Source organism: Labrys okinawensis (assembly GCF_002982075.1).
GTDB classification, from domain to species: Bacteria; Pseudomonadota; Alphaproteobacteria; order Rhizobiales; family Labraceae; genus Labrys; species Labrys okinawensis_A.
The window spans coordinates 1-57,671 of the sequence record NZ_PUEJ01000001.1; the positions used below are offsets into that span (position 1 = coordinate 1).

General features: G+C 61.7%; 47 protein-coding genes, 1 tRNA gene and 2 pseudogenes (1 of these 50 running past the window's edge). 27 read left to right on the forward strand and 23 right to left on the reverse strand.

Annotation, left to right across the window (positions count from 1 at the left end):
• Positions 1–49 precede the first annotated feature (49 nt).
• Positions 50–126: transfer RNA gene (locus tag C5L14_RS00005), tRNA-Met, on the forward strand.
• A 144-nt stretch (positions 127–270) separates the two neighbouring features.
• On the opposite strand, the gene C5L14_RS00010 is transcribed toward C5L14_RS00005, so the two are convergent.
• Positions 271–1,110 carry a hypothetical protein gene (locus C5L14_RS00010; RefSeq protein WP_245443130.1) on the reverse strand — a complete coding sequence of 280 codons (840 nt, stop codon included), beginning with the start codon at positions 1,108–1,110 and terminating at the stop codon, positions 271–273.
• Positions 1,111–1,321: 211 nt separating this feature from the next.
• Here C5L14_RS00010 and C5L14_RS00015 point away from each other — a divergent pair, with 211 nt between their 5' ends.
• From C5L14_RS00015 to C5L14_RS00030, 4 genes and pseudogenes are all read left to right on the forward strand, one after another.
• A complete protein-coding gene (locus C5L14_RS00015) occupies positions 1,322–2,038 on the forward strand; it encodes a carbonic anhydrase (RefSeq protein ID WP_105859989.1) in 717 nt (238 codons plus the stop codon).
• A gap of 89 nt (positions 2,039–2,127) precedes the next feature.
• Positions 2,128–2,277: pseudogene (locus C5L14_RS00020) on the forward strand (aldehyde dehydrogenase family protein); the annotation flags it as partial.
• Between the two features lie 434 nt (positions 2,278–2,711).
• Complete coding sequence (locus tag C5L14_RS00025; RefSeq protein WP_105859990.1) at positions 2,712–6,296, forward strand: autotransporter outer membrane beta-barrel domain-containing protein; 3,585 nt, start codon at positions 2,712–2,714, stop codon at positions 6,294–6,296.
• A 763-nt stretch (positions 6,297–7,059) separates the two neighbouring features.
• Complete coding sequence (locus C5L14_RS00030) at positions 7,060–8,091, forward strand: hypothetical protein (protein WP_146126791.1); 1,032 nt, start codon at positions 7,060–7,062, stop codon at positions 8,089–8,091.
• A 112-nt stretch (positions 8,092–8,203) separates the two neighbouring features.
• Here C5L14_RS00030 and C5L14_RS00035 read toward each other — a convergent pair whose 3' ends face one another.
• The 5 genes from C5L14_RS00035 to bcsN are packed head-to-tail and all read right to left on the reverse strand — an operon-like array spanning position 8,204 to position 17,256.
• Entirely contained in the window at positions 8,204–10,588 is a 2,385-nt protein-coding gene (locus C5L14_RS00035) for a cellulose synthase (protein WP_146126792.1), read from the reverse strand.
• An 11-nt stretch (positions 10,589–10,599) separates the two neighbouring features.
• On the reverse strand, positions 10,600–11,694 hold the full coding sequence (locus C5L14_RS00040) for a glycosyl hydrolase family 8 (RefSeq protein WP_245443132.1): 1,095 nt from the start codon (positions 11,692–11,694) through the stop codon (positions 10,600–10,602).
• Positions 11,691–14,195: a cellulose biosynthesis cyclic di-GMP-binding regulatory protein BcsB gene (locus tag C5L14_RS00045; RefSeq protein ID WP_105859993.1), complete on the reverse strand. Its 2,505-nt coding sequence runs from the start codon at positions 14,193–14,195 to the stop codon at positions 11,691–11,693. The genes C5L14_RS00040 and C5L14_RS00045 overlap by 4 nt, the downstream gene beginning before the upstream one ends.
• The gene (gene bcsA / locus C5L14_RS00050) at positions 14,192–16,390 is read right to left on the reverse strand and encodes a UDP-forming cellulose synthase catalytic subunit (RefSeq protein ID WP_105859994.1); all 2,199 of its coding nucleotides are present in this window, start codon (positions 16,388–16,390) and stop codon (positions 14,192–14,194) included. The genes C5L14_RS00045 and bcsA overlap by 4 nt, the downstream gene beginning before the upstream one ends.
• The gene (bcsN, locus tag C5L14_RS00055; RefSeq protein WP_181160942.1) at positions 16,387–17,256 is read right to left on the reverse strand and encodes a cellulose biosynthesis protein BcsN; all 870 of its coding nucleotides are present in this window, start codon (positions 17,254–17,256) and stop codon (positions 16,387–16,389) included. The genes bcsA and bcsN overlap by 4 nt, the downstream gene beginning before the upstream one ends.
• A gap of 671 nt (positions 17,257–17,927) precedes the next feature.
• Here bcsN and C5L14_RS00060 point away from each other — a divergent pair.
• A pseudogene (locus C5L14_RS00060) lies at positions 17,928–18,068 on the forward strand (integrase core domain-containing protein); the annotation flags it as partial.
• A 135-nt stretch (positions 18,069–18,203) separates the two neighbouring features.
• Here C5L14_RS00060 and C5L14_RS00065 read toward each other — a convergent pair.
• The 3 genes from C5L14_RS00065 to C5L14_RS00075 form a co-directional block, all read right to left on the reverse strand.
• Positions 18,204–19,139, reverse strand: coding sequence for a sensor domain-containing diguanylate cyclase (locus C5L14_RS00065; RefSeq protein WP_105859996.1), 936 nt, complete (start codon positions 19,137–19,139; stop codon positions 18,204–18,206).
• 436 nt (positions 19,140–19,575) lie between these two features.
• The gene (locus C5L14_RS00070) at positions 19,576–21,192 is read right to left on the reverse strand and encodes a DHA2 family efflux MFS transporter permease subunit (protein WP_105859997.1); all 1,617 of its coding nucleotides are present in this window, start codon (positions 21,190–21,192) and stop codon (positions 19,576–19,578) included.
• Positions 21,193–21,229: 37 nt separating this feature from the next.
• The gene (locus tag C5L14_RS00075; RefSeq protein WP_105859998.1) at positions 21,230–22,423 is read right to left on the reverse strand and encodes an HlyD family secretion protein; all 1,194 of its coding nucleotides are present in this window, start codon (positions 22,421–22,423) and stop codon (positions 21,230–21,232) included.
• Between the two features lie 116 nt (positions 22,424–22,539).
• Between C5L14_RS00075 and C5L14_RS00080 the strand changes: the two genes are divergently transcribed.
• Positions 22,540–23,196: a TetR/AcrR family transcriptional regulator gene (locus C5L14_RS00080; RefSeq protein WP_105859999.1), complete on the forward strand. Its 657-nt coding sequence runs from the start codon at positions 22,540–22,542 to the stop codon at positions 23,194–23,196.
• Positions 23,197–23,592: 396 nt separating this feature from the next.
• Here the strand turns inward: C5L14_RS00080 and C5L14_RS00085 are convergent, their stop codons facing one another.
• Genes C5L14_RS00085 through C5L14_RS00095 form a run of 3 tightly spaced genes read right to left on the reverse strand, consistent with a single transcriptional unit; the run spans position 23,593 to position 26,110 of the window.
• Complete coding sequence (locus C5L14_RS00085) at positions 23,593–24,183, reverse strand: DUF1349 domain-containing protein (RefSeq protein ID WP_245443134.1); 591 nt, start codon at positions 24,181–24,183, stop codon at positions 23,593–23,595.
• A 12-nt stretch (positions 24,184–24,195) separates the two neighbouring features.
• The gene (locus C5L14_RS00090) at positions 24,196–25,107 is read right to left on the reverse strand and encodes a sugar phosphate isomerase/epimerase family protein (protein WP_105860000.1); all 912 of its coding nucleotides are present in this window, start codon (positions 25,105–25,107) and stop codon (positions 24,196–24,198) included.
• 43 nt (positions 25,108–25,150) lie between these two features.
• Complete coding sequence (locus C5L14_RS00095) at positions 25,151–26,110, reverse strand: Gfo/Idh/MocA family protein (protein WP_105860001.1); 960 nt, start codon at positions 26,108–26,110, stop codon at positions 25,151–25,153.
• A 169-nt stretch (positions 26,111–26,279) separates the two neighbouring features.
• Between C5L14_RS00095 and C5L14_RS00100 the strand changes: the two genes are divergently transcribed.
• Positions 26,280–27,104 (forward strand): helix-turn-helix domain-containing protein, encoded by an 825-nt coding sequence (locus tag C5L14_RS00100; RefSeq protein ID WP_105860002.1) that lies wholly within the window; start codon positions 26,280–26,282, stop codon positions 27,102–27,104.
• A 14-nt stretch (positions 27,105–27,118) separates the two neighbouring features.
• Here C5L14_RS00100 and C5L14_RS00105 read toward each other — a convergent pair whose 3' ends face one another.
• Positions 27,119–27,808 carry a hypothetical protein gene (locus C5L14_RS00105; protein WP_105860003.1) on the reverse strand — a complete coding sequence of 230 codons (690 nt, stop codon included), beginning with the start codon at positions 27,806–27,808 and terminating at the stop codon, positions 27,119–27,121.
• 384 nt (positions 27,809–28,192) lie between these two features.
• On the opposite strand from C5L14_RS00105, the gene C5L14_RS00110 reads away from it, so the two are divergent.
• The 8 genes from C5L14_RS00110 (at position 28,193) to C5L14_RS00145 (ending at position 38,963) form a co-directional block, all read left to right on the forward strand.
• Positions 28,193–29,995 carry a thiamine pyrophosphate-binding protein gene (locus C5L14_RS00110; protein ID WP_105860004.1) on the forward strand — a complete coding sequence of 601 codons (1,803 nt, stop codon included), beginning with the start codon at positions 28,193–28,195 and terminating at the stop codon, positions 29,993–29,995.
• Positions 29,996–30,192: 197 nt separating this feature from the next.
• Positions 30,193–31,509 carry a histidinol dehydrogenase gene (gene hisD / locus C5L14_RS00115; protein ID WP_105860005.1) on the forward strand — a complete coding sequence of 439 codons (1,317 nt, stop codon included), beginning with the start codon at positions 30,193–30,195 and terminating at the stop codon, positions 31,507–31,509.
• Positions 31,510–31,593: 84 nt separating this feature from the next.
• Positions 31,594–32,844 (forward strand): ABC transporter substrate-binding protein, encoded by a 1,251-nt coding sequence (locus C5L14_RS00120; RefSeq protein WP_105860006.1) that lies wholly within the window; start codon positions 31,594–31,596, stop codon positions 32,842–32,844.
• A gap of 84 nt (positions 32,845–32,928) precedes the next feature.
• Positions 32,929–33,825 (forward strand): carbohydrate ABC transporter permease, encoded by an 897-nt coding sequence (locus C5L14_RS00125; RefSeq protein ID WP_105860007.1) that lies wholly within the window; start codon positions 32,929–32,931, stop codon positions 33,823–33,825.
• A complete protein-coding gene (locus C5L14_RS00130) occupies positions 33,815–34,693 on the forward strand; it encodes a carbohydrate ABC transporter permease (protein ID WP_105860008.1) in 879 nt (292 codons plus the stop codon). Before C5L14_RS00125 ends, C5L14_RS00130 begins: the two co-directional genes overlap by 11 nt.
• A 4-nt stretch (positions 34,694–34,697) precedes the next feature.
• Entirely contained in the window at positions 34,698–35,798 is a 1,101-nt protein-coding gene (locus C5L14_RS00135) for an ABC transporter ATP-binding protein (protein ID WP_105860009.1), read from the forward strand.
• A gap of 11 nt (positions 35,799–35,809) precedes the next feature.
• Positions 35,810–37,324: an FAD-dependent oxidoreductase gene (locus C5L14_RS00140; RefSeq protein WP_105860010.1), complete on the forward strand. Its 1,515-nt coding sequence runs from the start codon at positions 35,810–35,812 to the stop codon at positions 37,322–37,324.
• Between the two features lies 1 nt (position 37,325).
• Entirely contained in the window at positions 37,326–38,963 is a 1,638-nt protein-coding gene (locus tag C5L14_RS00145) for a GMC family oxidoreductase (protein ID WP_105860011.1), read from the forward strand.
• A gap of 406 nt (positions 38,964–39,369) precedes the next feature.
• Here the strand turns inward: C5L14_RS00145 and C5L14_RS00150 are convergent, their stop codons facing one another.
• Complete coding sequence (locus C5L14_RS00150) at positions 39,370–40,275, reverse strand: LysR family transcriptional regulator (RefSeq protein ID WP_105860012.1); 906 nt, start codon at positions 40,273–40,275, stop codon at positions 39,370–39,372.
• A gap of 113 nt (positions 40,276–40,388) precedes the next feature.
• Between C5L14_RS00150 and C5L14_RS00155 the strand changes: the two genes are divergently transcribed.
• From C5L14_RS00155 to C5L14_RS00170, 4 genes are all read left to right on the forward strand, one after another.
• On the forward strand, positions 40,389–41,738 hold the full coding sequence (locus C5L14_RS00155) for an amidohydrolase family protein (RefSeq protein ID WP_105860013.1): 1,350 nt from the start codon (positions 40,389–40,391) through the stop codon (positions 41,736–41,738).
• Positions 41,739–41,804: 66 nt separating this feature from the next.
• A complete protein-coding gene (locus C5L14_RS00160) occupies positions 41,805–43,004 on the forward strand; it encodes an arabinose transporter (RefSeq protein ID WP_105860014.1) in 1,200 nt (399 codons plus the stop codon).
• Between the two features lie 57 nt (positions 43,005–43,061).
• Positions 43,062–43,832: an SDR family NAD(P)-dependent oxidoreductase gene (locus C5L14_RS00165; protein WP_105860015.1), complete on the forward strand. Its 771-nt coding sequence runs from the start codon at positions 43,062–43,064 to the stop codon at positions 43,830–43,832.
• 525 nt (positions 43,833–44,357) lie between these two features.
• Positions 44,358–44,573 (forward strand): hypothetical protein, encoded by a 216-nt coding sequence (locus tag C5L14_RS00170; protein ID WP_105860016.1) that lies wholly within the window; start codon positions 44,358–44,360, stop codon positions 44,571–44,573.
• Positions 44,574–45,296: 723 nt separating this feature from the next.
• Here the strand turns inward: C5L14_RS00170 and C5L14_RS00175 are convergent.
• The 3 genes from C5L14_RS00175 to C5L14_RS00185 all read right to left on the reverse strand — a co-directional run bounded on the left by C5L14_RS00175 (position 45,297) and on the right by C5L14_RS00185 (position 46,312).
• Positions 45,297–45,539: a DUF982 domain-containing protein gene (locus tag C5L14_RS00175; protein ID WP_105860017.1), complete on the reverse strand. Its 243-nt coding sequence runs from the start codon at positions 45,537–45,539 to the stop codon at positions 45,297–45,299.
• A gap of 57 nt (positions 45,540–45,596) precedes the next feature.
• On the reverse strand, positions 45,597–45,827 hold the full coding sequence (locus tag C5L14_RS00180) for a DUF982 domain-containing protein (protein WP_105860018.1): 231 nt from the start codon (positions 45,825–45,827) through the stop codon (positions 45,597–45,599).
• 158 nt (positions 45,828–45,985) lie between these two features.
• Positions 45,986–46,312: a hypothetical protein gene (locus C5L14_RS00185; protein WP_105860019.1), complete on the reverse strand. Its 327-nt coding sequence runs from the start codon at positions 46,310–46,312 to the stop codon at positions 45,986–45,988.
• A 385-nt stretch (positions 46,313–46,697) separates the two neighbouring features.
• Between C5L14_RS00185 and C5L14_RS00190 the strand changes: the two genes are divergently transcribed.
• Together C5L14_RS00190 and C5L14_RS00195 are read left to right on the forward strand one after the other, a co-directional pair.
• On the forward strand, positions 46,698–46,910 hold the full coding sequence (locus C5L14_RS00190) for a hypothetical protein (protein ID WP_105860020.1): 213 nt from the start codon (positions 46,698–46,700) through the stop codon (positions 46,908–46,910).
• A 182-nt stretch (positions 46,911–47,092) separates the two neighbouring features.
• Positions 47,093–47,323 (forward strand): hypothetical protein, encoded by a 231-nt coding sequence (locus C5L14_RS00195; protein WP_146126793.1) that lies wholly within the window; start codon positions 47,093–47,095, stop codon positions 47,321–47,323.
• Positions 47,324–47,443: 120 nt separating this feature from the next.
• Here the strand turns inward: C5L14_RS00195 and C5L14_RS00200 are convergent, their stop codons facing one another.
• The 6 genes from C5L14_RS00200 to C5L14_RS29855 form a co-directional block, all read right to left on the reverse strand.
• Positions 47,444–47,770 (reverse strand): hypothetical protein, encoded by a 327-nt coding sequence (locus C5L14_RS00200; protein ID WP_105860022.1) that lies wholly within the window; start codon positions 47,768–47,770, stop codon positions 47,444–47,446.
• 147 nt (positions 47,771–47,917) lie between these two features.
• On the reverse strand, positions 47,918–48,331 hold the full coding sequence (cyoD, locus tag C5L14_RS00205) for a cytochrome o ubiquinol oxidase subunit IV (RefSeq protein WP_245443136.1): 414 nt from the start codon (positions 48,329–48,331) through the stop codon (positions 47,918–47,920).
• The gene (locus tag C5L14_RS00210) at positions 48,328–49,023 is read right to left on the reverse strand and encodes a cytochrome c oxidase subunit 3 (protein WP_105860024.1); all 696 of its coding nucleotides are present in this window, start codon (positions 49,021–49,023) and stop codon (positions 48,328–48,330) included. The genes cyoD and C5L14_RS00210 overlap by 4 nt, the downstream gene beginning before the upstream one ends.
• The gene (locus C5L14_RS00215; RefSeq protein ID WP_105860025.1) at positions 49,020–51,032 is read right to left on the reverse strand and encodes a cbb3-type cytochrome c oxidase subunit I; all 2,013 of its coding nucleotides are present in this window, start codon (positions 51,030–51,032) and stop codon (positions 49,020–49,022) included. Before C5L14_RS00215 ends, C5L14_RS00210 begins: the two co-directional genes overlap by 4 nt.
• A 2-nt stretch (positions 51,033–51,034) precedes the next feature.
• On the reverse strand, positions 51,035–51,961 hold the full coding sequence (gene cyoA / locus C5L14_RS00220; RefSeq protein ID WP_105860026.1) for a ubiquinol oxidase subunit II: 927 nt from the start codon (positions 51,959–51,961) through the stop codon (positions 51,035–51,037).
• Positions 51,962–52,190: 229 nt separating this feature from the next.
• Positions 52,191–52,604 carry a hypothetical protein gene (locus tag C5L14_RS29855; RefSeq protein WP_146126794.1) on the reverse strand — a complete coding sequence of 138 codons (414 nt, stop codon included), beginning with the start codon at positions 52,602–52,604 and terminating at the stop codon, positions 52,191–52,193.
• A 198-nt stretch (positions 52,605–52,802) separates the two neighbouring features.
• On the opposite strand from C5L14_RS29855, the gene C5L14_RS00225 reads away from it, so the two are divergent.
• The 5 genes in view from C5L14_RS00225 to ctaD are tightly spaced (each overlapping or abutting the next) and all read left to right on the forward strand, a layout consistent with a single transcriptional unit that may run on beyond the window.
• Complete coding sequence (locus C5L14_RS00225; protein ID WP_428832587.1) at positions 52,803–54,560, forward strand: methanol/ethanol family PQQ-dependent dehydrogenase; 1,758 nt, start codon at positions 52,803–52,805, stop codon at positions 54,558–54,560.
• The gene (locus C5L14_RS00230) at positions 54,541–55,404 is read left to right on the forward strand and encodes a substrate-binding domain-containing protein (RefSeq protein ID WP_105860028.1); all 864 of its coding nucleotides are present in this window, start codon (positions 54,541–54,543) and stop codon (positions 55,402–55,404) included. The genes C5L14_RS00225 and C5L14_RS00230 overlap by 20 nt, the downstream gene beginning before the upstream one ends.
• The gene (locus C5L14_RS00235; protein WP_105860029.1) at positions 55,401–55,931 is read left to right on the forward strand and encodes a c-type cytochrome; all 531 of its coding nucleotides are present in this window, start codon (positions 55,401–55,403) and stop codon (positions 55,929–55,931) included. The genes C5L14_RS00230 and C5L14_RS00235 overlap by 4 nt, the downstream gene beginning before the upstream one ends.
• A complete protein-coding gene (gene coxB / locus C5L14_RS00240) occupies positions 55,928–56,941 on the forward strand; it encodes a cytochrome c oxidase subunit II (protein WP_105860030.1) in 1,014 nt (337 codons plus the stop codon). Before C5L14_RS00235 ends, coxB begins: the two co-directional genes overlap by 4 nt.
• Positions 56,938–57,671, forward strand: the start of a protein-coding gene (ctaD, locus tag C5L14_RS00245; protein ID WP_105860031.1) for a cytochrome c oxidase subunit I. It continues 1,243 nt past the right edge of the window; only the first 734 of its 1,977 coding nucleotides appear in the window; the start codon lies at positions 56,938–56,940; the stop codon falls past the right edge of the window. The genes coxB and ctaD overlap by 4 nt, the downstream gene beginning before the upstream one ends.

Here is a 57,671-nt window from a genome sequence, read left to right on the forward strand (position 1 = left end):
TGCAAAGCAAACTTCTCAATAAACCATGACAAACAACTCTAATACCTGCCGCGGGGTGGAGCAGCCCGGTAGCTCGTCAGGCTCATAACCTGAAGGCCGCAGGTTCAAATCCTGCCCCCGCAACCAATTCTGTCATAAATCAATGACCGTCCTGATCTGATTGACCGGGGCGGTTCTTGCGTGTGGCGAGCTGAAGTGGCCTTGGTGCCAGCTCGTTCAAGTCTCGTCTGTTCGATCCAGTACAGCTCTAGCAGACTTGATGTTTGCTGCTCACGCAGGCGTTGCCGGTTGCTCCAGCGTCGCCGCTATCTCGCCATAGTGAAGCATTTGCCAACAAGCCCAGTTCTCGAATTCGACCAGGAGATCGTTCTCGAGATGAATGAGGCTCCCGGCTTCGATGACGAACCAATTTGCCTGCCTGGCCTCGTCCAGCAAATTGCCGACATGAGCGCGCGAAACCTGAAAGCGCGCAGCCAAAGCGCGCAGGCTGAGAGGAACGGCCTGGGGACACTCCTTGACGGTCGCGGCGTAGTGGGCACCGATGATGGCCGTCAGCAACGGATAGCCGCAATCCCGGCCAGCAAAATGCAAGACCCGCTGGAAAGGGTGGATGAGGGTGCCGTCGCCGAGGACGAAAGCTGCGGAGCGCTGAAGGAGTACGCCCAGCCTGTCGACATCCGTCAGGGCAATGGCCCAGGCTGGCCGCCAGGTCTCGATTTCATCCAAGGCCGAGACGAAGAGGCGGCCGGAGCGTCCAATTTCCTCCACCATCACGGCGGCGGGTTTGAGCGGTTTTCCTCGACCACCAGCAGGTTCGACCGTGCTTTCCAGGAAGCGGCCGGCTTTCAACGCCGCGACGAAGCCTGCTGTCTGGCGGGCGCTCGACGGAGTGACCTTCTGGAGAGCTGCCAGCGTCGGTGAAGGGCCCTGGCCTTCACGCCAAGCATAATAATTATGAATCAGGAGATAGGCAGCGACATAGCGTTCAAACTGATCGAAGAGCTTATAAATCGGCCATACGACAGGCGGCTTAGCAGTCATGCGATGGCAATAGCGAGCTACAGCCGGCTTGAACCCCGGCGCCAGACGCAAACTGGCGGCGCGGCGCATGAAGGATTCGCTCAGCCGCCGTGCAGGGCGGCGAACGGATATTGGTAAGTCCGCATGTGCTTCAAGCTTCAATATAAAGAATCCTGCAAAGTTTGGACTCGGGATTCCAGTTCTTTGCGCTCACCATCGAGGGGTATCGATCATCTCACACCGGCACAGCTAAGAACCCCACAGTTCTTTGGCGCATGCTCAATATACCAGGATGGGTTCTATGTGCGACCAACATGCAATATCCCTGACGCGCCGCAGACTCCTGGCGACCGGCCTTGCTGGCGCATTTGTTGGCGGGCTCGCCTTGCCCGCTGCAGCGCAGCAATCAGAGACACCCCCCGCTCAGAACACCATATCACCCGACGAAGCATTGAAAAGGCTGCTTGAAGGCAACGCGCGCTACGCCAGCAACTCGTCGCAGAATCGTGATTATTCGGCAGGACGAGAGGCTCGTTCCAGCGCGCAGTATCCCATTGCTGGCCTTGTGAGTTGCGCGGATGCGCGTGTTGCTCCCGAACTGGCATTCGACCAAGGCCCCGGCGATCTTTTCGTTGTGCGCGTCGCAGGTAATTTCGTCAATGACGACGGTCTGGCCAGCCTAGAATATGGTGTCAAGTTCCTGGGCATGCCGCTCATTGTGGTGTTGGGGCATTCCAATTGCGGTGCCGTGGCCGCAACCATCAAGGTGCTCAAGGACAAGGTCGCGTTGCCAGGCCATCTTCCGCAACTTGTTGGAGCCATCAAGCCGGCTATCGATCGTGCCGAAAAGGCCAAGGCCTCCGATGCCCTTGCCGAAGCAACCCTTCAGAACATACGCTACAATGTGCGTAAGCTCGAGAAAGCAGGTCCCATCATCGCCGATTTCGTTGCCAAGGGTAAAGTCAAGGTCGTGGGCGGCCTTTATGACATCGCCACCGGCAGAGTGAGCTTGGTGTGAGATATGTCTATATCGGAATGTTGCCCTGGCGTACGGCAAGGGCCGGAAGGTAACAACCGACCCGCTCGATGGACGATCTCGGCTTCAGGTTCTCAACCGCTCAACGCTGCACCGCCTCCTCCCGGCTAATTGTCACGGAGGGGATCCGTGGCAAGTTCGTGGCAGCCGTCGGCGAACGTCTCATCGTCGTGAATGACGCGCTGAGGACCGGCACACATATCGGGCCGGTCGTCGACGAGATGTAGCTCCAGCAGGATTCTATTTGTTGTTGGATACTTCGTTCTGCGACATCTTTGATGTGCCATCAAACGAATGCCAGTTTGCGTGCAGACGATTGTTCTTCGATCTGCGACACTGCCCTTTGATATAACTTTCCGGCCATTCGGACCGGCAGCGTTCGCCCTCCAGCCCATGGCATGCCGGGATTGAACAACCAAGGCCTTCTAAAAATTGCGAGTTCGTGGAGCGCCAACTCCCAATAGAAAGACACCCGCTTACACTCCAACCCTGCAGAAATTTTATGCGGAGACATGCGCAAGCCGCATAGAACTCGCGTCATTTTTTCGATAGTAATTCTTCCTGGAAGACGCGATTCACGGCGTTGGGTGACACATTGCAACGAAGAAAATGTGCCACGCTTGCATCTGTTTTGACGATCTGCTTGGCAACGACGATGCTGACCTGCATTGTTCGCCCGGCCTCGTTGAGGGCACAGAGCTGGACGGGCGCCGTCGACAATGATTGGATGAATGCGGCCAACTGGACGCCCGCCACGCTGCCGACCAGCGGCGATGCCGTCAGCATCGACACCACCACGCCCAATACTGTCATATTGGGAGTTTCAGGCGCCGAAGCGCCGGCCAATGTCGCAGATTTATCGGTCGGCTCCAGTGGCGTGGGCGCCCTTACCATCCAGGCCGCAAGCACGCTGTCTTTATCCGACCGCGGCGTGATCGCGGATGAAGCCGGCTCACAGGGAACGGTGACCGTCGCTGGGGACGGCTCGGCTCTCACCGTACAGAACGAGCTCGAGGTCGGGAATGCCGGTAAAGCCGCGCTGATCGTGCAGGGCGGCGGTTCTGTCGAAGCGGGCACTGTCGTGGTGGCGGCTCAGGCCGGCTCCACCGGGACCATCACGGTCGACGGTGAGGGTTCTACCCTGTCGGTTGGTTCCTCTTTCCTGATCGCAGGGTCCGGCGACGGCGCGCTCACGGTCGAGAATGGCGGCAAGGTCATTGCCGGTGACGATCTGACGATCGCGGGCCTCGATGGTTCTTCGGGGAGCCTCGCGGTCAATGGCGGCGGTTCGTCCCTGTCCGTCGAAGGAGGGATCGCCATCGGCACAGGAGGGAAGGGCTCGCTGACGGTCACCGCCGGCGGACAGGCCAACGCTGCCGAGGGTGTCAGCATCGGTGGGGCCACAGGGTCCGGCGTACTGACGGTGGACGGCGACGGTTCGAACTTCCACAGCGATTCATTTCTGATAGTCGGCGCCGACGGGGCGGGCAGCCTCTTGGTGACCAATGGCGGCACCATCGGCGCCGACAGCGAGATCACCATCGCCGATCATGGCGCCGGCGAGGCCACGGTGAGCAAGAACGGATCGACACTGACGACGGCCGATCTGAGTGTCGGCGTGCATGCTGTCGGGACGCTGTCCGTCAATGCCGGCGGCACAGTCCGCGCGGACGATGTCACGCTCGGCGTCGGCCAGGATGGCAGCGGTTCGGTGGCGGTGGCCGGGAAGGGGTCGTCGATCTCGACGGGAACGCTCACCATCGGCTTGGCCGGCATCGGGCAATTGATCGTCAGCGAAGCCGGAACCGCCAGAAGCGGCGGCGGTATCATTGGCGGGGCCGCAGGCGGAAGCGGTACGGTTACGGTGGATGGCGCGGGGTCGAGCTGGACCGACAGTAAGGCGGTGACGATCGGCGATGCGGGTAGCGGTATATTGACCGTGGTAAACGCAGGGCGCGTCGATACCAATGCCGGTATTCTCGGCAATACCGCGACCGGAAGCGGCACGGCGCACATCGCGGGAGAAGGCTCTGTCTGGACCAATGCCGGGGCATTGACCATCGGCAATGCCGGCACGGCTCTCTTGAACATCGATACTGGCGGAGCGCTTGTGAGTGCCGCGGCCTCCATCGGTTCGAAAGCAGGCGGTAGCGGCACCGCGGTCATCGCTGGTTCGGGTTCCTCATGGATCGCCCGCGGTGCGGTGACAATCGGGGACCAGGGCACAGGCAGGCTCGACGTCATCGATGGCAGTAGGATGGTCGCTACGGGTGGCGTTCTCGTGGCATCGCAAGTGGCCGGCAAAGGGACGCTCAACCTTGGCAGTCAGGGGGAGTTGCAAACGCTTGCCCTGACGGCCGGCAAGGGCACGGCCCAGGTCAATTTCAACGTCGGCGTCCTGAAGGCTCTCGCGAACAACGATGCTTTCATTTCGGGCTTTTCCGGAACCCAGCTCAACATCCAGGCCGGAAACCTGACGATCGACAATGCAGGATTTCGGATCGCCACTTCCAGTCCCCTCACCGGTAGCGGCGCGTTGGTCAGCCAGGGATCGGGCATGCTGATCACCAATGCCGATAACAGCTATGCCGGCGGAACGCGTGTCGCCTCGGGCATATTGGCCGTTGGCGATGCGGCCCACGCCGGTGCGGCCCTGAGCGGCGGCGGCGGCATAGAGGTTTCTGCCGGGGCAATGCTGGGCGGCTATGGTAGCGTCACCGGGACCTTGACCAATAGCGGCATCGTTGCGGTCGCCAATGCGATCGATGGTTTCGGGAACGGACATTCCGGGACCTTTACCGTCAATGGCACCCTGTTGAACAATGGCGTGGCCAAAGTGGCCGGCACCGGCGTCGGCAATGTTCTGAGCGTTGCTTCCTATGTCGGGGGCGAGGGCAGCGCCATTGTCCTCAACACCTATCTCGGCGCGGACAATTCGGCTTCGGACCTTCTGACCATAAACGGGGGCACGGCGAGCGGACATTCCATTCTTGCGATCCATAATGCCGGCGGCCAGGGCGCTGCGACCGTCGGCAACGGTATCCGCGTCGTGGCTGCCGCCGATGGCGCTACGACCGACCCGAATGCTTTCTCGCTGGCGTCGGTCGTCGCGGCCGGCGCCTATGACTACAACCTGTTCAAAGGAGGGGTCGGCTCGAGCGTCAACGACCAGGACTGGTATCTGCGCACGGTGGGACTGAGTGCGTCGGCCCAGACGGCGGTCGCCTACCCAGACATTCTGGGCAACTTTGCCGGAGCCACCCTCGCCATGCTGCAGCAACGCAACGCCAGCCGCATTCCGCCGCGATGCCCACCCGGCGGGAACCTGGGGCAGAGGCCGGAGATGGCAGGTCGGCCGGATGATTGCTGGGCCGGCCGCGTGGCAGAGCCGATATTGCAGGGCGCTGGCGCCTGGGGCCGGATAGGCGGCCAGGCCGCCTCCTATGATCCCAGACAGGGCAGCGCCTACAGGCAATGGCTGGGCTTCATGCAAGCGGGCTATGAAGGAACCGCTCTGGAGACGACCGCCGGCTTTGCCACCGTCGGTCTCTACGCCAGCATAGGCACTTCCAAAGCCACGATCGATGTGACCCGCGATCCGGTCACTGGAATGGCGCGGAGGGGCAGGATCTCGACAACCGGCTATGGTGTGGGAGCCGACGTCACCTGGCATGGCAATGACGGCCTCTACGCCGATCTCACCGGCCAATTCACCTGGTTCGAGAGCAGCCTTTCCGACAAGGTCGGAGGCCATGGCGAAGGTTGGGCGACCGCAGCTGCTCTGGAGGTGGGAAAGCGCTACAGCCTGGCGCCGGACTGGACGCTCGTCCCATGGGCACGACTGGCCTATACCGACGTGCACGTGGATGGCTTCACCGATCTCTCTGGTGCCGCTGTCCGGTTCGACCGGGCCGAGAGCCTGCATGGCCTTGGCGGTCTCCGGCTCGAAAAGCTTGCCAGCTGGCGGGACGCCGGCGGCCAGGCACATAATCTTCTGATCTACGGCACGGCGGGCCTCGACTATGCCATCCTCGATGGTACGAGACTGGATATCGGCGGCACCTTTCTCACCCAACGAAATCAACGGCTGTGGGGTGACATCGGCATAGGTGGCTATTATGCCTGGGGCGCCGCCTGGGTCCTCTATGGCGAAGCGGGCTATTCGATGGCGCTCGGCCCTCGCTCGGGCAGCGAAAACCATGTCCTCAAGGCCACTGCCGGCCTGCGCCATACCTGGTGAAGGGAGACGACAGGGAAAGCGCATGCCGGGCAAAGATGACATCGCCGTTGACTGCAGAAGAAAGGCCATAAGGATAGGGAGTGTGGCCCTTGTCGCGATGGTCGTGACGATCGTCGCTGCGGACGGTGCCGAGAAACAGCTGCCCGCGCCCGCCGCCGCAGGAGCCGTCATCCCCGCTGCGCCAGTACAAAGCCCGCCTCCCGCCAGGGCGACTGGAGAGGGGCAGGTCATCATCCCCTTGACGTCAGGTCCGGCACCTGCCGTCTCTCCAGAGACCCCGCGCTCGGCGCCATCCCAATCGGATTTGGCGATCATTCCACTGGCGCCGTCGAAGCCGGCTCCAGGCTTCACGGTCCATCAGCCGGCCAATCCGTCTGCCGCAAGCCCCGCCTCGTCAAGCTCGGCGATTATTCCCCTTGCGCCCATGGCCGCGAAGCCGTCGCCGGCTGCTCCTCCGGCAGCGCCTGTCGAGAGCAAAGCGACGACGGGCTCGACAACGGTTCGGACACTGGTTCCCGGGGATACGGCGGAAGATGGCGCGGCTGGGGATCGTCACGTCGATGAGACAGCCCTGGCTTATTTCGCGCGAAATGGCGAAACCAGCCGGTACATCAGCGAAGTGACGCGCCTGCAGTCTCTTTATCCCGGCTGGGTTCCGCCAAAGTCTCCCTCCCAGTCGCCGTCGACGACCGACGCAAGACTCGCCACCTTGTGGCAACTTTATGCCGAGGGGCGGCTTGCAGCCGTCCGAGAAGCCGTCGCCTTGCGCCAAAGGTCCGAGCCGAACTGGTCTCCCCCTCGGGACCTGATGGCCAGGGTAACGGTTGCGGATACACGCGAACGCATTCTCGCGGCCTCCAATGCCAAACGATATGCTGAGGCGGTCACCCTCGCTGCCGCCACACCCAGTCTGCTCACCTGCGGCGATGTCGAGGTTCTCTGGCGCGTGGCCGAGGCATTCGGACAAACGGATCGCCGAAGCCGGGCGTTGGATGCCTATCGTTACATTCTCACCAAGTGCAGCGATCCCGATATCCGGCTGGCAACGCTGCAGAAAGCCGCCGCTTGGCTCTCCCCCTCGGAACTCGGGCCGCTGCAAACTCTGGGAGCAGACGCAAGCACCGGCGACGGGTTCCGTTCCATCCGCGAGGCATTCGCCCGAGATGCTGTCACGGCCGCCGCCGAGGATCCGGCCAAGCCGCTCGGCGCGGCCGATCTCAAGCTCTTCCAGGCCATGGCCGAGGCCAATGGCGCGGCTGCCGACGCCTTGCTGATGGGAAATTTCTTCCTGCACCGCGACAACTTTGTGCAGGCCGAGCACTGGTATCGTCTCGCCTTCGCGCGGAACGCCTCCGCCTCTTCGGCAAATGCGCTGGCTGTCGCCCTCCTTGCGCTCAAACGGCCGGCAGAGGCGGAGACCCTTCTCTCTCCCTGGCAGAAGAACGACGACGAGGCGCGCAGGACTTACCTGCGGATCACGGCCGATCTCCTGTCGGCCAGGCCTCCGGCTTCTCTCTCACCGGGTGCCCTGTCGCGCATGGCGGCAGCCGTAGCCGCCAAGCGTGACGTCTCGCTGGCTCAGGAATTCGGCTGGTACGCCCACAGTTTCAAGCAGGACGTGACGGCGCTTCGGTGGTTCGCGACGGCCCTCAGCTGGCGCCCCGATGATGAAACCTCGGCCTATGGTTTCGCCGTGGTGAGCAGATCCATGGGGCGGCGTGATGCCCTCAATGATGTGGTCAAGGCGTGGGGCAGCCGTTCGCCTCGCATCCGGGCGCTGGCGCAGCTGCGCTGAGTCTCTCTCCCGCTGCGAGATTGCCGCGATCAACTGAACATCAACTGTGGGGGTTGTTCGCGCCGGTATCTCTCCGTTTCCGATCTGCCACGGAACCCATAGGCATCGCTTCTCAAAAGCGGCTATGGGTGGCCTCCTTGACGGCCTCGATGGCCCCCGCTGCCTCGGAGTTGCCAGTCGCGGCTACCGCTTCGAACACGCGGCGCGCCTCGGCGAAGCGCTGCAGGTGGAAATAGGACCAGCCTCGCAACATCAGGAGATCGGTCTGTTCCGGCGCAAGGCTGGCGCGCGTGTCCAGTGCCATCAGGGCCTGGGCATAGCGTCCCCCCTGATAGTCCTTGAGGATGCGCTGTGTGAGAATGGACAGATTGAGCTCCCTGGCCCTACCGGTCGGCTGAGAGGCCTGGGTGGAGGCCGCGGCCGCCTGGGATGTCAGGCCCAGCCTGAGATAGGCCAGAGACAGGCCGTAGGCGGCATCCTGCCTCTGCTGGGCCGATCCGGCTGACAAGGCCGCCTGAAAGACGACGACCGCCTCGGACGGCCGATCGAGCTTCATCAGGCACCATCCGCCGGCAACCCCTCCAGGACAACTTCCTCGTCCTGCAGACGTAGCGGCCGGCGTGGCCGCGGTCTGGCGCGGGCGTGTTGGTGCGCGCCTGGCGGGCCTCTCGGTCACCATCGGCTGGTCGGCGATCGATTGCCCCTGATCAGCTTGAGGCACAGGCATAAAGACCTGCGGCTGGGAGGCCGGCATCGCCTGCGGCACTTGTCCCGGTAGCATCGCGGCGACCGGCGCCGACCCTCCCGAAACGGGCTGCTGGGGCGCAGGCCCAGATAGAACCGGCGCTTGCGGGAATTGCGATGGCTGGGAAGGTTGCTGCATCCCAACCGTCCAGGGAGCCTGGGTCGCCGGACCGGTCTGCGGGTTCGTTCGCGCCAACTCACGGGCGAGTGCCGGATCGAGGAGAGCGCGAATGCGCAGCGAGCGTTGACCCCAGGCATTGACCACGCTTCGGACCATGTCGCGCCGGTTCATGCCGAGATTGGCAATGGCGAGGCCGTAGGCGGAAGGTTCATCGTCGGGCTTCCAGCTCAAGGCGGCCGCGAACCAGCGGGCGGCCGTCTCCTCCTGGCGATAGTAATGGGCAAACCAGCCGAGTTGCTGCGCGGCGGCGGGATCACGTTGCGCCGCCACGGCTGCCACAACGCGGGCGAGGACCTCCGCGGTCAGTGCCGGCGGCGGCTGCTGGGCCAGCAGATTGGCGATCGCCGCCATATAGCTCTTGCGGGCCCCGTCATTGGCATCGTGCCAGGGAGCCAGAATGGCTTCCGCCTCCGCCGCCCGCTTGAGATCGATCAAGGCCAGGGCAAGGCCCTCCGCGGCAGCCGCCGTATTCTGCCGTTCGAAAGCCCGGCGATACCACTGCTCGGCCTGCGTGGAATCGCCATGCCCGCGAAAATAACCGCCCAACAGCAGCGCATCCCCCGGCGACTTGTCGGTCCTGGCGATGTCGCCGAGTAATCGTAAGTCGGACGGATCGACCACCAGCTTGGGATCTGCGCCTCCGGCCGCAACCGCGTTGCGCGCCAGCCCTTCGCGGATCGAGCGGAACTCGTCTCCATCGGTTCCGGAACGGCCGAGAGCCAGCAAAGGCTCGATATCCGAGCGAGGCAGCAATGTCATTGCTTTTTGCATGGTCGAGAGACGATCATGCGGATCGGTACAGGAGGTAAGGATATAGCGGTAAGCATCCTGGGCCCGCATCTTGCGATCGGTCTGTGCAAAGGCTTCGGCCAAGCGCCAGAGAACATCGACATCGCCGCAGGTGAGCAGGCTGGGCGTCATCGTCGCCAGCTCGATTACGGTCATATATTGCTTGGCGTTCGATGCGTTCACGAGGCGCTCGCGCGTTTCCGCCACCGCAAGACGGTCGAGCAGGTCCTTGGGCGGGATCCAATCGCGTTCCCTGCCCTGGCGGGCAACGATGGCAGCGCGCGCAGCGGCGAACTGCCCTTGCGAATAGAGTTGCCACAAGGAGTCGAGCTGGGGGTCGGAGACCGGCGGCGCCTTGAGCGGATCGTCGGGCGGCACCCAATCTGGATAGAGCGAGCGCAAGCGCGCGATTTCGGTGTTCAGGCGCCGAGTATCGCCCTGGCGCGCAAAATAGCGCAGCGCCGTTTCATCGACCGCCGGTTTGGCGGTTTGTTCCGCCACCGCCGGCGGAGGTGCCGCTTCGGCTGGCGCGGGGGAGGGCTGCAGCGGGGCCGCCGGCTGGGGCGCCGCCGATGGTGCCGGAGGGGGAGCAGGGGGAGGCTCGTCGCTTCTTGGCGTCAGGATCTCGGCGGCCTGGGCGCTTCCGGGCCTTATGACAGGGGCTGACGGCGCCGCCTCTTGCTGGCGCCAGGAAGATGATTGGGCGTCCGGCTTGGGCCATGGACCGGTGATCTGCCAGGCAACCAAGGCCAGCAGCACCAATCCTGGTATGACGATACGCAAGCCGAACGGTCTCACAGGCACTCCGGGTAATGTTGCGCAACGGCCGAAAGGGCCAGCAGATAGAGGGTGGCGGGGTAGTACACTTCCAGCTTCGGCGATCGCAGTTCGGTGGGAACCGGCTTGTGGTCGAGAGCGCATTGCAGCACGGCCCCGATCATCCGATAACCTGGATCGTCCATGGCGCCGATCTGCTTGTCGCCCGCGAGATCGAAGATGGGCGGTGCCGCGGTGCCATTTCCCCAGGCCTTGGCGAACGGCTTGAGCAACGCCTGGTCATTGTTGCCCGCGCGCAGGAGATAAAGCGGGATCCGCACGGCATCATAGCTGAAGCGAGGCTCGAAGCCCGTCGCCAGGGCCGGCTTGGCTGATTTCAGGGATATCCAGTCGGCAGGAAGTTCGGCACTGCCGAAGCGGGCATCCCGTATCAGTCCTTCGCCGCTCGCGGCCAGCGCCTTCCAGTCTGTATTGGGCGCCAGGCGCGCCAATACCGGCAGAGCCTCGAAGATCCAGTAGGACAGATTGAGCACCGGTCCATCGGGCCTGTCCTGCGGGCCGAAACCCTTGACGCCTGGCATGAGGACGGTGTGCGCGCCAACCCGGCGCACAAGCCGCTGTCCGATCGCTTCCGCCATGTTGCGGGAGGTTTCGGTCCAGGATGACACCTCCCACAGATTGCCGCCCAGGGCGAGTGCATAGGCAATGAGGATGTCGCCGTCGGCCGCGTTGTTGACGTCGGTGACATGCGGCTTGCTGTCGGGGTCCCAGCGCCATACCGCCAGCCCATCGTCGCGCAGCAGCATTTCATTATGGGTAAAAGTCCAGATGCGCGTGAAAGTCGCGCGATCGAGTGCCAGCACCGAGAGCAGGAGACCGTAGCCCTGCCCCTCGCTATGGCTGATACTTTTGTTGGCCGTATCAATGACGCGGCCGTCCAGCGTCACGAAGCGGTCGCGCCAGGACTGCCATTGCTCTGTCGAAAGAGTGCCGGGCTTGGCCGGCTGCCCAAACGAGGCCGCCCCGCCCTGGCTGGCCGTCAGCATGAATGTCGCGATCATTGCGATGGTAACCAGCAGACGAACGGAGCCGAACATGCGGCGCTCGATCATTGAGAGATTCTCCGGCCTATGCGGGATAAGAGCAAAGCTGTCGCGAGGCCGAGCAGGAGGCAAGCCGCAAAAAGCAGGAATGCAAATGCCAGGAGGTTCTCCGAGAGCCAGTTCGCGGCGATCAGACGCAGATTGGTGAAGGAGAGAGGTTGGGTGGCGGTGAGAGAGGAGGTGGTAACAGGCTGGATCTGCACTTCGGCAAGGCGGGTATTGTAGGTCGCCAAGCGTCCGGAAAGCTGAAACCATTGCGGGCTGGACGTAAGGGTATTGGCACCGGCACGCAGTTCCCTGGTGCTTGGTGCCGTCAGCAGCGTCCAGGTCTTGTTGCCGCTTGGGCTCGGGCCTTGTGCGATCATGGCCGAGGTATCTCGCGAAGGATGAAAGGCCACGTCGCGGCTAGGCAGGAAGCGAAGGGTCTGGCTGGATACCTGGAAGGTCCGCTGGAGCCAATCCTGAAAGGAACTCACATTGCCTCGCCAGCCACCACCTTCTGCTTTCAGTGTGTCGCGCCAGCGATCGAAGGTTTCCTGGGTATCAGCGGGTTCAGTTGCGGCCACGGGCAGCGTCGCAAGCGTCGGGCCCGGCGGATTTCCAGCAGCGGCCGAAGGGAGGATGGGTTCATCGTTGTGGGGTTTCCAGCCAGTGCGCAGCTGTTCATCGAGATTGAGTTGCGCTGGCACCTGCTCGGGAATATCCGGAGCCGGCGCAACGAAGAGGGCATGGCGGTCGTCGAGAGAGGGCGCATTGGGGTCGATGTTGATTAAGCGCCCCGCGGCTAAAGCCATGCGCGCCAGAAGCGTCGCGGTTGCCGACATCACCGGGCTGTCATATCTGCTGACCACCAGCGCCACCGGATCGACGGCACCATTATAGGGAAAAGCAGTGCCCTGCAGCGCTGCTAGGTTCGGCTGCTGGGCGATGCGCGCATAGTCCGGCATCACGAATTCACTGCTATCGAACAGGGCGAAACGATTATTGCCTTTGGTCGGTCCCGCCGCACATTGCGAGTCCATCGTCGTGAAGAGCTGTGCCTCGAAGGTGACGCGGTTCGGCCCCGGACGAAAATGCGTCATGGGAATGCGGATCGGCAGATGTCGCAGGATTTCACCACCGCTGGTTCGCAGAGGCGTGGTGGCGGCTATGTTTCCGTTGACATAGATATCAAGATGGCTGCCAGGCAGCACCTCGCCGCTGTAAGCGGCATCCAGCAGTAGCGTCGCCTCGCCTGCGGAAACCGAGTAGAAGTCAGAAGGCAAGCCGATCTGGAATTCGGTCCTGAAGCGGCGGCCGGCGAACTCCTGGGTGGGAACGCCGAGACTGGCAAACCTGACATGGCTTTCCCGCAGCAGGAGCGGCGGATTTGGAGCGAACCACCGACTCGTATCGAGCATGTCACGGATGTTTCCTCGCGGGCGGTCGACCAACGCGCCGACCGCGTCGACGGCCTTGGAGACGGAAGCGGCATCGGGCCCCGACACCAACAGTGTCGACGGGCCGAGCGCTGGATCGTCTACGAATGTCACGATGGGGCGGGAATCGGCGTCCCTCGGCACGGTGCGCAGCAACGGCCGTACCTCCTCCACGGTGCCGATCACGGCCGTCACGGTTCCAGGCTCGATCGAATCTCCCGTGCGATCGGTAACCAGAACATCCAGGTTGGGCATGCCGATGAGAATGGAAGCAGCCTGAGCGAAGCGCAGGATCGGGTTAGCGGACGCCTTGGCGCCGAGGGATGGCGCGATGATGCGCAAATGCGTCAGGCCGTTGGCATCGGGAGCCGTGGCGGCAAGATCCTCCACGCGCGACAATCGCGCCGCTGCCGAGGAGGCGAAATGAAAGGCTGTGGCCACACTGTCGATTTCGGTGCGTAACTCGTAGGTGGAGTTGATAGTGCAATCCGTACGGTGACGCTGGACCACCTGGAGCCGGACGAGATTTGGCCCGGCCTTCAGAAGATTGGCAGGCAGTTCGGCGGAAAGCTTGCCCGTCTGGTCGGAAGCCGTGATCGGCGAATCGAAAACCGTCTGATTGTTGATGGACAGGATGAGGCGGGATGCTTCAGGCGCCACCACGACGGAGGCCTTATAGCCCAAGGTCAGCGTGGTCGGGCTCGCGACTTGATTCTTGGTCAGAACGACATACCAGGCCCGGCTGTCGACTTCCCCTTCGAGGACGAGATGCCGAAAAGGCATCAGAGGCCGGTCGAAGGTTTCGGCCTGAGCCGCTTCGACTTTGGGCAGTGCCGATGGGGGAGCAATCACCTGCGGCGAGGGCGGGGGTGTCGGATCGACAGCCGGTGGCGGGGCAGCGGGCTGGGGCGCCGGATTGGCAGTCGGTGTCGGGGGAACCGGGCTGGGCAATGATGGCGACAAGGCGGGCGCCGGCGCGTTGCTCCTCTCGGGCGCCATGTCGAAGGGAGATGCCGATTGATCAGCCCGGGCATGGGACAGGCCTGCCAGCGGCAGCGCCATTGCGACCAGGATGAAGATCAGGCCTCTCACGTTGGCTCTCCCGCCCTTTGTTGCGGCACCGGGGAATCGGCCCTGGCCGGTACGGAAGCACGATAGAGATAGATCAGGCCGCGCACCGTTTGCTTGAGGGCCAGCGCGTAGAACCAGATGGTGCCGCGTAAGATGCCTGGATTGTAGCGACGGGCGGCCTGGAAGGCCGTCCAGCGGTCGGACGTTGCATAGAGGAGATCGGCTACGAGGCGGAAATGGATCGGGTCCGACGTCTGGAAGCGCACTCCTATCGTCGTGCTTCCGGCGCCGGCACTAACCCTTCGAACGACCACCGGCAATTCCGGCCTCCCGTCCAATCGCGACAATGGGGTAAAGCGGATCCGCAACAGGCTCTCGCGCTCGAGACCCTTGACGGCTCCGACGATGCTGATGCCTGCACCGTTGGTGGAGACATTCTCGATCATCGCCGGAATGACAGTATCGCCGAGTATCAACTCACAACGCCGGTCCGCCCTCACGCGCTGGCTCGACTGGCGCTCGCCACGCTCCGAGACCACGCCGAGCGCGCAGCCGGCCAGCAGAACGTTCAGCAGGTTCCACATGCCGACCACCAAGGTGACATCCGCCTTGTAGGGCTGTTCGATCAGGCGGAAGACCGTCATGCCCATGCCGGCGATCAGCACGCAGAAAAAGGCGAAGAGCGGCCAGGCTATTTCAGAAAGCCTGCTTTCCTGGACGGAGTCGTCCTTGGCCGTCACCCGGAAGGTCGGTTTGGTCGGATGCATGATGACCGATGCCAGCGCTGGCAGCAGATAGAGCGTCTGGGCGTATTCGTAGAGTTCCGAAATCCAGGGCCAACGATACGAACCATAAAGATAGTTCTGCATCATCAGGTTCACCAGCATGTAGGAGAGCGTATAAGACAGAAACTCCTGGCCGGAGGCGACGAAGATCTCAAGATTGAAGAACAGGTAAAAAAGCGGGGCGACGAGAAAGACGAGGCGCGCCAGGGGAAAGAACCAGAATAGAATACTCGACATATAGCAAAGGCGCTGGGAGATCTTGAGGCCGCGCTTCATGAAAGGACGTTGGAACAGCAATATCTGCACCATGCCTTGGGCCCAACGCGAACGCTGGCCGATGAAGCTGGCAAATGTCGCCGGCTGCAGGCCTGCGATCAGAGGCTTGTCGACATAGATGCTGTGCCAGCCTCGCGCGTGCAGTTCCATGGCCGTTTCGCAGTCCTCCGTGATGCTGCGGCCCTTGAAACCCTCGGTCGCCTCGAGAGCGGAGCGGCGAAGAGCCGCTGCTGAGCCGCAGAAGAACGAGGAATTCCACTTGTCGAGCCCGCGCTGGATGATGCCGTAGAACATCTCGTTCTCGGACGGCATCTTCTGGAACGTGCGCAGATTGCGTTCGATCGGATCCGGGTTCAGGAAGAAGTGCGGCGTCTGCACCATGAACAGGCTCGGATCATCCCGGAAGAAGCCGACGGTGCTATGCAGGAAGTCCCTGGCCGGAGCGTGATCGGCGTCGAAGACGACCACGATATCGCTGGAGGAGTGGGCGAGGCCGTTGTTGAGGTTGCCGGCCTTGGCATGCTCGTTGCGGGCACGGGTGAGATAGTTGGCACCCAATTCCTCGCATAGGCGTTTCAGCTGCGCATGACGCTGCTGGGCCTCCATTGCCGCCTGGAGATCTTTCGAGTTGCGTTTTTGCTCCGTGCCGCCGTCATCGAGGAGATAGACATGCAGTTTGTCGGGCGGATAATCCATGCCCAATGCTGCCGCGAGCGTTCCCGCCAGAAGTTCGGCCCCTTCATTGTAGCTGGGAATGAAGACATCCACGCTCGGCAGTTCATCGTCGCGCAGGCGCGGCGCCACCCGTGACGGAAGCGGCGTGGCGACAACGAAGAGCGACAGCGCCAGCATCGCGACACAGTACATTTCAGCCAGATAGACAATCAGCCCGACAATGAAATTCTCGGGCTGGTTTATCGGCGGCAGCGTGCTGGTGGTGCGCCAGTAGACGTAGCGCAGCACGATCGATGTTCCCAGGGCAAGCGCGATCAGGCGCCAGACGCCGGTCGGCTTGACCGCCTTGAGGAGCGCCATCGCGATCACCACGGTGGTGCCCGCGATGAGATGGGTCTGCTGGCTGATCGGCAAGGTTACCAGCACCAGCACGAAAAGAGAGGTGAGCAACCAGAACAAGACGACGAGAGCTTTTGTCATGGCTGTGTCCCCTGGGGAGGAGCCGGGATCACGGGTGGCGGCGGCACGGCGGCGGAACCGGCGCCCGCTTGCACGGCGGGAGGGGGAGGAATGGCAACGCCGGTGGCAGCCGGGGCCATGACAGGTGGTGGGGAGGCGAACACCCCGGCGCGCACAGGTGCTCGCTTACGGCGAGGGACCGCCGCGGCGGGAGCCGCCGGCGGAGGCGCTGCCGACAGAGGCGAGGGCCCGATCGGTGCGCCGGCGGCTCCGATATCCGGGGACAGGGGGCGTGGCGCCTGTGACCAACTTCCGCTCGACAGCGATGCGTTGACATTGAGGCCCATCATGGCGGCGACGAGGTTGGTCTCGGTCGCATTGGGACGACACAGGCGAAGACGGATGGAGACGGTGGCGCGCCGGTTGAACAGGGACACGTCGAGATCCGGGGTTGCGATGCGCTGCCAGGCGTAGATGCACAATTCACCGCGGGCGGCCCGGCCGAGCGCATAGCCGAAAGGTCCATACTGGTTCTGGACATAGGTCAGCGAACGGCGCATGGGCACTCCCGGCAGAGCCGTCTGGGCCTCGCCGGCAAGTTGTTCTTCATTGAGCGGTCGGTCCGCTAGCCTGTCCTCCACACCGGCAATCGAATTGCTGATGCCTAGAACATCGACCCGCAATTCGTTTTGTCCCGGCGCGGCTCCATCGGTGGCGAGCGCGATGGCCTGGCGCGTCGCATTGGCATAGGTCGTCTGGACGATCGATATTACCGGCGGCGCCCCCGGCCCCAGGGAGGCGAAGGCCGCCTCGGGCGGCACGACCGTGACCGAACTGGTATCGGAGACCACGGAGCGCGGCGTACTGCAGCCCCACAGAAGAGGCACTATGCTTGTGCAGAATATGATTGTGAAACGGCGAGAGATTTGTCGATTTCTTCTCCCTGACGAGTCACGTTGAACTGCCAAAGGATAACCTCCCACCCGGCGAGACAAACCCCTTGGATTCGCAAGGTGCTCCATGAACAAGCCATTTCACGCAATCAAACAATCAATATCGCAATGAATAACCATCAAAGCGTTTGCGTCAATATCTCCGCCAAAACATGGGATTACCTTAAGGTATATTACTCAAGGAATCGAACATTATTCCCAAACGTGACGTTCAACAATAAGCCATATTTCTAATATTATATGAATATATATTCCCGAAAAAATAAGTATATTTGTTATTTAAATTAAGTAGTCTTCGGATTTTTTGGAAGATCGACTAGAATTATAAACATATCATAAAAATTTCATGTATTTGATATTAAAATCATTATACAAAAGCATTGAAGTAAAAAATTTATGCAATATTAAATGAGTGAAAAACTGATAAATGGCGTTCAATGCATGAAAAACGCTTTGCGCCGCAATAGAATGGCGAGGTCGTGCTGAGTGCGATACACATCGCTATAAGTTAACAGGATATTGGAGCATGTGCACCTGATGGTGTATCTCTCGAATCGTTTTACGTCAGTGTTCGCCCGAAACGATCGTGGGCCAGCTATCCAGGCGAACATCGCCTGACCAAGCCCAACCATCCCTGGACCAATGGGCAGGTCGAACGCACGAACTGGACCATCAAGGAAGCGACCGTTCAGCGCTACCACTATGATCGCCACGAACAGCTCGAAAGCCATCTCTCCGACTTCGTGGCCTCAAATGCCGGGACTAAACACCTGGCGCACCTCCTTTCGGTTCATCAAGGTCGACCAGCTTGCCAGCCCCACACGCGGAAAGCCTGCCAAGCCGCTGCGCGACCGCGACGGTCCGTAAAACCAAGCCTGAACCTAGCCGTTCGCAGATAGATCCTCCTCACCACCGGCCGAAAGCACGATGCAATTACGACCAAGCATTTTGGCCTGGTAGAGCGCCTTGTCTGCACGGGCATATAGGCTGAGGGCAATGTCCTCCGAAGCTGCTTCGGTCACGCCGGCCGAGAATGTGATTCTGAGGTCCCGATGATCCTTTAAGGGCTGGGACACCCGAACGCGTGCGAGCATGCGTTCCAGTATGAGGACCGCCTCGTTTCCATCGGTCCGCGGCATAACAAGGACGAATTCCTCACCACCAACCCGCCCAAAACAATCTACACGTCTCAAGCCGGAACTGATCGTGCTTGCGAGAGCTCGGAGAATCTGGTCGCCTGCTGGATGACCGTACCGGTCGTTGATGGTTTTGAAATTATCGATGTCGAGGATTGCCAAGCAGCCGACCGGGCCCCCGGTTGCACCTTGCCGTCGGAGCATATCCTCGATACGGGCCATCACAAACCGCCGGTTTGCAACGCCGGTCAACTCATCAGTATAGGCGACCTTCACCGCGCTATCGCGGTCTTGCCGAAGGTCCCGAGTATGCGCATGCAAGGCAGTGATGTCGCTTGCCACGCAAAGCATCCAGCCGTCATCAAGAACGCTTTCCTTCATCCATAGCCATCGACCGTCCACGAGATCGGTTTCATAGGCCCGAAACGCAATCTTTCCCCGTCGCGACTGGGTCGATATCAGCCATTCATCGAAATTGCCGATCCGCAAGACCGTGCCTCGTCCCGCCTCGAAATTGCGACGCATGATCTCCGGCCAGGTCGGCTCCTCATGCTCCTCGATAAAAAAGGCCGAACGAAAGGCGGCATTCGCATACCGGAGACGGTCGAATTGATCGTAAAGCGCTATGAATATCGCCGACTGGTCAAACCCGGCTACCAGCCTGCTAAGGACCTCATTCATGAGGGGCACTTTAGCCTTGTTTTTCCAATCCACGCAAACTACTGGCGAGCATGTCGCCCTCAGTTCCGCAACTTTGCTGAGACCTCCGACGGCGTGGATGCGATCCCGGCAAAGTCTTTCACTCCACAGCCCGGCCAGGAGGGATTTGTACCGACCAGTGTGAAAACATGGGTAAAAACACACCGTGACGAGTTCAAAAAGGCCCGGTCATTTTTCGAGATCAGAGCGACTCGCTCCAATTAACTGCAACCGGCGGCATGAAGTGATCGCATGCGCAACGGGAGGACACGCTCACGGCCACTGCCACTGGAGCGCCTTTGGCGCGGCGGTGGCCGCGACGGAGTCGGTGCTATCTGATATAACATGGCGAATGCATTCTGCCGAAGACTTGGCCGAACGCGACACGATTTGCCCGAGACGTTGGATCTAAGTGCTTTCAATGGGCTCCGCCACCGGCACTACCGGATGGGATCCTGCGGGTGAACAATACGGCGACTGCCGCGAGCGCCAGCACGGTCCCGATCACGGCGAACGTGTCGCCGAAGCCCAGGATGAGTGCTTGACGATGGACGGTTGCACCGATCACACCGATGGCCTTGTGCTGGGCAAGGATCGCATCGGTTACGCCATGCGCCATGAAATACTGGGTCAGGTGATCGATCCGATCACGCACCTCATCGCGCACGAGCGTGACCGATTGCCCGATGATATTGGAGTGAAACTGCTCGCGCTTGGTGAGCACCGTTCCCAGCGTAGCCGTGCCGACGGCACCGCCCAGATTGCGCAGCATATTGGACAGGCCCGAGGCGGCACCGGCATCACTTGGTGCGATTCCCGCTGTGGTGATCACGCTGATCGGCGTCAGCACCAGCGCTTGACCGATGGCGCGCACGATGTTGGGCAGGAAGAACTGGTCGCCGGCATTGTCCGGCGACAGGTTGACATTCATGAAAGCGCTTGCCGCGAAAATGCTGATCCCGACGAAAGCGATGAAGCGCACGTCGAAATGTTTCAGCAGCAACGGCACGAATGGAATGATGAGGAGCTGCGGCAGGCCGGTCCAGGCCAGCACCAGGCCGATCTGCTCGGCATTGTAGCGCTGCACCTGGCCCAGATATTGCGGCAGGATGTAGACGGTACCGAACAGCGCTACCCCGACCAGCACGTTGACCACGATGCCGATGCCGAAATTGCGCTGCGCGAGCAGGCGCAACTGGACCAGAGGCTTCTTGACTGTCAGTTCGATGATGATGAAGGCGCTCAGGAACAATGCCGCTGTCAAGGCGAGCTTGACGATGAAGGACGACTGAAACCAATCATCCTTGTTGCCCTCTTCGAGCACGGTCTGCAGCGCTGCAAGCCCGATCGCCATGGTGACGATGCCGGCCCAGTCGCCCTCCTTGAGGAGCGAGAGCTGCATCGGCTTCTTTTCCAGCGTGAAGTAGAGCGCGGCGAACATGATCAGGCTCGGCGGCGCGTTGACGAAGAAGATGGTCTGCCAGCCATAATTCTCGGTGAGATAGCCACCGATGGTCGGGCCGATCGCGGGCGCGAAGGTAACCGACAGGGCGAACATGGCAAGGCCGATCGGCTGCTGGCCCTTGGGCAGGCGGGTCAGGACCATGGTGAAGGCCATCGGGATCAGCACGCCGCCGGCGAAACCCTGCAGGCCACGCAATACGATCATGGTGCCGAGATCGTGGGCGAAGGCGCAGGCGGCCGAGAACAGGGCGAATAGCGCCACGTTGGTCAGCATGTAGCGCCGAAACGAAAACACACGGCTGAGATAGTCGGTGAGGGGAATGACTACGATCTCGCCGATCAGATAGGAGGTCGAGATCCAGGCCCCATTGTCGACGCCAGTGCCGATGCCGCCCTCAATGTTGAGCAGCGAAGCGTTGGTGATCTGGATGTTGAGGATCGCCATGAAGGCGCCGATCATGGCAGCAAGCACAGCGATCCAGGCCGTTGTGCTGGCCTTGTCGGCGGGCTTGGCGGCGATAGAGGTGGGAATGGAAGAACCGAGCCGAACGGTCTGGGCCGATGATGACATCGCAGCCTCCTGCCATGGCTTTCTTGTGAAGAGGATCTCAGTTGGTGGCGGTAGCAGTTGCCGAGGCGATCCGCGTCGTCGAGGCCCTGGTGTCGATCGAGGGATAGACCGACATGCCGGGGCGAAGCACGACCGATGGCGCACTGGCTTCGTCCAGCACGATCTTTACCGGAATGCGCTGCACCACCTTGGTGAAATTGCCGGTGGCATTGTCCGGCGGTAGCAAGGCAAACTCCTGGCCGCTCGCAGGCGAAAGGCTGTCGACATGGCCCTTGAAGATCTGCCCGGGGAAGGTATCGACTTCAACTTCGACCGGCTGCCCCGCCTTGACGTCGGTGAGCTGCGTTTCCTTGTAATTGGCGACGATGTAGGCCTCATGGCTGGGAACCACCGCCATCAACTGCGTACCGGCCTGGACATATTGGCCGACCCGCAAAGTGCGATTGCCGACGACACCGTCGATGGGAGCGAGGAGATTGGTATAGGAGAGGTTCAGTTCGGCCTGATGCTGCGTGGCTTCGGCCCCGGCCAGCGCGGCTTCAGCTTGGGTCAGTTCGGCCCGGTTCACATCAAGCTGCTTGGTTGCCCTGGCGAGCACGGCGGTGTCGCGCGTGACCGCGGCACGGGCGGCAGCAATGCGAGAGGCGGCCTGCTGGGCATTCTGGACGCTGCCGAAACCCTTCTGGGCGAGCTCGGTATAGCGCTTGTCTTCCTGCTCGGCGAAAGTCTGGTTGGCGAGGTCGACCGTGACCGTTGCCTGAGCCGCGTCGATCTCGGCCTGTTCGGCCACCAGCGCCGCCTGTTTGTCGGCGATGGTCGCCTTGGCGGCCGCAACCTGCGCCTTGGCTTGTTCGAGTGCGACCCTGAAGTCGCGGTCATCGATGCGAGCCAGCACTTCGCCTGCCTTCACCGGTTGGTTGTCGTTCACCAGCACCGCTGCGATATAGCCCGACACCTTGGGCGCGATCGTGGTGCTGTCGGCCTTGACATAAGCATCGTCGGTGGTGACCAGAAAGCGCCCCACGGTCCAATAGTCCCAGCCATAATGGCCGGCACCCGCCATGGCGGCGAGGGCGACGCCTGCCAGTAACAGCCAGCGCATCGGGCGCATTTTTCTTGTCGGCTTGGGTGCGACGGGAAGGGACGGCTCATTCGCCAGCTCTATGCCAGGAATAGCCTCAGTCACGGGGACGGTCTTCTCATCGGTGACGATGACTTCATGCTTGCTCATGATCGGATCCTTTCCTGCTGGAGCCGCCGGAATGAGCTTGCTCTCATTTAGGAAAATTGGTATTTTCCCAAATACTCCCAGCCGTCGGTGCTGTCAATAGAATTTGGAAAATGACCATGGTCCTTAATGATAAAACGCCAAAGCGTCTGCGCGGACGGCCGCAAATCCGGCCGGATGCCGAGACAAGGCAGTTGATCGTCGCGGCGGCACGCCACGAGTTCCATGGTCGCGGCTATGCTGGTGCCAGCATGGGGCGGGTTGCCGAACGGGCTGGGGTCTCTACCAAGACCATGTACCGGCTCATCCCGACCAAGGCCGATCTGTTCCGCAGTGTCGTCGCGGACCGGATCTCGCGCTTTTATCTGGAGCTGGACGAAAAGCGGCTTGAAGAGTTGCCGATTGAGGAGGCGCTTGAACGTATTCTCATCGGCTATGGTACCTTGAGCTTCGACGAGGAGGCGGTCTCAAGCCTTCACCTCGTCATTGCCGAATGCGACCGTTTTCCCGAGATTGGCACCGCCTTCTATGAGCTGGCTTTGCGCCCCACCAGCCAGACTATGGCGGCCTGGCTCGAGCGCCGGCAAAAGCTTGGAGAAATCGAGGCGGGCGATGCGATGGTTGCCGTCGGCGTGCTCCGGGGAATGATGACCATGGAGCCGCAGCGCGCCATCATGCTCGGCCTGCGCCCGCCGCCGGATCTCGAGGAGATCACGATACGGGCGCGCTACTGCGCGCGGCTTTTCCTGAGTGGATGCCGGACGAAGCAAGGATAGGGCGATCAGGTCCAAACTCGGTAAGGCCGACAGCATATTGGTCGGGTGTCGGGGTGGTCATCTGGTGCGGATGAATCGCGGACATAGGGAGTTCCTCCGCGTCTGGCGACACAGAGCCGACAGCGAGACGGGGTCATTTCTCGAAATAAATGCTGCTGCACAAAATGCTCGCATCCAAGCGCGGCCCTCCTGGCGAGAGCAGGTTTGCTGGCGGCGCAATGCGCGACACCCTACAGGCCCCGTTTGATGGCTCCGGAGCTTGGACGCAACCGTCGATCAGCAACACGGCCGCGCCAATTGTTCTGCTGTCGTCCTCCCGCGTGCCGTCGGCAATGACAGGGTTGGCGATGCACACCCGCTCGCCCTGGTTTGAAAGCCGATGGTGCTCGGCGACCTCTATTCCCCGTTCCGGAGATTTTCGATACGGGCAGGGGACAATCTGACGTCCGACATCCTGACGCGCGTCCCCGTTCCGGTTGGAGATTGCGCACCGAGGCCGACTCGTATCGGCCTGCGCCCGACTCCCGGAATGGTGAAGAAACGCAGGAATCGCCAGCGATGTCCGTTCTCGGAGAAATGAGCAGCAATGATTTTTCCGTCGCAATAAAGACGAAGCCAGATGTGGTCCTGATCGTGGTTCGGGCCGTCCGCGTCATCCGATGTCGTTTTGGTCACGACGCTCACGATCGTCGGCTTGTGCTGCGCGGAATACTCGAAAGCGACCTTCGCCCAATTCTCCTCGTCGCACTGAATGAAGAGCGCACCGGCGTCATAGGCCGAGGCAAAGTCAACGGATATTCTTGCTGAAAGAGTGAATGCCCGTTCATCGACCTCCTGCGTCAGGCGAACGACATTCGACAGGCGCGAGCCGTCCAAGGGATTGAAGAACCAATCGGTCTTGCCCTGGGCAATGAACTCGACCGTATCGCGATCAATCACGGCCTGGCCGTGCTGGCTGCCCTCAAGGCGCATGGTGTCAAGCTTCATTTGCCTGCCCCTCTATTCATCATCTGGGAACTGATTGCGTCGATCGAGGATCAGACGCTCCATCAGTATCTTTAAATCCTGTGCAACGGCGTAGCTGTTGTCCTGATGCTGGCGCTTGCAGAAGAGCTCGCAGCTCCACCAGCCCTCATATCCGGTGGCTTTGACCGCATCGACCCAGCTTTTGAGATCGAGAGCGCCGCTTCCTGTGGGAACATCGCGCAGGATCGATTCATTCGGGATGCCGCCGGCATAGGGCAGGGAATCGCATAGATGCACGCCATAGATGAGGTTCTTGTCGAGCCGGGCGATCCGGTCCGGCGTATCGCCTGCCGTATAGGCGTGCCAGAAATCGATCACCAGGCGGACATTGTCCCGCCTGCATCCGTCGATGATGCGCAACTGGGCATCCATGCTGTTCAACGGCGTCCAGGACAAGGCCTCGAGATACACGATCAGGCCATGGTCTGCGGCAATATCGGCAACGGCAGCAAGGTTTCCGGCCGTCAAGGCCGTCTGCTCCGCTTCGGTCATGCCGATGAGGCCGCGGTAGAGCTGCGGATAGCAGTTCGCCGCCTCGGGCTCGAAGGCCCTCAGGTCCAAGGGACCGGTAATCGCCTCGATCCCTCTCGCTCCGGCGACGACCGCCAGCTGACACAGCTCCTCAGCCTCGCGCAGCATGTCACGCCGGTGCTCGCCCTGCCGTTCCACATCGATGAGAAAGCCGATGCCCGGCAGGAAAAGATCTGCAAGGCGTTCGCGCAGATCCACCTGGCTGAAGCCGGCTTCGAGAAAGGCTGCAATCTTGGTTCCGGAGGTTTCGAGACCATCGAACCCGAGGCTGCGTGTGATATCGATGTCGATGGCTAGCGTATTCCATCTGGAAGCCATGGAGTGAAAGATCAATTGGTTGTGCTTGGTTTCCATATTTTGGCGGCCTTCGCTGTTCCAGGTGCGCGAGCGGAAGTCTTCAAACGGTGATGATGCGGCGTTTTCTCTCCGCCGCCGCGAGCGCTTCCACCGTCCGCAAAGCCATGACGCAATCCTCGCCGCGGCATAGCCAAGGCGAAGACTGGCGCATCGGTGAGGCGAAGCTTTCAACGGTGGTGCAATAGGGGTCCCGCTCTCTGACGGGAATCAATTCATTGCGCGTTCCCAGGCGCCGCACCAGCGTGCCCGATATCTTGCCATTGAGGGTACCGTGGGCGATCAGTGTGCCCTGATCGCCCACGAGCATGACTATGCTGTCGAGTTCGGCCGTGGTGAAGCTCTCATAGGCCTGGAAGAGGACATCACCGGTCAGGTTTATTGCGTAAACCATCTGTTGGCGGGTTCTGTTGCCGGATGCCACCGGCAACGCCGAAACCTCGATCGGGTCCCTGCCTGTCAGGAAGCGGGCCAGATCGATATCCTGAACCGAAATGTCGAGAAGCAGATCAACAGGTTCTTCCAGCTCCGCGCTTCTGCGGTAGGCCGGTGACTGAAATGGCACGCCCCGCACGATCATGAGGGATCGCAGGGTACCAATCTCGCCTTCGAGCACCAGCCTGCCCATGGTCTGATGGATGGTGGAGGCGCGGAGAGGCTGATTCACGCAGAGTACGACACCCGAGCGCTCGCACCGCTCGGCCAAGGCTTGTACAACACTGCTCGCAGCGGCAAGTGGACCGTCGCATAGAACGTGCTTGCCGGCTGCCGCAGCGGCCGAGATATAATGTCCTCTCCGGGCACGAGCCGCACTGACATAGATAAAGTTCACGGCGGGATCGGCCAATGCCTGCTGCGCTTCGGTCGATATTCGCGGAATGTCCATGTCCTCCGCGAAGGACCTGGCATAGTCATCGTTTCTGCTGACGACCCATCGCGGTTCATGGCCAACCGAACGGATCGCCGAGACCATATGTTCGGTGGCGATCGTGCCCGTTCCCATGATCGACCAGCCAGCTGTTTGCGTTGAAATCACAGCCAGAACCTCTTTCAGCCCGCAGTCGGCAGAGAGTGGCCAGATCCAGGCCGGACTACAATTTCGCAGGCCATTGAAGTCATTCTCACTACGACGTAGAATCTGCGTCAGATCGCGTCAAAGATGGAGGCAAGTGGTGGAGCATCTCGGGAAGGATGGCAGCGCTCTTGCAGCCAATCTCAGGACGTTGTGCGACCGGCATGGCTCTGTCGCGGCCGTCTGCCGCAAAATTAATGTCAATCGACAGCAGTTCAATAAATACTTGTCGGGCGCGCATATCCCTTCTGCTACCAACTTGCGCATTATTGCCAATTATTTTGGCCTGAGCGTAGCGATACTTTTTACGGATCCGGATGAATTCCGCACGCTTGTCGATGGAAATTTCTTTCATGCCATGGCTACGGCTCGCCAGTTGCCGGAGTTCTCCCGTTTCGTCTCCAGCATGATCGTCGAAAACAACGCTGATCATAACGATATCGTCGGTGTTTATGATCGTTATCAGTTTTCTTCGATCTATAAGGGCTTTGTCCTGAAGTCAGCCTTCTGTATCTACAGAAACAAGGAGTTTCTCCAGCATTACTACGTAGAGAGATTCCCGAGCTTCGACGATCCTTCCAAGATCGAGTATGTCTTCAAATATTACGGCTTCTGTTTTCCGGTCGCCGATCGCCTGTTCACCGCCGATTTCGAGGGCATCCAGTCGAACGAGATGACATTCGGCGTCTATGCCCGGGTGAAACGCAACTCGAAGAAATTCATGTTCGGCATTGCCAGCGGCGTCGCCGCGAATGTGTTTCGCCAACCCTATTCCACCAAGGTCGCGCTGCATTATCGCGGCCCCGGCCTGCTGTGCCGTGAACATCTGAAGGCCCTCACCGTCATGGATCGCAATGATCCGGCGATCCCACGTGAAGCGCTTCAATATCTCGGCGACGGATCGGACATGATTCAGATGAGTTGAAACAGCCCCTCGCCTCAGGGGTGGAGTTCGATGGCGAGCCACACGCTGTCTGTCTCGGCATAATAGCGATGCCAGGGATAGGTCCATTGGTTGGGGCCGGTGACCCGGCAGAACGGATCATGCGAATAGCCGATCGGCATCACGACGTCCTCGTAGATCGTCGAGGGGTCGCGCTCCTTGAATTTCTGCATGCGCCCGATCCCGTGGATCTGCGTGTGGGTTTCGAGGAAGGGATGTTCATTGTGGATGAAGCAGTCCGTATCGCCCGGCGACCACCACAGGTTCAGCTTCAAGGTGAAATCCTGTGCGGCCTGGGTGGCGGGCAACTCATTGGTGAAGACGCGGGGATCGACGGTGACGCGGCCGATCTCGTCCTGCGCAGAAATGAACAGCGGTGTGTCGCGTGGAAAACTGCGAATGCGGTTGCCGAGCCAATCCCAGCCGCGAAACATGCAGCCGCCCAGATTTGTCGGCTTGACTACCTTGATGACCACGGCGCGGTCGGCGGACCGGATGCGGCCTCCTTTAAGCCAGGTGGACTTCCAGGCCGGCGCGATGGCGGGGTGGTCATCCCCCGTCACCATGGCCGAAGGGCTGATATTGACCACGATGGCGTCGGAGACAGCGTAGTCGGTCACATTCTCCACCAGCCTTGCGGTGATGAAATCATCGGCAAAGGCCAAGTCCCTCGTCCGGTTCTGCATGGTGCACCCTCCCTTCGCCCGTGATGTCGTGCCTTGCAGGAAGCCACACCTCGCGCGCGCACAAAATTGCGCGCCTTGATTTTACCTGACGCATTGTGAAGCAGGACGAAGTGCTCATTGCGAAGAACCGGGGCAGGGGCTTTGTGCTTTTCCGGCGAACCGCGGTCGTTGGTGGCTGGGATCGGATGGGGCGAACAGGCTGCCATCGGCATAAGCGACCGACGCGAGCTGACCCTTAGTTCGCATCATGCTGCGTCAGTGATTCATCGCCTGCGAACTTGTAAGCACTGCTGCCGCGCCGAAGAATAGGCCATCGTTGGGGGGCAGAATGCTTGCACGGCACCCCCCGGCTTACAATCACAACGAGCAGCAAGGGACGGTCCAATGAAGCTGACAGGCGGTCAGGTCGTTGCGAGGGCGCTGAAAGAGTATGGCGTGAACTATGTGGCGGGCGTACCCGGTCACGGGATCTGGTCCTTGTTCGACGCTTTCCTGGAGGAAGGCTCGCAGCTTCCCTTCATCCAGGTCATGCATGAGCAGAGTGCCGTCCATATGGCCGACGGCTATTTCCGGGCCAGCGGTCGGCCGATGGCGTGCTCCACCTCGGTCGGTCCAGGCGCCGCCAACACCATCATCGGGCTGGCGACGGCCTATTGCGACTCCACCTCCCTGTTCTACGTCTCGGGTTCTCCCCAGACCTATATGCATGGCCATGGCACCATGCAGGAGTTGGAGCGCCAGCAGGACAACGCCTTTCCCCGCATCACCGAGCAGGTCACCAAGCGCGCCTGGCAGGCTCATTCGGTTCAGGCGTTGCCCAGCATCATGCATCGTGCCTTCAATGCCATGCTGACCGGCCGTCCCGGTCCCGTTCATGTCGAAGTGCCGATGGACGTGCAGGTCGAAGCGGCCGATGTGACCATCCATCCCCTGGAAAAGCGCTTGCCGGTCGGCATTGCCTATCCCGATCCAAGAGCGATCGAAGCCGCCGTCAAGCTGCTGCTCACCGCCGAGCGGCCCGTGATCGTTGCCGGCGGCGGCGCGATCACTGCCAATGCCTCGGCTGAACTGACGCGTCTGGCCGAAAAGCTCGGCGCGGCCGTTTCCATCACCTGGAACGGCAAGGGCGCCATTTCCGAAGACCATGCTTTGTTCATCGGCGCCGTCGGCCAGACAGGAACGACCTGCGGCAACGCGATCACGGCCTCCGCCGACGTCGTCGTTTCGGTAGGCTGCCGCTTCACCGACTGGTCGGCCTCCTCCTATGCCAAGGGCGTATCCTTCTCCATTCCGTCGGCAAAGCTGATCCATATCGATCTCGATCCCCGCGAGATCGGCAAGAATTATGAGACGGAAGTCGGTATCGTCGCCGATGCCAGGGTCACTCTCGAGGCGCTCCTGTCGCTGATTTCCGAGGCCGAGTCATCCAGGATGCTGGCGCGCCGCGAAAAATTCCTGGCCGATGTGCAGAAGGCCAAGGCCGACTGGGAGGCGCAGGTCGCTCCGCGTATCAACAGCCGCGAAACTCCCTTCACCTCCCAGCGTCCGCTGGCTGCCTTGCGCAAGGTTCTCGATCGCAGCGGCATCGTCGTGGTCGGTTCGGGCAATACGCAAGGCTCCGTCAAGCAGAGTTTCCCGATCTACGAGCCGCGCACGCATCTGACATCGGGGTCCTATTCGCCGATGGGCTGGGCGGTTCCGGCGGCACTCGGCGCCAAGCTGGCCTGTCCCGACCGACAGGTCGTGGCGATCGTCGGTGACGGCGATTTCATGATGTCGCTGCCGGAGATGGGCACGGCGGTGATGAACGGCATCAACACCGTCTTCCTCGTGCTCAACAACAGTGGCTACATGTCGATCCGCGGCGGACAACGCAAATTCATGGGCCGCCATGTCGCCTCCGAGTTCAATCATCATTCCGGTAATGGCGAGCCTTATTCCGCCGATATCGCCGCCTCGGCTCGGGCCTTCGGCCTGCAGGCCTGGAGGGTCGAGAAGGACGAGGATCTGGAAAGCAGCCTGAAGGCGGCGCTGGAATGCGGCGGGCCGGCCCTGGTCGAGGTCATCGTGTCGCGCGATGCGGCTGGTCCCTTTGCCACCGGCTGGTGGGATTTCCCTTCGCCGGCCTATTACCAGAAGGAACAGGCCGCCTATGCCGAGATGCGCGCTCGCGAGCAGCATCTCTAGAGCAAAGGGCGTTCAAGCGTGAACGCTTATTTGCTCTAACTCATTGTTCTGACGCGGTCTTTGCGATTCTAGGTGACCCCGTCTAACCGCAAAACGCTCTAGCCGCGGCTGACGGGGGCGCTGCGCGTCCCGTTCCACCGTCTTTCGTCACTTTGCAGTGCGGAGCGTATCGCTTCCGCAAACCAAGGTTCATTGCCATGATACGGCACATCAAGACAGCGCAAGCCCCCGTCGCCGGCGAGACCGACGACGGCATCACCAAGTCCGTGCAGGCGCTGCTTTCCGAGGTAGAGGCCGGCGGCGACAAGGCCGTCCGTGACCTTTCCCTCCGGTTCGACAAGTTCGATCGCGTCTCCTACCGCCTCAGCAAGGCGGAAATCGACAGCTGCATCAATGCGCTGACCCGGCGCGAACGCGAGGACCTCGACTTCGCGCAGGATCAGATCCGCACCTTTGCGAAGGCCCAGAAGGATGCTCTGAAGGACCTGGAAATCGAGACGCTTCCGGGCGTTGTCCTCGGCCATCGAAACATACCGATCCAGAATGTCGGCTGCTATGTCCCGGGCGGCAAATATCCCCTGCTGGCTTCGGCGCATATGACGGTGTTGACCGCGCGCGTCGCGGGTTGCGGGCGGATTGTCACCTGCGCCCCTCCGTTCCAGGGTGGGATCTCCGCCAAGATCGTGGCGGCGCAGGCGCTGGCCGGGGCGGACGAAATCTACTGCCTCGGCGGTGTCCAGGCCATTGCGGCGATGGCCTATGGCACCGAGACGATCGACCCGGTCGATATGCTGGCCGGGCCGGGCAATGCCTATGTCGCCGAGGCAAAACGCCTCTTGTTCGGCAAGGTCGGCATCGACCTCTTCGCTGGCCCCACCGAAACCCTGATCATCGCCGATGACAGTGTTGACGGTGAACTCGTGGCGACCGACCTCCTGGGGCAGGCCGAACATGGCATCAATTCGCCGGCCGTGCTGATCACCAATTCCGAAAAACTGGCGCGGGACACATTGGCCGAGATCGACCGCCTGCTGAAGATTCTTCCGACGGCGGCGATCGCCGCCAAGGCCTGGGCGGATTTTGGTGAGGTCATCCTGTGCGATACCCTCGAGGAGATGGTCGCCCAGGCCGATTTCGTGGCGTCAGAGCATGTCCAGGTCATGACGCGTGACCCGGATCATTTCCTGGACAATATGAGGAATTACGGCGCCCTGTTCCTCGGCGCCCGAACCAATGTCGCCTTTGGCGACAAGGTCATCGGCACCAATCATACGCTGCCGACCAACAAGGCCGCTCGCTACACCGGCGGGCTTTGGGTCGGCAAGTTCCTGAAGACCTGCACCTATCAGCGCATCCAGACCGATGCGGCGTCGGCCTTGATCGGCGCTTACGGTTCGCGGCTCTGCCTGATGGAAGGCTTCGCGGGTCATGCCGAGCAGGCCAACATCCGCGTCCGCCGCTATGGCGGGCGCAACGTGCCTTACGCGGCCGCAGTCGAACCGGCCGACATCTAAGCCCGATCCGCAGGTCCGACAATCGCCGAAGCGCGCGGATTTGCGGGTGTGCCTCCACATCAAAATGAAAAAAGGGGAACTGATATGAAATGGACGACGCTTCTCGCTGCATCGATTTTCCTCATGCCGGGCGCCGCCATGGCCCAGAGCAAGGGGACGGTCGAGGGCATCCATCACTGGGTATCCGAGAGCGAGGTGAAGGCGCTCAAGGTCATCACCGACAAGCTCGCCTCCAAGGGGTACCGCTGGCAGGACAGTGCGGTGGGAGGCTTATCCGGGGCGAATGCCCTGCAGGCGCTTCGCACGCGCCTGGCCGCCGGCAATCCGCCGGCGACCATGCAGTTTCTCGGATATGAGGGGCTCGATTGGGGGAAGGAAGGCGTGCTGCGCTCCCTCAACGATCTCTACACGAAGAATGGCTGGGACAAGGCGCTCGCGCCGCAGTTGCTGGCGTTCGTGAAGAGCGGGGACGATTTCATCTCGGTCCCGGTCAATATGCATCGCCAGAACTGGGTGTGGGCCAACAAGGCCGTCTTCGACAAGGCCGGCATCTCCGAACCCAAGAGCTGGGACGAATTGATCGCGTCTGGCGACAAACTCAAGAAGGCGGGCGTGATACCACTCGCCATCGGCGACGAGCCCTGGCAGATTCTCGAAGTATTCGAAGCCATTCTTGTCGATACCAATGGCCCCGATTTCTATCAGAAAGCTGTCATCGATCTCGATGAACAGGCTCTTTCCAGCGACAAGATGGTCGCTACCTTCGATAGACTGCGCAAGATTCGCGGGCTGGTCGACGAGGGCTTTACCGGGCGGGACTGGGCTGTTGCGACCGGTTTGGTTGCCAGCGGCAAGGCCGCCATGCAGGTCATGGGTGATTGGGCCAAGGGCGAGTTCCTTGCCAAGGGCATGAAGCCCGGCGTCGATTTCCTATGTTTCCCTACGCCGACCGCGACACCTAATTTCAAATTCGTCATCGATGCGTTCGGCCTTTTCAAGCTGAGCGATCCGGCCACGATCGAAGCGCAGGACGCCTGGGCGGAATCGATTATGGATCCTCAAGTCCAAAAAGGTTTCAACAAGATCAAGGGCTCCATTCCGGCCCGCTCCGACGTCTCGGTCGACGATTTCGATGCCTGCGCGCAGCGTAGCTTCGCCGACCGCGAGGCCGCCGTCGCCGGCGGAACCATGCTGGGCGGGCTCACCGAGGGCTTCGCGGCCAAGCCCCAGTTCGCCGGCGTCTTCAGCGATGTCGTCAGCAAGTTCTTCGTCACCGACATGTCGTCGAAGGACGCCGTCCAGGCCCTCGTCGCTGGGATCGACAACGCGCGCTGACCTGATTGCGAAGGGCCGGTCGGGAGTGACCCGAGCGGCGCCTCCCCAAGGCGGAGTCTATGCGGGAACCATGAGAATACGGTCATGCGCAGTACATTATCGTTGAAGGACCGATTGAGCCTTTGGCTGCCCAGGTTCGTGCTGTCGCCGAGTCTGGTAGCGGTGTTCGTGGGGGTTTACCTCTTCATAGCCTGGACAGGCTGGATCTCGCTGTCCTCGTCGCAGATGGTTCCCCATTACGATTTCGTCGGCCTGGAGCAATATCGTCGCCTATGGTCGACCCCGCGTTGGGAAACGGCGGTCGCCAATCTTTTCATCTTCACGCTCCTGTTCCTGGCGATCACCATCGCGGTTGGCCTGCTGATCGCCATTCTGCTCGACCAGAAAATCCGTGCGGAAGGGGCGCTGCGGGCCGTCTATCTCTACCCGATGGCTCTGTCCTTCATCGTGACGGGGACGGCCTGGAAATGGATCCTCAATCCGGATCTCGGCGTGCAGAAAGTCGTCAACGAACTCGGCTGGTCAGGCTTTGTTTTCGACTGGATCACACGGCCTGAATACGCGATCTACTGCGTGGTGATCGCGGCCGTGTGGCAATCGACAGGATTTGCGATGGCGATCTTCCTCGCCGGCCTGCGCGGCATCGATAATTCGATCGTCAAGGCCGCGCAGATCGAGGGTGCGAGCCTGCCGCGCACCTATGTGAGCATCATCATCCCGATGTTGCGGCCGGCCTTCCTCAGCGTCGTCGTGCTGCTCAGCTACATTTCGATCAGGAGCTTCGATCTCGTCCTGGCGCTTACCAATGGCGGGCCCGGAAACGCGACCGAAATGCCATCGACCTTCATGTTCTCGGCCACCTTCCGCCGCAACCAGATGGGTGTCGGCGCGGCCAGTGCCATGATGATGTTGATGACGGTCGCCGCCATCATCATTCCCTACCTCTACTCGGAATTGCGGGAGGACCGTCATGGCCACTGACGCAGTTTCGGCGCGCCGTTCCCACAGGATCGGGCGCCTGTTCATTTACGGGTCGTTGATCGGCCTGGCGGCGTTCTACCTGATGCCGCTGTGGGTCATGATCGTGACCTCGCTGAAGTCGCTTGATGAAATCTATGCCGGTTCCTTCATCGGACCGCCGCAGGCGCTGACCTTCGAAGCCTGGCGGAAGGCCTGGGGGGAGGCTTGCATCGGCACCGCCTGTAACGGGCTGCGGCCCTATTTCGTCAATTCGCTGCTGATGGTCATTCCGGCCGTCGGACTGTCGACCGCCATAGGTGCCATCAACGGCTATATCCTAACCAAATGGCGCTTCCCCGGGGCGAATTTCGTTTTCGGAATGCTGCTCTTCGGCTGCTTCCTGCCGTTCCAAGCCGTCATCCTGCCCATGGCGCAGGTGCTTGGCCGATTGAACCTGTCGGGATCGATTGCCGGGCTCGTCCTCGTCCATACCGTCTACGGCATCAGCTTCACCACACTGTTCTTCCGCAACTACTTCATCGGCATACCCGATGAATTGACGCGGGCGGCGCAGATCGACGGGGCCGGCTTTTTCCGCATCTTCTTTTCCGTGATGCTGCCGACGGCCCTCCCCATCATCGTGGTCTCCTGCATCTGGCAGTTCACCCAGATCTGGAACGATTTTCTGTTCGGCGTGTCTTTCACCGCCGGCACGTCCTCCCCGGTCACGGTGGCGCTCAACAACATCGTCAACGTCACCATGGGGCGCAAGCAATACAATGTCGACATGGCTGCCGCCATGATCGCCGCCCTGCCAACCCTGATCGTCTATGTCGTCGCAGGACGCTTTTTCGTCCGCGGCCTGACCGCCGGCGCCGTGAAAGGCTGAGCCCATGTCCACGCTTGAAATCGACCGCGTCCGCAAATCCTACAGCAGCCTCGCCGTGCTCAAGGAAGTATCGATCTCCATCAACACGGGTGACTTTCTTGTGCTGCTCGGACCGTCAGGCTGCGGCAAGTCCACGCTCCTGAACATGATCGCAGGCCTTGAAACCATCACGGGTGGCGAGATCCGGATTGCCGGCAAAGTGGTCAACGACCTCTCTCCCAAGGATCGCGATATCGCGATGGTGTTCCAGTCCTATGCGCTCTATCCCACGATGACGGTGCGCCAGAACATCGAATTCGGCATGAAGATCCGCGGTGTTTCACCGGGCGAACGCGAAGCCGCCGTCAAGGCGGCGGCAGACATGCTGCAGATCACCCATCTCCTCGACCGCAAGCCCTCGCAGCTTTCCGGCGGCCAGCGCCAGCGCGTGGCCATGGGCCGTGCGATCGTGCGCCAGCCCAAGCTCTTCCTGTTCGATGAGCCGCTGTCGAACCTCGATGCCAAGCTGCGTGTCGACATGCGCACGGAGATCAAGCGCCTGCATGCGCGGCTCGGCACCACCATCGTCTATGTCACCCATGATCAGATCGAAGCCATGACCCTGGCGACGCGCGTCGCGGTCATGAAGGATGGCGTGGTGCAGCATCTCGACGAGCCACAGGCAGTCTATGACCGTCCGGCCAATGTCTATGTGGCGCGCTTCGTCGGGTCCCCCGCCATGAACATTGTTCCGGCCTGTCTCGAGGTTCAAGGCGCGACCGCGACTGTCGTCTTCGACATTGCCAACCGGCCGTCCTCCCGTATTTCAGGCATTCCCGTTTCGGAACAGGCCGCGCGGAAATATAGCGGCCGGAAGGTCCTCGCCGGCATCCGCCCGGAGAATTTTGCTGTCGCCGCCAATGGGGCAGATGCCAATCTTGTCGTCGACGTCGACGTCGTGGAGCCGACCGGCCCGGACACGCTGGTTGTGTTCCAGCTCGGTGGTGCCGAAGTGACCGCGCGCTTGCCGCCGAAACAGGCCCTCCCGGGGAGCGAAGCCCGCCTGGTCGTCGATACGTCGAGGATTGTCCTCTTCGACGCCGACACCGAAGCCCGCATCGACTGAGGCCGATCTTCATGACAACCACGGCAGATGTCGTCATCATCGGTTCCGGCATTGGAGGGGCATCACTGGCGCACAGCCTTGCCCCTTCCGGGCTCCGCATCGTCATCCTCGAAAGAGGGGACTATCTCACTGACACTCCCCAGGCGCGGGACGATGTCGCGATCTTCCAACAAGGCTTCTATCGCTCAGCCGAAGAATGGCTGGGCACGGACGGCCAGAGTTTCCTGCCGGGCAATTACTACTATGTCGGCGGCAACTCGAAGTTCTTCGGCGCGGTGATGTATCGCTACCGCCGCCAGGACTTCGAACCGCGTGCCCATATGGATGGCGTTTCACCGGGCTGGCCAATCTCCTATGAAGACCTGTCGCCGTGGTACGACCAGGCGGAAGCCATTTTTCGGGTCCGCGGCTCTGTCGGGCAGGATCCGACCGAGCCTCGACATGCCCATTCCTATGGCTATCCGCCAGTCCCGGACGAGCCGGCGATCGCCGCCATTCGTCGGCGGCTGGAAGGGGTGGGCGTGCATCCCTCCGCGCTGCCGCTCGCAATCGATCTCGACGCGTGGCTGGAGCGAGCCAAGACGGGCTGGGATGCCTTTCCCAATACCGGGCAGGGCAAGATCGATGCGGAGGTCGGCCCTCTGGCAAGTGCGCTGGCCCATTCCAAGGTCAGCCTGGTGACGAGAGCCAATGTCTCGCGCCTTGAGACCGACGAAAGCGGGCGCAGAGTGGCGGCCGTGATCTATGTGAAGGACGGTGTCGAGCAGCGCCTGTCAGCCGGATTGGTCGTCGTTGCCGCCGGCGCGGTGCAATCGGCGGCGCTCTTGTTGCGTTCGGCCAGTCGTGCGCACCCGACCGGGCTGGCCAACGGCTCGGACCAACTCGGGCGCAATTTCATGAATCACAATACGACGGCGATGCTCGCCATCGATCCGCGCAGGCCGAATGACAGCATTTATCAGAAGACGATCGCCTTCAACGATTTCTATAACGAAGACAACGAGTACGGTTTTCCCCTCGGCAATGTCCAGCTGCTCGGCCGTATCACCGGCAATATCCTGAAGGCTAATTTTCCGGGGCCGGCACCGGGCTGGTTCACCAAGCTTCTCGCGCGCTATGCCTATGGCTGGTTCCTGACGAGCGAGGATCTTCCCAATCCGGAAAGCCGCGTCATGGTGCGTGACGGGCGCATCGTCATGCACTGGGTGCGCTCGAACATGCGCGCTCACGAAGCGCTGATCGCCAAGACCCGGGCGGTCATGCGCAAGGCGGGATTTCCGATCGTTCTCACCCACACATTCGGTCGCAGGACGACGTCGCACCAATGCGGCACGGCCCGCCTCGGTGACGATCCACAGACGTCCGTCGTCGATCCGGACTGCCGCAGCCATGACGTGGAAAATCTTTACATCACAGACGCCTCCGTCCTGCCGACCTCCGCCGCCGTCAATCCTGCCCTGACTATTGCAGCGCTGGCGCTCAAGGCGGGTGCGTCCATCCTGGGCAGACGCAAGGGGATTGCTTGATATGGGATCGGCTCGCCTCGGCATCCACTCGCTCCGGTCGGCGGACGTACGGACGTTCGACTATATCGTCGTCGGCGGCGGCTCGACCGGATGTGTCGTCGCCTCACGTCTTTCGGAAGATGCCGGGCAGGACGTCTTGCTTCTGGAAGAAGGGCCGCGCGACCGCAATCCCTACATCCATATCCCCGGTGCCTATTACAAGACGGCGCAGGGCTCGCTGCTCAAGCGCATAGGCTGGGAGCCGACATCGGAGCAAGGGCGACCACAAAACCCGACCATGGTGCAGGCCCGGGTGCTCGGCGGCGGCAGTTCCGTCAATGCGATGATCTATATCAGGGGTGTTCCAGGTGACTATGAGCGCTGGGTTGCGATGGGCGCCACGGGATGGGGCTATGCCGAGGTGCTGCCTTATTTCAAGCGCGCGGAAGACAATAATCGGTTTTGCAACGAAATCCATGGCGTCGGCGGACCGCTCGGCGTTTCCGACATCGACCATATTCATCCGCTGACGCGCGCCTGGCTCCAGGCCTGCCAGCAGGCCGGGCTGCCCTATAATCCCGATTTCAATTCGGGCGATCCGGCGGGGTGCGGGCTTTATCAGATTACCGCGCGCAACGGACGGCGCAGTTCCGCTGCCAGTGCCTACCTCAAGCCCGCTGGCGGACGCCGTAACCTTCGGGTGTTGACGAAGACCGCCGTGACCCGCGTCATCGTCGAGAAAGGCCGCGCGATCGGCATCGAATGCATCCAGGGCAGGACCAGACAGGTATACAGGGCACGCAAGGAAGTGATCCTGTCGAGCGGAGCGATAGCCACGCCCAAACTTCTGATGCTATCCGGGATCGGTCCCGCCACGCAGCTGTCACGCCATGGCATCCGCGTTCATGCCGATCTGCCGGGCGTTGGCCAAAACCTTCAGGACCACATCGAGATTTCACTTATCTATCAGCTCAATGGTCCGCACAGCTACGACAAGTACAAGAAGTTGCATTGGAAGGCACTGGCGGGGTTGAATTATGCCCTTTTTCGCAGTGGACCGGCCGCTTCCAATCTCATTGAGGGAGGCGCGTTCTGGTGGGCCGACAAAAATGAGGCGCAGCCCGATATCCAATATTTCATGGTCGTCGGCGCGGGTATCGAGGAAGGCGTCGAAGCGGTTCCGGGCGGCAATGGTTGCACGGTCAATCTTGGACAGATCCGGCCCCGCTCCAGAGGCGAGGTCACGCTCGCCAGCGCCGACTTTGCCGACAATCCACGGGTCGCGCCTCGCTATTTTTCCGATCCCTATGATCTCGAGGCGCTGACGGACGGGACGATGGCCGCCCTCGACATCATGTCCCAGCCAGCACTCGCCAAATATGTGGCTGCGAGGCATACGCCGTCGCCACGATCGACGGCGAGGGCCGATATCAGGGCCTTCTGCCAGCGAGAGGCCCATGCCGCGCTCCATCCTGCGGGAACCTGCCGTATGGGTGGCGATGAAATGGCCGTCGTCGACCCGCAACTTCGCGTCCGGGGAATCTCGGGATTGCGGGTCGCCGACGCTTCAATCATGCCAACTTTGATTTCCGGCAATCCGAATGCGGTTTGCATCATGATCGGCGAGCGCGCCGCCGATATCTTGCGCAATCAGCAGTAGATGTCGCGGCTGGACGAGGCTCCAGGTTGAACTGGGAAACAGGCACCCTCAACTCAGGAGTGGAGAGCCGGCAATCTGCAAGATGAATTCCCCCAAAGGGCAGCAGTAGGGACGAGCTTTCTTGTTCGCGCACAACCTCGGACTTGCGATGGAATGTCTGCAAGACATGGATCGACACCCCTTCGCTCGAACGCGACCTCGACGGCTGGGCGGTTGGGGGCAGGTTCTAACCGCCGGACGTTCACGCCCCGCTTCCGGCCGAAACCTCGCTGGGATTTGCCGAATGGCGGCGTCGACTGCGCATCGCGCGCCTTGGCCCAGCACGCCCAGGGCTTGCCAAGCAACGATCCCCCAGCAGGAATTCAGGCCCTGGCCGCCGAAGTGCGCAGGTGCGGGGACCTTCGCGCTATAGCTGCATCGTGATTTCCGCGCAGAAATCGATGAACGCGCGCACCTTCGCAGGTAGATGTTTGCGTGAGGGATGAAAGGCAAAGAGCGGAAACCGCTCACCGTGCCAGTCCGGGAATAGATCGATCAATTGGCCCGATTCCAAGAGCCGACCGACACCCCAGCCTATCACCTGCGCGATGCCGGTACCTGCGATGCATTCGGCGAGCATCGACTTCGGGTCCGTGAAGGTGAGCGGGCCTTTGGTTGCTACGTCGAATGTTTCATGGCCCCGGATAAACTCCCACTCGAAAGGCCGGCCTGTATAAGGATCGAGGAACTGCAGGCAGCGATGCCGGATGAGATCGGACGGATGTGCGGGCCTGCCAAATCGCTCGAGATAGCGCGGCGCAGCCACCGTCAAAATCGGCGCCTCGATCAGCTTTCGCGCCACCAGGCTCGCAAGGCGTGGCTGACCAAATCGAATGGCGAGGTCGATGCCATCCCCCACCAGGTCGCCGACATGTTCGCTCGTCACGAACTCGATCGAGAGTTCTGGATAACGCTCGGTGAAGGAGCCGAGGCGCCCGGCGAGCACCAGAGGAAGGAAGAAGGGATCGATATCCACCTTCAGGCGGCCGCGAACGGCGGATGCGGCACCTGAAGCGATCGCCGCAGCGTCCTCGATGGCCTCCAGATGCGGCTTCACCTCCTCATAGAAGCGTCGTCCCTCGTCGGTGAGGGTCACGGAGCGTGTCGTCCGGTCGAGAAGCCGCGCGCCAAGCCGGGTCTCAAGGCGGCCGATCGCGCGGCTGACGCCGGAATCCGTGATCCCGATCAACTCGGCTGCCTTGACGAAGCTGCCGCCCTCCACCACCGCGGCCAGCACGCTCACGCCGGACAAGATCCTTCCGTCAAACGGCATGGCTTTCTACTCCTGAGATTCAGTCAGGAAACATCTGACATAAGCGCACTTAATTCAAGACGCCCTGGGAGCAATAACAGCCGTGCTTCGTCGACCCGGAAGAGGAATTGATCATGAGCACACAGAAGAACAGCCGCATGATTTTCAAAGGCGGCACCGTCGTCACGATGGACCCTCAGATTCCCAGCCTTACTACCGGCGACGTGCTGATCGAGAGGGGCCGGATCGTCGCAGTCGGCGCCGACCTCCCGGCAGGCGACGCCGAGACGATCGATGCCAGCGGCAGCATCGTCATGCCTGGGCTCGTCGATGCCCACCATCATATGTGGCTCGGCGTGCTGCGCCGGCTGATGCCCGACGTGGACGATCTCTTCGCCTATATCGCCGTCGTCGCCGAGACGCTGGGCACCCACTACCGTCCGGAAGACATGTATCTGAGCACGAAGCTGACGGCCCTCGCCTCGCTCGATGCCGGCATCACGACGATCATCGACGCCTGCCATTCGTCGCGCAGCCCCGAGCATACCGACGCGGCGCTTGACGCGCTGGACGGCAGCGGCATCCGGGCATTGCACATGGTCGGCGCCGCCATGGACAAGAAGGCGTCCGCCGCCCATCTGCCCGGTGATCTCAGGCGTCTCGCCGACAACTGGAACACCGGCAGCGGCCTGGTGCGCGTCGGCCTGTTCGGCCAGCTCAATCTCGAATGGTGGAGGGTCGCGCGCGGCCTCGACATGCGCATCCTTACCGAGTTCATCGGCGATCTCGCCAAACTCGGTCCTGAATTCGCAGAGCCCGGGGTGCTCGGGCCGCATAACATTTTCAATCACTGCACCCGCATTCCGCAGGAGACGTGGAAACTGTTCGGGAATTCGGGCGTCAACGTCACCGTCAACCCGCGCTCGGACGCGCTGTTCGGTTTCGACGATGAGAGCTTTGCCTATCAGCAGGCTATCGATCATGGCCTGTCGCCGGCGATCGGCATTGATCTCGACACCGCCTTTGGCAGCGACCTGTTCGGCGAGATGCATGCCCTGTTCGGGCAGCAGCGCTCGGCGATGCGTTATCGGCGCTTTCGGGGCGAGAGCGCTGTGCCCGCACCGATCTCGGTGGAAGCGGTGCTCAGGGCCGCCACTGTCAACGGCGCCCGAGCGGCGGGGCTCGAAAGCGAAATCGGTACGCTGTCGCCCGGCAAGCAGGCCGACATCATCATGGTCCGCACCGATGACATCGCTGTCTTCCCGGCGACCAACGCCATCGGCACCATCGTGCACGCCGTCGAACGCTCGAATGTCGATACGGTGATGGTGGCCGGCGAAATTCGCAAGCGCGGCGGAAAGCTGATCGGCGTCGACGCCGCCAAGCTGAACGCGCGTGTGAACGCCTCACTCGCTCATCTGCTCGAGGTGAGCGGCTACAGGCCGGAGCCGCTCGGGACGTCGGTTCCGGAGGCTTCGGCCTGACGCAAAGGCGCAGCTGCCGCGGCCGGCGCTTCTTCCCTTCTTCAATTTACCGGCATGGAGGCTGTCATGTCAGCACCAACCGTCAATCGCGCCCGCCTATCCGGCGCCGCGCCTGTCCATCTTTCCCGTCCAGCACCAGGCATCATCGCCGCGCTGTTTTGCGGCTATCTCTGTGTCGGCCTGCCGCTGCCGGTCATTCCGCTGTTCATCCACGACACGCTTGGCTTCAACAATCTCGTTGTCGGTTTGGCCATCGGTGTCCAGTTCCTGGCGACGGTGCTCACGCGCGGCTATGCCGGACGTCTGACCGACCAGCATGGCGGCAAACGGTCTACCCTTCAGGGCGCGGTCGTCTGCGCACTGGCCGGGCTGATGTATCTCATCTCGGCCATGCCGGGCCTGTCGCCCATGATCAGCCTCGCTGTCGTCGTTCTGGGGCGCCTCGTCGCGGGTTTCGGCGAAAGCCAGTTCGTTACCGGGTGTGTTTCCTGGTCGATCGCCTCCGTCGGCCCGCAACGTGCCGGCATGTCGATGTCGTGGACCGGCATCGCGATGTTTGCGGCCCTAGCGGTCGGCGCGCCGATCGGCATGCTGCTCTACCAGGCCTATGGTCTCCAGGCAGCAATGATCGCCTGTATCGCGGCGCCGCTCCTTGCCGGGGGCATCGCCTCCTTCGAAATGTCCTATACGAACCCCGCCGGCGAGCGGTTGCCGTTCCATAAGGTGATCTGGCAGATCTGGCGCGAAGGCCTCGGCCTGATGCTGCAAGGTGTCGGTCTGTCAGGGCTCACCGCCTTCGCTTCGCTCTACTTCGCGGCGCGGAACTGGGGCCATGCCGGTCTCGTCATGACAGCCTTCGGCATCGGCTTCATCTTCATCCGCCTCGTCCTCGGCTCCCTTCCGGACCGGATGAGCGGCTACCGTGTCGCACTATGGTCGCTGGTGGTCGAGGCGATTGGTCAGGCCATGATCTGGGCGGCACCGCATGAAGTCGTCGCACTCGCCGGGGCCCTGGTGACGGGCCTTGGTTGCGCGCTGGTCTTCCCCGCCCTCGGTGTCGAAGTCTTGAAGCGCGTGCCACCCGCCAACCGCGGCAGCGCGATGGGAGCATTCGTTGCTTTCCTCGACATCGCCTACGGCGTATCGGGGCCCATCGCCGGTGTCATCGCCGGTCAGTTCGACTACGCTGCCGTCTATCTGTTCGGCACTGTCTGCGCTCTGCTCGGAGCCGGGCTCGTCCTGGCCGCCCGAAGCCCGCAATCATGACGTCAATACATTCGCCGGGAGCTTCGGGGCCGCCCGTGCAACAACAGGTGAAATTCAATGTCACGTATCTTCATTTCCGGATCATCCACCGGCCTTGGGATGATGGCGGCCGATCTGCTTGCCGCTCAAGACCATGAGATCGTCCTCCACGCCCGCAACGCGGCGCGCGCCGAGGCGGCCCGCAAAGAGCTACCCCAGGCGAAAGCCGTCGTAGTCGGCGATCTTGAGACCATCGAAGGCGCCAAGAACGTCGCGGCCCAGGTCAACGCGCTCGGCCGCTTCGACGCGGTCATGCACAATGCGGCGGTGGGCTATCGCGAGGGGCATCGGCTCACCGCCGATGGCCTGCCGCATGTCTTCGCAATCAACACGCTATCGGCCTATATCCTCACCGCGTTGATCCGGCGCCCGAAAAGACTCGTCTATCTCAGCTCTGGCATGCACCGTCATGCACACGCCAATCTCGATGACATTCTGTGGAAGCAGCGTCATTGGAATGGCTCGACCGCCTATGCAGAAAGCAAACTCCACGATGCGATGCTGGCGTTCGCGATCGCCCGGCGTTGGCCCGGCGTCTTCTCGAATGCGCTGGAGCCGGGCTGGGTGCCGACGCGGATGGGAGGACCGGGCGCACCCGACGACATGAGCCAAGCGCATCTGACCCAGACCTGGCTCGTCGCCGGCGAGGATCCGAAGGCGGATGTCACCGGCCACTATTTCTATCATCTCCAGAGGATGGAACCGAACGCCGAGGCTCGTGATGAGGCGCTGCAGGATCGTCTGGTCGCCATCTGCGCCGAGATCTCGGGCATTGCTCTCGAGGCGTGATGTGGGAGGCATGCCCCCGGAAGAGTTTGCGTGACGGGTTGTGGAGTGCACCCCAGAAGTGAGACACTCGAATTTAAGTGACGGGATTGTGTGCGTTTCGGCCAAGCCGCGGCTCGACTGATGCAAGCAGAGGCCCGCCGCACGCGCCGGGCTTCCGCCCGAACCAGCAGCAATCGCCGCCGTTATGGCCTCGCCGAGCGTGCCTACGCTTCGGTCGGATGCGCGGTGCATTGCCGCTCGTCGGGTGCTCCTTGCAGGGCGTGTTTCGAGGTGAGGGAACAAACCGAGCTCAACGGCGTTAGATACCGTCGACTTCCGCGACAACCCAGACTTGCCCGCTCGCCCCCCGCGGCGGGCGATTTTTTCGAGGAGGTAGACGTTACGGCAGGATCGACAAAGGCTATCGAAGTGATAGTCTTGTCTCAGGAGAGGACGCCAGCTTAACCATCGCTCATATCGCGTCAGGGTGTGAGCGCATGCTCGGTGCCAGCATAGGGCCGACTACACCTTAGAAGGACGACGCCCATGCCCCCGATTATCTGCCGCCTTAAACGCGCCTATGATCACCATGTGATCGCCGTTAACGTCGACCGCATTTGTTTTCTCGAGTCCAACGGTGACTCGACCACGATCTCCTTTAGCGAGAGCCATTTTGTCGTCGTCGACGGCGATCTTGATTCTGTGCAGAACAAGATCGAGGACTGCACGCGGTCTGCGCTGATAGCGCCACTAGCGGCATAATCGGCCCTCGCGTTGAAATGGCACTGCAATTGCATCGTGCGAGGACGTTGCCATTTCCGGTGCGACGTCGCGATAGCCGGTGGCGCGCCGGCAGCAGGGAATTGCCCTCGAGGTAACCCCGGCTTCTCGTTCCTTGCCGGAAAAAGCACCACCGGGCCGTATTAATTTCATGGAACACATGGGCAGCGTTGAAGTTCGATGCGCGTGAGGTCGCGGATGCCCCGTGTTGACCCTGCTCCGGCCTCGCAGAGCAAAGTCCGGCGGTCCGGTTTCTCGTGCTTCGCGCCTCCTAAGCATGAGGGCCGGGCCGCTTAGGATAAATAAAAAGCTCGGCCGAATTGGCGGCAGCCCCCGGCTTTCCGGATTTGCGAAGCGATATCATATGCCGCGGGCGAGACAGCTATGGCGCGTCCCTTCCGGAGGGTATGATGTGCGGCCGAGCAAGTCGAGCTCAACGGCTTTCCGGAGGTCCCGTCTCTGCAGGCCCAAACAGCGGCGGCATTTGCGGTGGATCCGGTAGGTCTGGCGGAATCGGAGTGCTGCCCGGAATGGGCGGGTCACTGGGAGGCTGGGGGGTCGGTTCCGGTATGGGCGCTGGGGTGGTCACCGGCGGAACAACGGGCGTCGGATCGGTTGGATCAGGCATCGCAATTCTCCCTGCCGGTATCGAACTTCAACCGGATGACTCCAGATTTTCGGGTTCCCGGGGTGCTGTTCCATTGCCTATGGCATGGTTCGAAGTCCCGCATTGCGGCAGGCAAGGAAAAAGGCCGATCGGGCATCCTCGGCTGCCCGCACGCCCGTAAATGTCTCCTGGCAGACACGTCGCGCCCAAACGGCAATGCTCTCGTCTCCGTCCGGCCATTCCTTCAACAGGAAGGTCGCGGCTTCGAGGGTCGAGCTGATAATGCGATATTGCCCGGGGGCCAGCTCAATTCTGACCGGGGCGCTCCAGTGGACGTCCATAGATCACCTCCGGCCTAGAAACGTTGGAGCCGGGCGTTGGTTCCTGACCCTGCGAACTTAGTCCAGAGCAATGACGCCGGCTTCCTTCGCAGCAAACAGGAATGCAGCTCTCGCCTCGTCAGGGTCTCGATGCCCCGCGATCGCTTCAGTGCAGGCGGCTTTAGCCAGGTCATAGGCTTTGCCCCCGCGGACCGGCCAGTAGTCGGCAAGGTAGCTTGCTGCTTCATCCGCATCCCTGATCGTGAGGCCGTTCACTTCAACGGGGCTGGAAAAGGTTGCTTGTCCCATGGGGTATCTCCGCGATTCCAACACCGGCCGGGGCGCGGTCAAGCCCGGGAATTGAAACCCTGCCTCCAGGAGCTGTAGCGCTCCCCGAGGCCTTCAAACAAAACGGGACCGTTCGCATGCCGTCAGCCGCGCCCTACTCCGGCTATCGTCCCCTGCAGCTAAAAGCGCCGGTCCTCGCTGCGCAATGCGTTTGCGAGGGCGAAGCCCAGGAGAAAACTCACCACGCCGGCGGAAGACAAGAGCGTTGCAGCCGTTTTAGGATTCTCCCTTGCTGCATGGGACACGCGCTGCGCCTGCGCTCGCGCCTCGCGAAGAGTATCTCCGGTTCGATCGGCAGCTTCGAACATTGCCGAGCGTGTCCGTCCCCATGTATCGGAGCCGTGTTCCGACATGGCCTTGGCAAGGGTATTTATTTCCTTCCTCAGATCGGACACCTGCGTGTCGAACTCGCGGCGTAAATCATCGAGGGATAGTCTGTCAGCCATGATGTTCTCCCTGGTACCCGTCAAACCGGCGGCGGATGACTGTTTCGCCGGACATTCGGATATCCCAACCAACACAGCATCATCCTGTTCCAGCGCCGATCGAATTGGGCGGGCCTATAGCGTTTTGCGATTAGACGAAGTCACCGAGAATCGCAAAGACGCGTCGGAACAATGAGCTGGAGCAAATAAGCGTTCACGCTTGAACGCGCTTTGCTCTAGCGTTCGCAACGGGAGAGGTGCGCGCGTGACAAATGGCGCCGCCGTTCCGCCATTGCCGAACTCGCTCAAGCTCTTGCGCGGGTCCGGATTGCGTCACTCTTCGGGGACGTCCGGGGAACGTCATTCTTCCTGAGGAGTTTGAACGGATACTCGGCGGAGAATGCTGATGAACACAGAAGAGCTCGAGGTGGAAATCGTAGAAATCAGCTGGGCATGCTTCATCTGCAAGAGGCTGGTTTTTGCCACGCCCGTCGACGGGACCGACGAACTCGAAATGGCTGTCCCTGCCTCCTGTTGCCACCCCGCCAGATGCTTTGAATTAGCCGAAGCGATGATGCTGTCCCCGGCCGTCGCCTCAGACAAATACCCCCGCCAGTGACGACGCGAATTTCAGCTCGATCGCACGCGCATCGGGGCGGTTCGTGTGGAAAAGGGCGGGGCGGGGCCGGGAAGTTCAGCGATGCCACAGCCTCTGCCAAATCCTTCCGGACGTAGGAGACCGATCGCATGAATTTTTCCCGCGCCGGCAATCAGATTATGATTGGATTCAAGGGATCCTGTTTGGCCATCACCTTCGGACGGCATACCCGTTGGCAGATCGACAATGAGATCAAGCCTTTGTTCGGCCAGGGCGGCCGAACGATGATTGTCGCCGTCCCGGACGTGCCCTTGACCACCCGCCGCAGCATCCGTACCAAGCGCTACTGGATGCCGTTCATCCAGATCATCTGGGCGGTCACCGAGCGGGACGAGATCTTCATTCCGGTCCTGGAGCAGGAGCCTTTCGAGTGACACAAGATCACCCGTCCGGAATGAGTTAGAGGCGTTCGGTCATTGTCAGGGAAACGGCCCGTCGCCGGAACGTCATCACCTGAACGGTGCGGTGCCGGCCGCTGCGATCGTTTCGGGCCTTCAGCGCAGGCCCTGCCTGTCGACGAGGATGCGGTGGATCTCGATCCGCTCGGGCAGCTCGATCAGGAATTCGGCATCGCGCTCCAGATGGTGGACCTTCGTCGGCCCCCCTTTTGTGAAAGCGGTCATGGCGTCCATGCTGGCCCAGTAGGATATGGTGGTGAACCAAGTCTCCGTCTCTCCATCCTCCCGGAATAACTGCACCCCGAGTGCGGTCTTCTCAAGCAGCGGAATGCCTTCGGCACGCAAGTAAGGCTCGTAAACATCGGCGATCTCCCTTCGCGTGCGACCGCGCCAGATACGCGCGATGGTTGGCTTGGCGGGCATGTCGGTCTCCTTTCCTTCCTTGCACTGGCGGGGGCGGCCGGAAACGGATTTCCGCCGGAATGATGCAACGATCAGGTATGACTGTGGCCGGGGAAGCCGCGAATGTGTGGCCGCATGTTTTTCCCGGACTGTCTTCGGCTTCGTCAGTTAATGCTGCATCTGCTCCATTCGCTCCATAGGCATCATGTTGAGCGCCAGGTGGCCCATGATCCATATCGAACCGAGGACGATCAGGAAGACCACCAGGACACCAAAGGCGAGCGCCAATACATTGTTGGTGTTGTCCGGCCCGGTCGTAATATGGAGGAAGAAGACCAGATGGACACCCATCTGAGCGATGGCGAGTACAAGGAGCGCTGCTGGTATGGCCGGTGCGTAGATGATGGGCCGTCCGGCCAGAAGAAAGGCCGCGGCGGTCAGCAGGATCGACAATCCCAGACCCAGATTGGCATTGCGCACCCAATGTCCGCTGTCCTCCCGAGGTTCATCGCCGGGAGCGTGGTCTGCCAGGTCGGTCGCTGCGCCGGGGTGACGATGCATGTCCGATTCAGATCTGCTCATGCGCCAACTCCCATGAGATAGACGATCGTGAAAATGCCGATCCAGACGATGTCCAGGGCGTGCCAGAAGAGATTGAAGCAGATCAGCCGGTGAATGATCTCCGGACGAAATCCCTTGATCTGGATCTGAGCCATCATGGTGGCGAGCCAAAGTCCGCCGGCGGTCACATGCAAGCCGTGCAGGCCTACCAGGCCGAAGAAAGAGGTTAGCATTCCGCTGCGCTGGGGCGTGATGCCTTGGGCGGCGAGTTCGACGAATTCATGCAATTCCAGCAGAACGAACAGCAATCCCAGAAATCCGGTGAGGGCCAGAAAGACCTGAGTCCACAGGATGCTCCTGGCATTGGTGGCGGCGAACGACAGCATGCAGGTATAGCTGGAGAGCAGGAGCGCCGCCGTTTCGAAGCCGACCCGCCGCACGTCGACGATCTGCGCGATGGTGGGACCGCCGGCGCTCGCCTCCCGTTGCACCGCAAAGGCAGCGAAAAAGCAGGAGAAAATCACGATATCGCTGAGAAGATAGATCCAGAAGCCATAGCCGACGAGGATTCGCTTTTGGGCGGGCCCGGTCGTGCCATGACCGGTGCCCGCGGCGGGCGCGTCGCCGCCGTGGCTGCGATGGCCAAGTCGATGGGGATCTTCGCGAACACGCCGAAGAGCTTCGACGCTGGCTGGCAGCCCGGCATTGGTCATGACGCCGGCTCCTGGCGGGCGAGCCGTTCGAGGAGGGCTTCACGCGCCGCCCGTCGGGCACGATCCACACGCGCGACCACGTCGCTGGGCACCTCGAACTCGTTTACGTCACGCCAGGCGAAGACCACGAAACCCGCGAAAGCCGCAGCCAGGGCCGCGATCGCCAGCCACCAAATATACCAGATCATTGCAAAGCCGAAGACGGAGGCAAAAAACGCCGTGTAAACCCCGACGGGGCTGTTCAGCGGCATTTCGATCGGTCGGTATTCCGGTTCGGGGGATAGTTGCTGGGACTCCACCGCGCGCAGCTTGATGCCCCAATAGGCTTCCTCGCCCTCGACATTCGGCGTGACGGCGAAGTTGAAGAAAGGCGGCGGTGACGGCGTCGCCCATTCCAACGAACGGCCGTCCCACGGGTCGCCCGTCACGTCGCGCAGACGGTCGCGCTGGCGGATACTGACCACCAGCTGCACAACCTGCGAGATCGCGCCCAGGACAAGTATGCCGATGCCCACCACGGACAAGGAAAGCCAGGGACTCCATTCCGGGAAATTGATGTGCTGCAGGCGCCGCGTCATTCCCTCCAATCCCAGCACGTAGAGGGGCGTGAAGGTTACCCAGAAACCGATGAACGCGAACCAGAAGGCTGCCTTGCCCCAGCCCGCGTGCAGACGAAAGCCGAAGGCTTTCGGAAACCAGAACTCGATGCCTGCAAAGATGCCAAACACCACTCCACCGATGATCACATTATGAAAATGCGCCACCAGGAACATGGAATTGTGCGTCAGGAAGTCCGCCGGCGGGATTGCAAGCAACACGCCCGTCAATCCGCCGATCACGAAGGTGAAGACGAACCCCATTGACCACAGCATGGGCACCTCGAACCGGACACGGCCCCCATACATGGTGAAGATCCAATTGTAGATCTTCACGCCGGTGCCCACCGCGATGATGCTCGAGGAGATGCCGAAGAAGGTGTTGACCGCTGCGCCGGCTCCCATGGTGAAGAAATGGTGCAGCCAGACCAGCATGGAAATGACGCAGATGAACAAGGTGGCGGCCACCATCGAGCGGTAGCCGAAAAGCGGCTTGCCGGAGAAGGTCGAGAAGATCTCCGAAAAAATGCCGAAGGCCGGCAGGACGAGGATGTAGACTTCCGGATGTCCCCACGCCCAGATGAGGTTCACGAACATCATCGGATTGCCGCCTGCTGTGTTCGTGAAGTAATGCCAGCCGGCATATCGGTCCAAGGTCAGCATCGCGAGCGTAGCGGTCAGGATCGGAAATGCTGCCACGATCAAAAGGCACGAGGCCAATGCGGTCCAGCAGAACACCGGCATGCGAAGATAGCTCATGCCGTGGCACCGCATCTTCAGCACGGTGGTGACGATGTTGATCCCGGTGATCAGCGTTCCTATTCCCGAGATCTGGACGGCCCACAAATAATAGTCGACGCCGACGCCGGGGCTGTAGGTGGCCTCGCTCAGCGGCGGGTAGGGCAGCCAGCCGGTGCGGGCGAACTCCCCGATGAAGAGGGACAGGTTGACGAGCAGGGCGCCGCTCGCGGTCAGCCAGAACCCCACCGAATTGAAGGTTGGAAAGGCGACATCGCGCACGCCGAGCTGGAGCGGCACGAGAAAGTTCATGAAGCCGAGCACTAGAGGCATGGCCCCGAACAGGATCATGATCGTGCCATGGGCCGTAAAGATCTGGTTGTAGTGCTCAGGCGGGAGATAGCCTTCGGCATTGATGGCGACGGCTTGTTGCGTGCGCATCATGATTGCATCGGCAAAGCCTCGGATGAGCATCAAGACACCGAGAAGGCAGTACATGATGCCGATTCGTTTGTGGTCCACGCTGGTGATCCACTCGCGCCAAAGGTAGGGCCACCAGCCCTTGATGATGACCAATGCCAGCACGCCGAACCCAAGCAGGATCACCACGCCCGATGTGACCAGGGGAATGGGTTGGGACAAGGGGATCGCCGTCAGGTCCAGCTTTCCGAACATGCTCAATCCTTTCCGCCTGCTGAAAGCTCGCGCCCGGCATGCGGGGAATTGCCGGGCATCGGTCCCGGTCCGGGCGGAAGCGCCTGTGTGGCCACGGCGTCAAAGAGGCCGGGATCGGTGAGCCGGTAGGACGTCGGCGGAACACGCTGGCTCTGGCGCAGGAGTCCGGCGTAGACGTTTTTATCCAGGACCGGGGCTGCGGTGACGATGTTGTCCACCCAATGCCCGAACTCGACGCCGGGAACGCTCCTGACCTGAAACTGCATGTCGGAAAAGCCGTCGCCCGAAAATTGCGCTGAGGTCCCCCAGATCTGGGTAGGACTGTCCGCCTGAAGATGCAGCCGAGAGACCATGCCGGGCATCGCGTAGATCATCGAGCCCAGGCGCGGGATAAAGAAAGTATTGAAGACGCTCGCCGAAGTGATGGAGAAACGAACGGGCGTGCCGACGGGAACGACCAGTTCATTGACGGAAGCAACGCCGTATTGGGGATAGATGAACAGCCATTTCCAGTCGAGCGAGACGACCTGCACCTCGAGGGTCGGTTCCCTGGAGGACAGAGGTGCAAACGGATCGAGCTTGTGGGAACCGATCCAGATCAGCCCGCCGATGAACATGATCGTCAGAATCGGAATCGACCAGACGACCGCTTCGATCCTGCCGGAATAGGACCAGTAGGGCAGATATTCAGCGGCCTTGTTGGAGGCGCGATAACGCCACGCCATCCAGAAAGCCAAGATGATCGTCGGAATTACGATGACCAGCATGACCACGGTTGCGTCGACGAGTATCTCGGCATCGCCCGCCCCGACAGGACCTAGCGGATTTAGGACCCCGGAACAGGATGGCAGGCACAAGGCGCAAAACCCGAGCGCGGCTCCCCGGAGGGGCCAGCCAGACGCCGATAGTGGTTGTTGTGCGCTGCGCATCCCGGAGGCCTTCGATTGCAGCGTTCCCAACAAGAGTGGGGAGCGTCCGTTCCATCGCCGTTCCACAATCGTGTGTAACGGCGTGATTTGGGAGCCGGCGGCTTAGGGGGGCTCTTCGCGGACTACGCGCAGATGGCCGCTGAAGCGACCATGGCCTTCATCGCCCGGGCCAGGCCGCATTCCGGCTCACGCATCTTTTTTGGGCGATGCTGAGGGCATTCGCGTCAACCTATAGGCAGTGGCAGGTTTCCAGCAGGAACCACACTCCCAATCCGTATGGAACCGACAAAAGTCCCAGCGCCAGCCAATAGCCTGGCTGCCCCATGACGGCGAAATCGGATCGAAGCTGCTCCATGAGGTGTCGAACACGGCGCCACCACAATCGTTCCTTCCAGGAGGGGCGACATTTTCGCAGCTGCCGATCCCAGCCGTCTGCCGGCGGGGACAAGGCTGTTACAGGTCGTCCCTGCGAAGGAAAGCCGCGCAGCAGGAACAAAGCAGCGGCTTGTCCGTTCGGTGGGCTCAGCAGAGCGATCAGCTTGCCTGATGGTGACGATGACCCGTGCACCGTCCGGCATCGAACGGTCATGCTGCCATCGAACAATGATGCTTCAACGCCATGCATCGTCGCGAGTTTCGTCATCAGCTCTGGACCTCCCGGTCCCGGCTGTCGTCGCGCCGCCGCAGGATGCGGCCGGCGCCGGAGGCTGACTTTGAAATGACGCCAGTCGTGCGATTCAGAGCACCATATGATGCCCCGGCACGAACCGGCTGCCCGGCGTCGAGCCAGGCTTATGTTCTCCCGCTTGTCGTCACGGCTTTGCTTCTGCTCGGCGTCCCATTGCCGGCCGTCGCCTCGGAAACGCTTCCGGGGCCGGCGATTTCGCCGCCCACAGCCGCCGCGCCGCCCGAAGACGGGCAATGGACGATGCCGGCCAAGAACTACGCTTCGACCCGCTATAGCGAACTCGCGGAAATCAACGAGGACAACGTCAAGAATCTGGAGGTGGCCTTCACCTTCTCGACCGGTGTGAACAAAGGCCAGGAAGCTGCGCCGCTCGTGGTGGGCAGCACCATGTATATCGTGACGCCGTTCCCCAATTTCGTCTACGCGCTGGATCTCGCCAAGCCGGGCGCACCGATGAAATGGAAATACGAGCCCACGCCCGACCTCGCGGCCCAGGGAGTTGCTTGCTGCGACGTGGTCAATCGCGGCGCGGCCTTTTCCGACGGCCGCCTCTTCTTCAACACGCTCGATGGCCACACCATCGCGCTCGATGCGAACACCGGCAAGCCGATCTGGAACGCTCATCTCGGCAATATCAACATCGGCGAGACCATCACCATGGCGCCGCTGGTGGTGAAGGGCAAGGTTCTGGTCGGCAATTCCGGCGGTGAGATGGGCGTACGCGGCTGGGTCAAAGCGCTCGACGCCGGCGACGGGCACTTGATCTGGACGGCGTTCGCGACCGGGCCTGACGAGGACGTGCTGATCGGGTCCGATTTCAAGCCATACTACGATGGGGACAAGGGCAAGGACCTCGGCGTGACCACATGGCCGCCCGACGCCTGGAAAATCGGCGGCGGCAACATGTGGGGATGGATCTCCTACGATCCCGACCTCGATCTGATCTTTCACGGCACCGGCAATCCTGGTCCCTGGAACCCGGATTTGCGCCCCGGCGACAACAAGTGGACCGCGGGCATTTTTGCGCGCGATCCCGATACCGGTGCGGCGAAATGGTTCTATCAGTGGACCCCGCACGACCTCCATGATTATGACGGCATCAATGAGCAGATCCTGCTCGACATGAACTGGCGCGGCAAGCCCCGCAAGGTGCTCGTCCGGCCGGAGCGCAATGGCTACATCTACATATTGGACCGGACCACCGGCGAGGTTCTTTCGGCAACGCCATACGGACCTGTCAATTCAAGCAGGGGTGTGGATCTCAAGACGGGCCGCCTTATCGTAAATCCAGACAAGCAGACCGGTACCGGCAAAGTCGTTCGAAATATCTGCCCGACGGCCTCCGGTCTCAAGGACTGGCAGCCTTCCGCATTTTCTCCGAAGACCGGCCTGCTCTACATCCCGCATAACAATCTATGCATGGATGAAGAAGGCGTCGAGGTGAACTACATCGCCGGCACGCCCTATGTCGGCATGAATGTTCGCATGGTACCCGGTCCCGGCGGCAATCGCGGCGCCTTCACGGCCTGGGACATCGCCGCGGAGAGGCCGGCCTGGAGTATCAAGGAGAATTTTCCGGTGTGGAGCGGCGCGGTCGTGACCGCCGGCAATGTCGTGTTTTACGGAACCATGGAAGGTTGGTTCAAGGCCGTCAGCGCAAAGACCGGCGCGTTGCTTTGGCAATTCAAGACGTCTTCCGGGATCATCGGCCAGCCCATCACCTATCGCGGCCCCGACGGGCACCAATATGTCGCCATTCTGTCGGGAGTCGGCGGCTGGGCCGGTGCGATCGCCTCCGGCGATCTCGACCCGCGCGACGCTACCGCGGCACTCGGTTTCGCCAATGCCATGAAGGACTTGAAAACGGCGACCACGGCAGGAGGCACGCTTTATGTGTTCCGACTGCGCTGATCCACGCAAGACGACAGGGAGGCCGGGCGCACACAGGCGACTTCAGGCCACCGTCACGGCTTTTGCAATCGCGCTCGGCGCGGCGGCGGCCGGTGCGCGCGATCTCAGAGCCTGCGCCGATCCGAACAACATGCCCTTTTCCAACGCGGCCGGCCAGGGCTTCGAGAACAGGATCGCCGAGATCGTGGCCGCCGACCTCGGCGCCAAACTGTCCTACACATGGTGGGCGCAGCGCCGGGGCTTCGTTCGCAATACTCTGAAAGCCGGGCTCTGCGATCTGGTGCTCGGCACCCCGACCAATCTCGAAATGCTGCGCACCACGGCGCCGTACTACAGATCGTCCTATGTCTTCGTCACGCGAGCGAAGGATGCGGACATCACGTCCTTCGACGATCCGCGCCTGCGCCATATGCGCATCGGCGTGCAGTTGATCGGTGACGACGGCAGCAACTCGCCGCCTGTCCAGGCGCTCGGCCGACGCGGGATCGTCGGCCATCTCATCGGCTACCCGGTCTATGGCGACTATTCCGCGCCCAACCCCGCGGCCCGCATCGTCCAGGCGGTGGCCGGCGGGGACATCGATCTGGCGGTGGTCTGGGGACCTCTCGCCGGTTATTTCGCCGGACAGCAGAAGGTGCCGCTCCGGATCACGCCGGTCGCGCCTGCCATGGACGGACCGCTGCTGCCGATGACCTACGACATTTCCATGGGCGTGCGGCGCGAGGACGATGCGATGCGCAGCGAAATCGATGCAGCCCTCACCCGGCACAAGGCTGAGATCGATGGGATCCTGGCGCGATATGGCGTGCCGCTGCTGCCTGCCACCGCGAGCGCAGCGCCATGAGGCCGGCCGGCCCCCTGCTGCTGGCTGCGGCGCTGGCACTTCCGACGTGCCAGCGCGAAGAGCGCGAGACGCGTCCGCAACCTCCGTTCGGATCCGTGCAGCCCGCCCCGGTCACCACGCTGGAGGCCGGAGGCCAGACACCTGCTGCCGGGTCCAGCAAGGCGGCACGCTTCGAGGCCAATGCCTTTCATCTCAGCGAAGGCAAACGGCTGTTCAGCTGGTTCAACTGCTCTGGATGCCATGCCAATGGCGGCGGCGGCATGGGCCCGGCCTTGATGGACGAAAAATGGATCTATGGCAGCTCGATCGAAAGCATCCATGCCACGATCCGCGACGGCCGTCCGAACGGCATGCCGAGCTTCGGCACCAAAATCCCCGACGATCAGATCTGGGAGCTTGCCGGCTATGTGCGCTCGCTGAGCGGGAACGCACCTTCCGCCGCCGCGCCCTCCCGCAATGACGACATGATGGTGCATCCGGCCGAAAATCGTATGCCGGATGCCGCGACGCTGGGGAAATCGCCGTGAGGAGCCTCGCCTCGGCGGCATACGCCACCGCCTGCCTGTTGTGTCTGCAAGGATGCGCGGGGTGGCAGTCGGCGCTCGATCCCAAAGGGCCCGCCGCCGATGAGCTGGCTTGGCTTATCTGGTTCTTCACAGGGCTTTGCACCCTTGTCTGGGTGCTGTTGATGGTCACCCTCATCGCGCCTCTGCTGATGGGGCAGCGCGGCGGCACCGAGCCGCTGGCGCTCGATATCGGCGCGGAGCGCCGCAAATTACGCATGGTCGGAGCCGCCACCGCACTAACCGCGATGATCCTGATCGGCCTCACCGTGCTGAGCTTTTTCGCCAACAGGACGCTCGCCGCGATCGGTTCGGATGCCGCCCTGACCATCCGGGTGACGGGACACCAATGGTGGTGGGAGGTTCGCTATGAGGATGCCACGCCCAGCCGCATTCTGACGACGGCCAACGAGATTCACATACCGGCCGGCGAGCCGGTGCGGCTTCTTCTGACCTCGACGGACGTGATCCACTCCTTCTGGGTCCCGAGCCTTGCGGGCAAGCTGGACCTCATCCCCGGCCATTTGAACGTGCTGGATATCAAAGCGGACAGGCCCGGCGTCTATCGCGGCCAATGCGCGGAGTTCTGTGGTGCGCAGCACGCCAACATGGGCACCTTCATTATCGCTGAGCAGCGGACAAAATTCGATGCCTGGTGGAATGACCAGCTGAAGGCGGCCGCTGCACCGGCAAGCGAGGAGGCCAAGGCCGGCGCCGAGCTGTTTATCAAGCGTCCTTGCGTGATGTGCCACACCATACGCGGCACGCCCGCAGGGGGAAGGGTTGCCCCCGACCTTACCCACATCGCCAGCCGCCAAACGCTCGCCGCCGGAACACTGACGATGAGTCGAGGCAATCTCGCCGCCTGGATAGCCGATCCGCAGGGCGCCAAGCCCGGTGTCCATATGCCGATGGTCGAGCTCGATGGCGACCAGCTCAATCAGATCGTCGCCTATCTGGAGGGCCTGAAATGAGCCGCGCCGGCCTTATAAGCGGGCGCGGCCTGCCGCCCGGGCACGAGGCGGTCTCCGAAAGAGAGGCTGCGCCGAAACCTGACCGTCTCCGCGATAGCGAGATGGACGACGCCAGCCTGCATCGCTGGCTCACGCGGACCTGGCGCACGCCGCCCGGTCTCATCGGGGCGCTGGCGAGCGTCGACCACAAGGTCATCGCGCGGCGCTATCTCATCACCGCATTCGTCTTTCTGTGCCTGGGCGGGCTCAACGCCGTCGTCATGCGCATCCAGCTTTCGGGCCCCCAACGCGGACTGATCGGGCCGGATCTCTACAACAAGCTGTTCACGATGCACGGCGTCACCATGATGTTCCTGTTCGCCGTGCCGGTCGTGCAGGCGAGCGGCCTCTATCTGGTGCCGCTGATGGTCGGCACGCGCAACATCGCCTTTCCCCGCCTGAACGCGTTCGGCTACTGGGTCTATGTTTCCGGCGGGCTCTTTGCCTGGGTCTCGTTTGCTCTCTCGATGGCGCCCGATGTCGGATGGTTCGCCTATGTGCCCCAGTCCGGGCCGGAGTTCGGGCCAGGCAAGCGCGCCGACGTGTGGGCACAGATGATCACCTACACGGAAGTCTCGTCGTTGGCCGTCGCTGTCGCGACCATCGTCACCGTGCTCAAGCAGCGCGCGCCCGGCATGTCGCTGGACAAGATCCCGGTCTATGTCTGGGCCATGCTGGTGACTTCCTTCGT

Bases quoted from the DNA above. Each gene is read 5' to 3' on its own strand.
- C5L14_RS00010 (WP_245443130.1), bottom strand. From the start codon at position 1,110: ATGCGCCGCGCCGCCAGTTTGCGTCTGGCGCCGGGGTTCAAGCCGGCT.
- C5L14_RS00015 (WP_105859989.1), top strand. From the start codon at position 1,322: ATGTGCGACCAACATGCAATATCCCTGACGCGCCGCAGACTCCTGGCG.
- C5L14_RS00025 (WP_105859990.1), top strand. From the start codon at position 2,712: ATGCTGACCTGCATTGTTCGCCCGGCCTCGTTGAGGGCACAGAGCTGG.
- C5L14_RS00040 (WP_245443132.1), bottom strand. From the start codon at position 11,694: ATGATCGAGCGCCGCATGTTCGGCTCCGTTCGTCTGCTGGTTACCATC.
- bcsA (WP_105859994.1), bottom strand. From the start codon at position 16,390: ATGACAAAAGCTCTCGTCGTCTTGTTCTGGTTGCTCACCTCTCTTTTC.
- C5L14_RS00065 (WP_105859996.1), bottom strand. From the start codon at position 19,139: ATGAATGAGGTCCTTAGCAGGCTGGTAGCCGGGTTTGACCAGTCGGCG.
- C5L14_RS00070 (WP_105859997.1), bottom strand. From the start codon at position 21,192: ATGTCATCATCGGCCCAGACCGTTCGGCTCGGTTCTTCCATTCCCACC.
- C5L14_RS00075 (WP_105859998.1), bottom strand. From the start codon at position 22,423: ATGAGCAAGCATGAAGTCATCGTCACCGATGAGAAGACCGTCCCCGTG.
- C5L14_RS00080 (WP_105859999.1), top strand. From the start codon at position 22,540: ATGGTCCTTAATGATAAAACGCCAAAGCGTCTGCGCGGACGGCCGCAA.
- C5L14_RS00085 (WP_245443134.1), bottom strand. From the start codon at position 24,183: ATGAAGCTTGACACCATGCGCCTTGAGGGCAGCCAGCACGGCCAGGCC.
- C5L14_RS00090 (WP_105860000.1), bottom strand. From the start codon at position 25,107: ATGGAAACCAAGCACAACCAATTGATCTTTCACTCCATGGCTTCCAGA.
- C5L14_RS00095 (WP_105860001.1), bottom strand. From the start codon at position 26,110: ATGGGAACGGGCACGATCGCCACCGAACATATGGTCTCGGCGATCCGT.
- C5L14_RS00105 (WP_105860003.1), bottom strand. From the start codon at position 27,808: ATGCAGAACCGGACGAGGGACTTGGCCTTTGCCGATGATTTCATCACC.
- C5L14_RS00110 (WP_105860004.1), top strand. From the start codon at position 28,193: ATGAAGCTGACAGGCGGTCAGGTCGTTGCGAGGGCGCTGAAAGAGTAT.
- hisD (WP_105860005.1), top strand. From the start codon at position 30,193: ATGATACGGCACATCAAGACAGCGCAAGCCCCCGTCGCCGGCGAGACC.
- C5L14_RS00120 (WP_105860006.1), top strand. From the start codon at position 31,594: ATGAAATGGACGACGCTTCTCGCTGCATCGATTTTCCTCATGCCGGGC.
- C5L14_RS00125 (WP_105860007.1), top strand. From the start codon at position 32,929: ATGCGCAGTACATTATCGTTGAAGGACCGATTGAGCCTTTGGCTGCCC.
- C5L14_RS00130 (WP_105860008.1), top strand. From the start codon at position 33,815: ATGGCCACTGACGCAGTTTCGGCGCGCCGTTCCCACAGGATCGGGCGC.
- C5L14_RS00135 (WP_105860009.1), top strand. From the start codon at position 34,698: ATGTCCACGCTTGAAATCGACCGCGTCCGCAAATCCTACAGCAGCCTC.
- C5L14_RS00140 (WP_105860010.1), top strand. From the start codon at position 35,810: ATGACAACCACGGCAGATGTCGTCATCATCGGTTCCGGCATTGGAGGG.
- C5L14_RS00145 (WP_105860011.1), top strand. From the start codon at position 37,326: ATGGGATCGGCTCGCCTCGGCATCCACTCGCTCCGGTCGGCGGACGTA.
- C5L14_RS00150 (WP_105860012.1), bottom strand. From the start codon at position 40,275: ATGCCGTTTGACGGAAGGATCTTGTCCGGCGTGAGCGTGCTGGCCGCG.
- C5L14_RS00155 (WP_105860013.1), top strand. From the start codon at position 40,389: ATGAGCACACAGAAGAACAGCCGCATGATTTTCAAAGGCGGCACCGTC.
- C5L14_RS00160 (WP_105860014.1), top strand. From the start codon at position 41,805: ATGTCAGCACCAACCGTCAATCGCGCCCGCCTATCCGGCGCCGCGCCT.
- C5L14_RS00165 (WP_105860015.1), top strand. From the start codon at position 43,062: ATGTCACGTATCTTCATTTCCGGATCATCCACCGGCCTTGGGATGATG.
- C5L14_RS00170 (WP_105860016.1), top strand. From the start codon at position 44,358: ATGCCCCCGATTATCTGCCGCCTTAAACGCGCCTATGATCACCATGTG.
- C5L14_RS00175 (WP_105860017.1), bottom strand. From the start codon at position 45,539: ATGGACGTCCACTGGAGCGCCCCGGTCAGAATTGAGCTGGCCCCCGGG.
- C5L14_RS00180 (WP_105860018.1), bottom strand. From the start codon at position 45,827: ATGGGACAAGCAACCTTTTCCAGCCCCGTTGAAGTGAACGGCCTCACG.
- C5L14_RS00185 (WP_105860019.1), bottom strand. From the start codon at position 46,312: ATGGCTGACAGACTATCCCTCGATGATTTACGCCGCGAGTTCGACACG.
- C5L14_RS00190 (WP_105860020.1), top strand. From the start codon at position 46,698: ATGAACACAGAAGAGCTCGAGGTGGAAATCGTAGAAATCAGCTGGGCA.
- C5L14_RS00200 (WP_105860022.1), bottom strand. From the start codon at position 47,770: ATGCCCGCCAAGCCAACCATCGCGCGTATCTGGCGCGGTCGCACGCGA.
- cyoD (WP_245443136.1), bottom strand. From the start codon at position 48,331: ATGAGCAGATCTGAATCGGACATGCATCGTCACCCCGGCGCAGCGACC.
- C5L14_RS00210 (WP_105860024.1), bottom strand. From the start codon at position 49,023: ATGACCAATGCCGGGCTGCCAGCCAGCGTCGAAGCTCTTCGGCGTGTT.
- C5L14_RS00215 (WP_105860025.1), bottom strand. From the start codon at position 51,032: ATGTTCGGAAAGCTGGACCTGACGGCGATCCCCTTGTCCCAACCCATT.
- cyoA (WP_105860026.1), bottom strand. From the start codon at position 51,961: ATGCGCAGCGCACAACAACCACTATCGGCGTCTGGCTGGCCCCTCCGG.
- C5L14_RS29855 (WP_146126794.1), bottom strand. From the start codon at position 52,604: ATGACGAAACTCGCGACGATGCATGGCGTTGAAGCATCATTGTTCGAT.
- C5L14_RS00230 (WP_105860028.1), top strand. From the start codon at position 54,541: ATGTGTTCCGACTGCGCTGATCCACGCAAGACGACAGGGAGGCCGGGC.
- C5L14_RS00235 (WP_105860029.1), top strand. From the start codon at position 55,401: ATGAGGCCGGCCGGCCCCCTGCTGCTGGCTGCGGCGCTGGCACTTCCG.